The organism is Paraburkholderia sp. JPY465 (genome assembly GCF_050436725.1).
Classification (GTDB): domain Bacteria; phylum Pseudomonadota; class Gammaproteobacteria; order Burkholderiales; family Burkholderiaceae; genus Paraburkholderia; species Paraburkholderia youngii.
Genome location: NZ_JBNDMT010000002.1, coordinates 512,393 through 570,063, shown reverse-complemented (window position 1 = coordinate 570,063; position 57,671 = coordinate 512,393). Strand labels below are relative to the sequence as shown.

Here is a 57,671-nt window from a genome sequence, read left to right as displayed (position 1 = left end):
TTCGCGGCGGCGCGAACGCGTGATCATCGTCGCAGCGAGGTGACTTACGCGACGAGGCATAAGACAGGCAGGCAGAGAAAGTCGCCACGATTGCGATATTGAACCAGCGAGATGTTTCACCAGCAATTCCTTATTCAGGCTCATTCAATCCGATAAACCAACTACGGTCTGCAATGACACGAACGTTGCCGCTGGCGATAGAGCGACGTGCCGCTACAGACGCTTTATTCAAACTCCACGGACGATGAGATCAGACGCAAAGTACTTTATCGAACCACAAGCGGATGACGGCGAACCGGTTGGGGCTAGGCCCGCCAGAAGGGTGCCCACGATGGGCAATGATAGTGTTCGGACCACTGAAGCGCCGTGCGAGTTCCGGTCTTTATTTTGGGATATAGCTTTTTTATTTCGAGATCTTTCGCATGGCTTGATTCGTCACGGTCTACTCAATTGGATCTGAATTAGCGTTATCCACTTGTAATCCGCTTTTGTCGTCCGATGAGATCACTATTGCGCATGTGTGACGCAGGAATTGGCACGCCGAAAACAGGGAAAGCCCTAACCGAAAACCGCCGAAGATCTGACAATTTTTCACAATTGCGAGTCGAGAATGATGCAGCATCGACACATGGCGAAATGCTGTTGTGTAGAAATGGCTGAAGACGGAGAAGAGTATGGAGCAAACCTATCGTTATCGTGGATTCGACATCGTGGTCAACGCGTTGCACGCAACGCATACGTGTTCACATGTCGGCGGTGTCACTGCGCGGCGTACGTACGTGGCGAACGTTACGTTGAAGACGCGGCTGATCGGCGGCGAGTGGTCGACTGCTTTTCGCGTCGGTCCGCTGCCCGGTCGTTCGGCGACCGATTTGTGGGAAGTACTGGCGGCTGGATTCGCGGCCGCCACTCGGGTCGTTGACGATGTGGTGAGCGTGATGGGTGATGGCCTCCTCGCGCGCAAGGCGGCCTGAGGCCGTGGCAAGCGTGGAAATAAGAGATAACCGCGCGTATCTCTGCGGTGCGTGTGGGTCCCAGGCAGGACGTGCCCGTCTCCTCAGCGTCCTGTTGTCTTAATCCCGCTCCCCCTGTGCGGGATTTTTTTTGCCCATTTGAAATAGCGGGCGCTCGACGACGCACTGCCACATCGGCATGAGAAAAGACAAGAAAAAAGCCTCGAACGCGAAGCGCGATCGAGGCTGCCGAAGGACCGACTCAATGCCTGTCCGGGGAAGGTCGATCGGACCCGTGATCGACCTTCCCCACTATAGCGAGTTGTCCGCCTAGTAGTTGTGAACAAATGTCTCAATCGGATGCGCGTAGCATTGATTACCCGCGCCCCCGCATCCGCCGTCGTACATGCAGCCGCCCTGGCGGCTCGAAATACGTGCCGAAGCGCACGAGCCCGGCCTTCTTCAAATGACACGTCATTTCGAAACTGACCAGCACGCCCGGATCATCGTTCTCGAGGATGTCGATGTCGATAGCGCGAATACGGGGTTCGTATTTAAGCAGTGTCGCTTCCATCTGCTGCTTCAGCGCGTGCGCCGACGACGGCAACGCCTTGTAGATGTTCGTCATGTCCGGCAGACCGTAGTCGGGCAGGTGCTTCAACGCGCCCGCGCGCGTGTTCAGAATGCGCTGCACGTTCTGCTGCACGCTCAGGCATTCGAGCGTGCGGTCGTCGTAGGCGTCGAGCGGCTTGCCGCCGATCTGGCCGAGCAGCATGTCGTAGAGGGACGGCCCAGCTGGCATCGAGTGGCGCACCGTCAGCCGTGCGCTGAATGCTCAGCAACGGCTTCTTCGCGATCGACAATATCGATCGTCAGATTGCCTTCGGGGGAACCGGTCAGCAAGATCCTGGCGGGAGCGATTCCGCATGCCATCCGCGCGAGCAGTTCGCGCGATACCGTCGGCAGAATGCGCTGATTCAGGAACGCATCGACATTGCGCGCGCCCGAATCGCGCGCGAGACACAGCTCGGCCATCGCATCGATCAGCGCTTCGTCGCAGCTCAGTTCGACGCCGTGCTGGCGGTGTAGACGCTGCGCGACTTTAGCGAGCTTCAGGCGCACGATCGAGGCCAGCGCGCTCGCATCGAGAGGGCGATACACGAGCGTCTGGAAGCGCGCGAGCAGCGCCGGTTGAAAGTGGCCGACGAGCTGCGGATGAATCGCTTCGAGCAGTTCGTTGTGCGAGACGCCGGGGTTTTCCGCGGTCGTCTCATCGATTTGCGCACTGCCGAGATTGGACGTCATCAGGATCACGCAGTTGCGAAAGTCGATCTCGCGCCCCTCCCCGTCGCGCATCATGCCGCGATCGAACACCTGATAAAACATGTCGAGTACATCGCGGTGCGCTTTTTCGACTTCGTCCAGCAGCACGACACTATACGGACGCTGCCTCACCGCCTCCGTCAGAATGCCGCCGCGTCCATAGCCGACATAGCCGGGCGGCGAGCCCTTCAGTTGTGAGACCGTGTGCGACTCCTGATACTCAGACATATTGATCGTCGTCAGCGCGGCTTCACCGCCGAACAGCAGATCGGCGAGCGCGAGCGCAGTTTCGGTCTTGCCGACGCCCGATGGCCCAACAAGCAGAAACACGCCGAGCGGCGCATGTTCATTCTTGAGCCCCGCCTTGGCGGTGCGCAGGCTTTCGGACAGCGCGGCGAGTGCGTCGTGCTGCGCGACGACGCGTGTCGCGAGCTGCGTTTCCAGCGTCAGCAGGCTTTGCAGTTCGTCTTCGACGAGGCTGCCAACCGGCACACCGGTCCATTCAGAGACGACACGTGCGATCGCCCGGGCGTCGACGTCCGCAAAGATCAACGGGGCCTTGCCTTGTGCGGTCGTGAGTGCGCGACGTGCCTGCGCGAACGCGGTGGGATCTCGCGTGACAGCGTCGCTATCGCGTTGGCGATGCAGCGTTTGGACGAGCTCGAGTTCCTGTTCGTAGCGTGCCTGCAGCGCCGCGCGTTCGGTCTTCGCGTTCGCGAGCGCGGCGCCCAGCGCGCCGCGGCGTGCTTCGCCGTCGTCGATGCCGGCGCGTTCGTCGTCTGCGAGCGTCGCGTGTTCGAGCTGCAGCGCGGCGGCAACGGCACGCGCGCGTTGCAACTCGGCCGGCGGTGCGTCGAGCCCCATGCGCACGCGCGCAGCGGCGGTGTCGATCAGATCGACGGCCTTGTCCGGCAACTGCCGTGCGGGTATGTAGCGACGCGACAGCTTGACCGCGGCGATCAGTGCTTCGTCGCGAATGTGCACGTGATGGTACTGGGCGTAGCGGGCTTTCAGACCGCGTAGCATCAGGCAGGCCGCGTCGTCGTCGGGTTCGTCGACTTTGATGATCTGGAAGCGGCGTTCCAGCGCGGCGTCGCGCTCGAAGAATTGCTTGTATTCGGACCAAGTGGTCGCCGCGATCGTGCGCAATTCGCCGCGCGCGAGCGCGGGCTTCAGCAGGTTCGCGGCGTCGGCGCCGCCCGCGGCATTGCCGGCGCCGATCAGCGTGTGAGCTTCGTCGATGAACAGCAGGATCGGCACGGCCGAAGCCTGAACCTCGTCGATCACGTTCTTCAGGCGTTGCTCGAATTCGCCCTTTACGCCGGCGCCCGCTTGCAGCAAGCCGAGATCGAGCGTGAGGATGCGCACGTCGCGGATCACGTTCGGCACACTGCCATCGACGACTCGCAACGCGAGCCCTTCGACGAGCGCGGTCTTGCCGACACCCGGCTCACCGACGAGAATCGGATTGTTCTTGCGACGGCGCGCGAGCACGTCGACCATCTGCTGGATCTCGCGGTCGCGCCCGAATACCGGATCGATGTCGCCGCGGCGCGCCTTGTCGGTCAGATCGAGCGCGAAGCGGGCGAGGGCGTCGGCGCTGGCAGGTGTTGCCTCCGTTGTGCGAGAGACGACGTTCGCCACCGAGGCGGTCGCCGAAGGTTGCGGCCGCTTGGGTTGCCGTTCGTCATCTTCGCTTCCGCTTTCGATTTCGATGTCACTTTCACACGACTGATGCGCAATTCGCGGCAGCAAACGCTCAATTTGCGCGCTGCTGACGGCAAGCAATGGCCACGCATGCTGCGCGCGCAGTATATGGGGCGTATCGACGATCGCCTGCAACAGATTTCCGGAGCGGATTCGCGCGCGGTCGCTCTCCGAAGACGCGTGAAACCATGCATCCGCAAGCAGTGCCGCTAGCTGCGGCGACAGCGCGGGCTTGCCGCGCAGATTGCGCGGCAGACGATCGATTGCACCGAGCAGCGCATCCCACAGCGCGCCGATGTCGATCGTGTAATGCCGCACGATAGCGGGGATGTCGCCGTCGCCGGCTTCCAGTTGCTGCTCGAATACTTCACGTTCCGCGAGAAATTCCTGTTCGTCGATCTGTGCGGACTCGACGTGACGAAGCTGCCGGACAACTCGACGCGCTTCGAACTGGAGATCGTTCTGAAGCGCGCGTATCCGTCCGAGCAGCGATTCAGCGCGGAAAACGTGCGGCTTTTCTGCACGCCGGTGATCAACCTGTTCGAACTCGATGCCGAGCCGATCGAGATCGATCATCACGAAACCGAATACCGCGTGTTGCCCGCTGGTCATCAGGGCGAGCACGTCGAGACCTATTCGGTCGATGCGATCGAGGCGTTCGATCATGACACCGCCGAGCGCTACGAGTACGTGCCGTTCGCGACGTTCCGGCATCGTGGCGGCATGCTGCGGCACGAGGCGCCCGAGCGCTACTTCCACGCGCGCGTGCGGCCCGGCGTCGCGGGTCTGCATGAGACGTGGGTCGTGCTCGGCGGTCACGCCTGGGAGACGATGCATACGCTGCCCGAGGAAAGCCTGTCGCTGCGCGTAACCGGCACGAACGGCATGCTGCCACGCAAGGGCCTGCGCGAAGCGAGCATCGCCGAGTTGGTGACGAGCACGCCGAACCTCTCCGGCGTGAACAATCTCGTCGCGCCGACGCTGCCGCTCTATCCGCCGACCGGCGACCGCTTCCAGTGGCGTGTGCTATCGCATCTCGCGCCGAATTTCCTGTCGATGATGAACGCGGAAGTGCTGCGCGGCGCGCTCGCGCTATATGACTGGACCAGCGACGAACTGAACCGCCGCCGCCTCGCGGGCATTCTGTGGGTGTCGCAGGAGTTAGTCGAGGAGGTGGCCGGCGGCTCGGTCGAGCGCGGCGTGCATATCGAGGTGACACTCGATTCGCACGCGTTCGCGGGCGAGGGCGACGTGATGCTGTTCGGCGAATTGCTGCAACGCTTTTTCGCGCTGTATGCGGAGATCAATCTGTTCACGAAGCTATCGATCGTGAGCCTGCCATCGCAGACCCGCACCGATTGGCCGCGCAGCAAGGCGCAACGGGCTCCGTTATGAGTGCATACGCGAACGCTTTCGAGGCGCACAACGAACCGCCGAATCTCGACCCGCTCGTCGCCGCGCTGCTCGCGCGCGCGCCGCGGATGAACTTCATGCAGCTGTGCCGGCTGCTCGAATTGCGGGTTCCGCAGCATGCAGGCTTCGGCACGCGCGATACCCCTGCGCACGAACCGGTACGCTTCCGGCCACGCGCGCGCACCGGTTTTCCGGCGGGCGAGATCGCCGCGGTCGAATTCGACGATGATCCGGACTCCTTCGTCGCTTTCGCGCCGCCGACTGTTCGCACGACCTTCATGGGACTCTACGGCGTCGACGCGGCGATGCCGTCGCACATGATCGATGAGATCGTGCTGCGCGAAGAAGGGCACGAAGTGGTCGAAGCCTTTCTCGATCAGTTCAATCACCGTTTCGTCACGCTGCTGTATCGCGCGTGGAAGAAGTACCGCTATCCGGAGAGTTTTCGCGCGGGCGGCAGCGATGCGCATTCGCGCAATCTGCTGTGCCTCGCCGGCTTCGGCTGGGGCGACAAGCCGCAACGTGCAGGCTTGCCCGATTCGCGGATGCTCGCGTTGCTCGGCCTGTTGATCCAGCGTACGCGCACACCCGAAGGGCTCGCGGGCGTGATCGCGCTCGCGGTACCGGGCGTCGATGTACGGGTGGATGAGTTCTTTCCCGCGCCCGCGCGCGTCGGCAAGCCGCAACCGCTGACGGCGTTGGCCGCTCGTGCTGGTGCGACCAACGACAACGGCGCGCGCCGCGGCCTCGGCGGCGGCTATGTGCTCGGCAAGCGGCTTGCGTATCGCAGCCGGGCGGTGCGTGTGACCCTGCGCCCGGCCGATGCCGCCCAGGCGCACGATCTGTTGCCGGGTGCGTGGCTGCATCGCGAGTTGATGGCGTTCGTGCAGTTATATGTCGGGGTGAAGGCCGACGTGCATCTGCATATGGAAATGTCGTCGCGCGTCGCACCGCTGCCCGCGATCCACGGGGAATCGGCCGGACCCGCGCCGCGGCTCGGCTGGACCACCGTGCTGCCCGCCATGAGCGAACGCCTGATCAACGTCGCGCTCGGGGTTTATCAAGCGTTTCCGAAGCCCGCGGCCAATCCGTACCTGACTTGATCCGCGTGATGAACGACGCGCCCAAAGGACTATTGATGAATCTTCGTTCTATCGTTTCCACTGTTGCGGCCATTGGGCTGCTGTCGGCGTGCGGCGCATGGCAAGCCGTGTCGGACGCGTCGTCGAGCGCATATCATGCGGTGTTTTTCAAGCAGATCAAGGTGCTCGACGTCGATCTGTCCGCGCGCGAAGCGCTGAACCCCGACGACGCCGGTCGCGCGACATCGGTCGCGGTGCGCGTGTATCAGTTGAAGGACCGCAAGGTGTTCGATGGCGCGTCGTACGAGGATCTTCTAAAGAACGACCGCACGCTGCTCGCCCAGGATTTGCAGGCTAGCATGGCATCGGTGCTGAATCCGGGGGCGTCGGCGAGCCTGTCGCAACCGATGCACGCCGATACGAACTATGTGGCGGTCGTCGCGTTCTATCGCAACCCCGGCGACGGGGATGGCTGGAAGTATGTGATCGCGAAGAAGAAGCTCGACGCGAATAAGCCGTTGAAGATCTCGTTGATGGATCAGTTTCTGGTGACGGCGGGCAGTGTGGCTCACGATTGAGTTGAGCCACCGGCTCAATCCTTTCGACCGAGATAGCCCGGCAGTCCCAATGCCAAGTCGCTCTTTGCCAGCTTCAAGGCTTCCTTGAGCAAAGCCGAGAACTTTTCGTCGCTATCGGGCCGCGGCAACATCGCGCGGAAGAAGTCGGCCCAGCGAAATTCTTCCAGCGGGACATTGGTTTTTTCATAGCCGCCGGCATCGCGGACCGCTGCCGCGAGGCTTCGATATTCGTCGTCTTTCAGTTCCCAGACGTGCTGCGCCAGGTCGGAGAAAGGCCGGCGCACCCCTTGCGCATCATACGGAAAGGTCCATCGTTCGTTTTCCATGCTGAGCCAGAACGACGCCCACGTGTACGAGGAAAGATCCCGCACCAGCACGACCGGAACCGAGCGCACGCCAACCTGCCACAGCGCCGCCGCCACATGGTGATGATCGATCGCGAACGGTATGCCTTTCGGTCCGCAGACGATCGGTATCGGCTTTTCGGCTATGGCCATTTGCAGGTCATGGCCGCTCAGCGATCGGTATTGGCGCGCTTTTTCCCGCACCTCGCGCGCGCCGTGGGTCATCTGCGTCGGACGCAGTTCTTCGATTTGCCGCGTGTCCATGCCGGTCTCCCAATACGGATGCACGACGGTCTACGCATATTTCATGCCCCGAAGGCGAGCGGTTGACGACCGAAGCGCGGGCCGTTATTCCTTTTGCGTACGCAGCAATAGAGCAAAACGCTGCATACGGACGACCACGCGGCGCGCATAGCCCTTTCCGCCCCCGCTGTACCGCCACAGCGCGGCGTTGACGTCGCCCCCAGAGGCATCGAGGTAATCGCGCAATATCGACGAGCCGATGCGGATATTGACGATGGGATCGTCGAGTTCCTCGACACTGGCGAATGCCTGCGGATGGGCGGCGGGCAATATCTGCATCAGTCCGTGGGCACCGGCCGCGCTCACCGCGCGCGGGTCGAAGCCGGATTCGACAGCCATCACCGACAACAGCAGAACAGGCGACATCGAATAGCGGTCCGCTTCGGTGAGGACGGCTTGTGCAATCTTCAACGAATCGGCAGTCGATAGGCGAAATTGCGCGCGCAGCGCGGCGACGATGTCGTCGGGACTCGACACAGGATGAGCCTCCGTCGCCTCGCGGCCACCGGATGTTTGCGCCTTGGCGTAGTGCAACAGACTGCAAAGTGCGAGGGCCGTCGTCATTAAAGCAAGCCGCAATAATGTGTATCTCCAACGTGCTTTGGCAACGGCATGGTTTGGTGCGTGCATATGATCAGGGATGAGCCCGGATGCAAGCACTGTAAAGACGATATCGTCGAAGTCTTCAAAAAAGATCAGTAGTGCGCGTAAAAATGGTGTAAAGATCCTGAAGATCTGGAGGGTGTTCTAGCGCCGCGCGCACCGTCGAGGATGCCTACGGCGCATCGTCCACACACAGCACCGGATCGCTGACCAGACAATCCGCATCGGATGGGGCAGGCGCACCGCCGCGCGTTTTCAACGATGTCTGCTGCGCGGCGATGCGCAAGCCTTTGGGCAGCAGCACCCACATGCGCAGCCGCTCTTTGGTGTGGCTCGCCTGGGTCTGCGCGGTTTGACCGAAGCCGTAGAAATAGTCCGCTCTGACGGCGCCCTGAATCGCGCCGCCCGAGTCCTGCGCGAGCATCAGGCGGTTGATCGCACCGGGTGCCTGAGGATCGTCACGCGTGGACACGAATACCGGCGCGCCGAGCGGCGTGGTGCGCGGATCGACGGCCACCGAGCGGCCCGCCGACAGCGGCACGCCCAGCGCGCCCAGCGGACCGTTCGGCGAATCGGGAATCGCACGAAAGAACACATAGCTCGGATCGGAAATCGCGAACACAGGGTGAGGTTTCGGCGCATTCGACGTTTGTGCATTGGTTCCGGCTCCAGCCGCATTGCCGGCAGCGTGCCCGCCAGTGGAGCCCGAGACCGCCGGCCTGATCGCGCCTGCATTCGCTGGCGTGGTCGTCGCCAGTGTGAAACCGCGCAGCAACGGTGAGGTCGGTTCGTCGTCGCCGTCGGCAGCCGTTGCGTTGCCGTTGTTGCTCGCGGCGGCCGCGCGGTCGTCGCTGACGTCGACCTCCATCTCCATGCCACGCACGACGAGCTTGCGCGCGCCGGCCGTCGCGTTGCCGTTGCGCGCGAGCGGCGGCAGGAACGGTCGGCCGTTCTGTTCCGCATAGGCGAAGCGGCGAATCGAGCCGTCGCTCATGCGGACCTTGCCCGCACCTTGCAACTGCATCGAGTAGAGCATCACCGGGTCGTCGACATACGCGAGGATCGGCGCCTTCAGTGTGCCGCGCTCGATCTCGGCGCGGGTGTAGTACGGCACGATGCGCCCGCCGTCGAGCCGCAGCCGGATCTTCTTGTCGCGGATATCCGGCACGCTATCGCGCAGGTCCAGCGCGTAGACGCCCTTGAGGTCGCCAGTCGTTGCATCGCTGAGCGGGATCACGTTACGTCCATCGATGCGCGCCGCGCTCACGCCGCCGCGCGCGCGGTCCGGCAAGCGCCGCGCATCGAGGTAGAGCATGTCGGCCGGCGTGCCGTAGACCGGATAAAGGTAGGCGCCGCCGTACTGCTGGCTGCCGTTGAGCAGCGGCTCATAGTAGCCGGTCATCGTGCCGTCGAGCGAACGGTCGGGATTGCGGATCTGGTACGCGTTGAAATACGTTTCGAAGAAACGCCGGATCGCCGCGACGTTGCCAACGTCCACGGCTCGCGCAGCATTGCACGGCTCCGACCAGCCGCTGCGCGCGCCGAGCACGGTGCAACTGCGGCGAAACGCTTCCCACGACGCGGTGACGTCGTCCGTATCCCAGCCGGGGAGATCGGCGAAAGCGGTCGGCTCGTAGTAGGCGTGGCGCGTCGCGAAGCCGCCGCTCGACTCGGTCCTGGGGCGCGGGTTACCGGAGCCGGTGGAGGTGCCCGGTGCCGTCGCTTGTGTCGTTGCGGGAGCGGGCGTAGCAGCTGGTACGGTTGGCGGCGCGGTTCGCGATGCCTGCGCCGTTGGCGCAACCTGCTCGACCGGCGATGCCCCTGCATGGCTCGCGTCCCCCAGGATCACGCTGGTCGCGCGCGTGTTGCCCGCGCAAGCCGCGAGCGTGGCTGTCAGCGCAAGCAGGAGAAGCTGAGCCCTTTGCATGCGGCCTCCTTGCGAACCATCTCAAACGTCGGGAGCGCTAGCCGCGCGGCTTGACGGCATCGATGGTGAACGTGGCGGCGCCGAACGCGCCGGCGCAATCCGCGGTGCCTGCCGGGCAACGCGGCTTGCCCGCGAACGGCGAATAATGCGGGCCGCGGCGCGGGGCCGCCTGCTGCTGGGCATCAGCGGGGAACGACTGGAACGGCGCCGCGGACTTCAGTCCGCCGTCGGAAAAATCGCGCGGCGTCGTCGACACCAGCGTCAGGAAGTGATTGGGACCCGGCGGGTTGCCCGCCAGCATCGGCCAACTGGCGCGCGGCAACGACAGCGTCTGACCGGCGGCGATCCGGTTGTTGCGATCGAGTCCGTTCGGAAACAACATCAGGTACTGACCGTCCGGATCGACCATGAACACATACACGTAGCCCGCACGGTTGCTGTCGAGTTTGAACTGCAGATAGTCCTTGCCGATCGTGGCGGACGTTCTGCCCGGGGTGGCGGTAACCTGAATCGACGGATCGGCCAGCGTCACGATTCGCTCGAGTTCGCTGGCGGGGGTGAAGGGTGCGAGATTGTCGGCTTGTTCGGGTGGTGTGGCGGGCGCGGTAATCGTGACAGGCGAAGGAGGAGCCGGCGCAATGGGGGCAACAGCAGCAACGGCGGCCGGATTTGGAGCGGCATTGCCAGACGTCTGCGCTGGAGTCTCGGCCGGCTTCGGCGAAGCCGTGTCGTGCGCATTCGTGCTTGCAGTGACAGCCGGGCTCGCGGCCGGTGGTGTACGCATCGCAAACCACGTACCGATCCCCGCGAGGGCCACGACGCAAAGAGCACCTGCCGCGATCAATCCCGTGCGCTTCCGTTGACTACCGGCTGGTGCAGGAACGGCCGCCGCGGCTGGCTCATCGCGCTTCGCCTCGACAGTGGCGGCTGGCGCCGTTCGCGGCGCAGCGGTACTCGCTGTCTCGACCGAAACGCGCGTGTTGGGTTCGATCGCCGCATCCGCGTCATCCCGCGTATCGATGGCAATGCCCAGTTCGTCCGCCAGCGCCTGAACGCTTTGCGGGCGATCTTCGGGGCGTACCGCGAGCGCATGATCGATCGCGCGCAGGAACCGCTCGCTATACCGGCCGGCCGCGGCTGTGGCGAGCGGTACATACGTGTCGCTCATCAGCCTGCCGACGGAAGGCGGCGGTGTCTTGCCCTGAATCGCGAAATAGATGACCGCGGCGAGTGCGTACACATCGGTCCACGGCCCCTGTTTCAACGCCGCCACTTCGGCATATTGCTCGACCGGCGCATAGCCCGGCTTCAGGATCACGGTCAAGGCCTGGGTCATGTCGCCGATCACGCGCCGCGCCGCGCCGAAGTCCAGCAGCACGGGGCGGCCGCTGCCCTTGAGCAGCATGATGTTGTCCGGCGCGATGTCGCGGTGATAGCACTGCGCCGCATGCAACACCGCCAGCGCTTCGAGCAGCGGCGCAAGCAGCGCGCGCAGCCAGGCTTCATCGGGTGGGGCGCTCATGCGGCGCAAGCCGTCGCGCAGCGTCACGCCCTCGTAATACGGCATCACCATGTACGCGGTGCCGTTGGCCTCCCAGAACCGGTACACCTTGACGAGCGAATGATGATCGAAGCGGGCGAGCAGCCGCGCTTCGTTGATGAAGCTTTTCAGGCCGGCGCGGAAAGTGTCTTCATGACGTTCCGAGCGGACCGATACTTCGGCCGCGCCGACGCGCGTGGCGAGCGCGGCGGGAATGTATTCCTTCAGCGCGACGTGACGTCCTAGCTGGGTATCGTAGGCGAGATAGACGATGCCGAAGCCGCCTTCGCCAATCAGATCGACGATCTCGAACTCGCCGAGCCGGGTGCCGGCGGGCAGCGCATGTTGCGCGTTCGAACCCTGCGCGGCGGGGCGGAGGACGACTGTACGATCGGCGCCCGCCGCATCGGCGGGGTTCTGCTGGCCGTCCGGTCCGGACGCCTGTTGCACGATCACGGTTTTGTCGTCGGGGCTGCTCATCGGCTTTGGCTCCCTGGAGGGTACGACGGCTGAGCCCGGCACATGCGAGCGCCACCCTCACGCGCAGGCGCGTCCATCCTTAAGACGAGCGAGCGAGCCATTTTTTGAAATCGGGCCGGCCCGCGCGCTGGCATTGGTCCGCGTGCGGCCGCCAGTTTCAAAATCGGCGGGCCGAATTCGTCTATACGGTGTTAGTCAATCGCTGCGTGCAGCTTGCGGGTTGTACGCGCATTCCATCCCAGCCGCTTCCTTTTGCCTTCTTGCAGGAAGTTAAAGTGAACGAGCGCCAAGGCCTATCGAGCGGGATGGCACACAGCGTCGTGCAACGCGATTCGCGGCGTGCGGTCATTGCACGGGCACTCCGGATCGATGCCGCGTGGATCACGGGCGCGCTCGTGATTGGCTCGATACTGCTGGGCGCGGCGGGCAATTCGCTGGCCGCCGGCCCGTCCGCCGCCGCGGCGCGGCCCGCGAGCGGCGTGGCCCTCGCGCCCGAGTCGTTCGCCTTTCGTCAGGCCGACGAACGCGAACGCGACGCCGAAACGATCAACACGTTGACGTCCGAAGGGCGTCTGCTGTTGTCGCGTGACCGCGTCAAACTCCCTGCCTACGACTATTGCAGCATGTCCGTCGCGGCCGCCGAGCGCGGCGACTTCCGCGACAGCGTCGATGCCGCGGCGCGCGCGCTGGTGGTGGCCGGGCAGACCAACAATGAGGATCTGGCGGCCCTGTCCAAACGCGACCTCGCGATCGCCTACAGCTATGCCGGCGACCTCGACAACGCCGAACGCTATGCCCGCGATGCGCTAGCTTCCACGCCGAAGGCGCCCGAGCAGGTCTTTGCTCCGGCCAACAAGGTGCTCGGCGATGTCGCGTTGCGCCGGGGCAAGCCGCAGCAGGCGCTGGCCGCCTACGAAGACGCGCTGACGACCGCGTCGCCGCGCTACAAGCCGCTGGTGCTGATGTCGATCATCAACGCGCAGCTTGCCGAGGGCGATACGCTCGGCGCGCGCCAAACCTTCGACGCGGTCGGCGCCCCGGCCACCGCGGAGCTAGCACCCGCCTACCGGCGCATCGAAGGCAATCTGCTGCTGGCCGAAGGCAAGCCCGAGGAGGCGAAACACGCGTTCGAAACGCTGTTGAGCGAAAGCGGCAATTCCAGCGACGCCAACTACGACCGTCTGTGGGCTCACGAAGGCATCGGCCGCGCCGACCTCGCGCTCGGTGACAAGGCGAATGCGCGCGAAGCCTACCTGCTCGCCGTCGACGACTCCGAGAAAATCCGCGCGCGGTTTCGCAGCGACGAGTTCAAGACGGCGCTGTTCGGCGACACGCAAACGGTCTTCGAACAGGCGATCGCGCTGACGGTCGAAACCGGCGACTACGCGATTGCCTGGGATCTATCCGAACGCAGCCGGGCGCGTGCGCTGCTCGACGTGGTGCGCAATCGCGTCGATACCGGCGTCGACGACCGTCAACTGAACGGGCAGGTGCCGAGCCTCGCCGCGACGCGCAATGCGCTCGAGCCCAACGAGGCGATCGTGGAGTTTCACAGTCTCGACAAGGAGCTGATCGTCTGGGTGGTGCGTGCCGATGGCCTGACCGGCCACACGTTGCCAATTGCGCGCGCGGACATGGATGCCGCCGTGACCGACCTGCGCAATGCGATCGTGCGCCGGCGGCCGGCCGGGCTGACCTACGGCGACAAGCTCGACGCGTTGCTGATCGCGCCGCTCGGCCTGCGCCCGAACGAGCGGCTGATCATCGTGCCGCACGGCGCGCTGCACTATCTGCCTTTTCAGGCTCTGCACGATGCCGACGGCTTTCTGATCGAACGCCATGCGATCGCACTCGTACCCTCGGCGAGCGTCGCGGTGCAACTCGCTCAGCGCCAGCGGAAGATCGCGAGCGATCTGGTCGCGTTCGGCAATCCGACCATCACGCCTGCTTATGCGCTGCCGGGCGCCGAGGCGGAAGTGCAGGGTATTGCGCCGCTGTTCGCGCGCAACGAAGTGTTCCTGCATAGCGATGCCACGCGCCTGAGCTTTCGCGACAACGCGCCCGCCGGACGCGTGCTGCACGTCGCGACGCACGCGCAGGCCGACACCATCGATCCGTTGCACTCGAGCATCCTGCTCGCGCCCGCGACGCAGCCCGCCGACGGCCCGGACTCGCTGCTCGCGAAAGACATCTACAACCTGAAGCTCAACGACGTGTCGCTCGTCACGCTGTCGGCCTGCGAGACCGGGCTCGGCCGGATCGCGCGCGGCGACGAGATTCTCGGCTTCACGCGGGCGTTCTTCTATGCCGGCGCAACCAGCCTGATCGTGTCGATGTGGCCGGTCGCCGACGAATCGAGCGCGCTGACGATGCGCACCTTCTACGCGCAACTCGCGCAAGGCCATGAGGCGATCGACGCGATGCGCACCGCGCAACTGGCGGTTCTGCACACGCCGCGCTTCGCGCATCCGTTCTTCTGGGCGCCATTCGATCTGATGGGTGGCTGGCGTTTGACCATCGCGCGTCAGCAACAGGGATGAACCCAACCAACCCTAGACCGATGAGAAGACTCCGACTGATCGCCGCGGCGGTGTCCTGCAGCAGTGCGCTCGCGTGGGGCCAGACATTGCCGAACGCGGGCAGCATCCTGAACCAGACGGCGCCGCGCGAGACCCGGCCCGCGCCGCCGGGCGGCAATCAGGCGCTGCCCGCCGTGCCGCCGCCGGCGGCGCCCGTGACGGCGCCCGGTCCGACCTTCCTGCTGAACAGCATCACGCTGAAGGGCAACGACACGATCGCCAGCGATGCACTGCTCGCGCCCGTGCAAGACAAGCTCGGCAAGCAAACCAGTTTCGCCGGGCTCGAAGAAATTGCCGCGCGCATCACGCAGGTCTATCGCGATCACGGCTATCTGCTCGCCCAGGTGGTGATCCCGCCGCAGGACGTCACGTCCGGCAACGTCGAATTGAGCGTGCTCGAAGGACGCGTCGGCCACGTGCGGCTCGATATCGCGGCCGGCACGCCGATCCGCGAAGACCTGTTGCGCGCGCGGGTCGCGCAGATTCCGCTGGGCAAGCCGCTGCAGCAGCACGAACTCGAACGGACCATGCTGCTGCTGTCCGATCTGCCGGGTATTCAGGTTTCCTCGGCGATCGAAGCGGGCGAGGAGCCGGGCACGGTCGATCTGACCGTCAACGTCGCGCCGGCCAAACGCTGGACCTTTGCGCTCGATGTCGACAACTTCGGCGCGGAGTCGAGCGGTACCTGGCGGCTCGGTGCGCTCGCGCGCCTGAATTCGCCGTTCATGATCGGCGACAACCTCGACCTGCGGCTGCTCGGCAGCGAACGCGGCGACACGCTTTATGGGCGCATCGGCTACGAAGCGCCGATCAATGCGCAAGGAACGCGCGTCGGGGTCGCGGTGTCGCGGCTCAACTATGTGCTCGGCAAGGAATTCGCGTCGCTCGACGCGCAGGGCGAGGCGACCGTGGTGGACTTCACGCTCACGCATCCACTCGTGCGCACACGCAATCAGAGCCTGTTGGCACGCGTGAATCTCGAGTACCGCGACCTGATCGACAACATCGGCGTCGTCGATCAACACAATCCCAGATCGCTCGTTGAGGGCAGTGTCGGCCTCAGCTACGAAAGCCGCGACGCGCTGTTCGGCGGCGGCTTCAACAGCGCGGATGTCGAACTGTTGATCGGCAGTCTGCATTTTCGCAACGCGCAGGCCGAGGCACTCGATGCGTCGCCGCTCGGGCGCGACACGCAAGGCACCGAAGTGCGCGCGACGTTCTTCGCGAACCGCCTGAACGCGATCACCGAGCGGCTCAGCGTATTCGCAGGCGTATCCGGCCAGTGGGCCGGAACCACGCTCGACAGTTCGTCGCGCTTCCTGCTCGGCGGCCCGCACGCGGTGCGCGCTTATTCGCCGTCCGAGGCACTGGTCGACGAGGGTTTCGTCGCGACCCTCGAAGGGCGCTTTGCGATCGATGCGCGGGCCACCGTGTTCACGTTCTTCGACTTCGGTACGGGCTGGTACAACGCGACGTCGCGCCCGGGCCAGGGGTCGAACGTGATCACGCGCAGTGGCGTGGGTCTCGGCGCGTTCTGGGCCGCGCCGGGCGGTTTTTCGCTACAGGGCACGGTCGCATGGCGCACGACCGGGCCCGATACGACCGGCAATGACAGACTGCCGCGCTTTTATGTGCAACTGACCAAGACGTTCTAGCAGGCAGCCAAACGCAGCCAGACGCGACCAAACGCAACGCAACGCAACGCAACGACAAGCAGCAATCTGTGCCGAGGTGTGTGATGAACAAGCCATGCAATGTGCGACCCGCGCATGCGAGCACGATCGCCGGTGCGGTCGCCGCGTTGTTCGCGGCATCGTATATGCCGCTCGTGCTCGCGAATCCGACCGGCGGCCAGGTGGTGGCCGGCACGGTCAGCATCAACTCGCCGTCCGCTGGCCAGATGCACATCACGCAGGGCTCGTCCAATGCGATCGTCAACTGGAACACGTTTTCGATCGGCAGCGGCGAAGCGGTCCGCATCGCGCAGCCGTCGGCTTCCTCCGCGCTGCTCAACCGCGTGATGGGCAACGACCCCAGCGTGATCGCCGGACGCTTGCAGGCCAACGGCAAGGTGTTTCTCGTCAATCCGGCGGGGGTGATCTTTGCGCCAGGGTCCTCGGTGAACGTGGGATCGATGGTCGCTTCGACGCTCAATATCTCGAATGCCGACTTTCTTGCCGGCAACTACCATTTCGTCGGCGCGTCCGCGGCGGCGCTCAGCAATGCCGGTTCGCTGACGGCGGCCGAGGGCGGCACCATCGCGTTGCTCGGCGGCACGGTCAGCAATAGCGGCACGGTCAGCGCGAAACTGGGCACCGTCGCGCTGGGCGCGGGCAACGACATCACCGTCGACTTCGCCGGCGACGGTTTGACCACGCTGAAGATCAACCAGGGCGCGGCGCACGCGCTGATCGGCAATACCGGCACGCTGGCCGCCGACGGCGGCACCGTCGTGATGAGCGCACAGACGGCCGATGCGCTGGCCGGCACGGTCATCAACCAGCAAGGCATCGTGCGCGCACAAGGCCTCAGCGAGCATAACGGCCACATACTGCTCGACGGCGGCACGAATGGCGTGACCCAGGTGGGCGGTACGCTCGACGCCAGCGGCGGCGCAGGGCAAACCGGCGGCAGGATCGACGTGACCGGCTACGACGTGGCGCTGCTGCCCGGGGCGTACATCGATGCGAGCGGCGCCGCTGGCGGCGGCACCGTGCACTTCGGCGGCGGCCCGGCGGGCGCGGACCCCGCCATCCGCGATGCCAATGCGATCTGGATGTCGCCCACCGCCAGCATCCATGCGGATGCGCTCGTCGACGGCAATGGCGGCAACGTCGTCGCTTACAGCGAAACGGCCAGCCGCATTTACGGCACGTTGACCGCGAAGGGCGGTCCGCGGGGCGGCAACGGCGGCTTGATCGAAACGTCCGGCCACACGCTCGATACGACCGGCATGAGCGTCGATGCATCGGCGCCGAAAGGTCAGGGCGGCCGGTGGCTGCTCGACCCGTTCGAGGTCGACATCGTGACGCAGATACCGGATGTCACCGCTGCGCCGGTCCAAACGCAAACCGCGGCCGATTCGAACACGATGACGTTCGGGCCGATCACCGGCAGCACGTTCATCCTGAACACGGCGCTTACCGGCCCGCTGAGCCTTGGCACGTCGGTGACGGTACTGACAGGGACCGATCCCAACCTGGGCGCGGGCGACATCGTCGTCGACGCGCCGCTCAACCTCACGACCGGCACGCTTCCCGCCACGCTGAAGTTGAGCGCGACGGGATCGGTGCTGGTCAACAACACCATCACGTCGAGCGCCGGGCCGCTCAGCCTCGTATTCGATGCGAACGTGGGCGGCACGAGCCCGCTCAGCCTGGTCTCGTTCCAGCGCGTCACGGTGAGGACCAACGGCGGCAGCGTGACGTTGGGCAGCGGCGGCGCGAGCCCGGTCCTGATCCAGAACTCGAACATCGACACGGCGGGCGGCGATCTGACGGTGACCGGCACGTTCCCGATCAATGGCGTGGCGATTGGCTATCTGGTCACGTCGTCGTCGGGCGTCTTCATCGACGCGTCGACCATTTCCACGCAGGCCGGCCTGTTCTCGCTGTCGGGCGTCGCGCTGGGCGCGAACGCCAACGGCGTGGCGATCGAAGACGCCAGCGCGCTTTCGACGACGAGCGGCGCGCTGCGTATCACCGGCACGGCGATCGCCGGCGGCGGAGGCAACGACGGCGTCTTCGCGCAAGGTAACAACACGATTCGAACCGGCAGCGGCGCGCTCACCATCAGCGGTGCCGGCAGTTCGAATATCGAGGATCAGGGCATCGGAGTGTTTCTATCCAGCACTTCCGCCAGCACGACGAGCGGGGCATTGAGCGTGAACGGCAGTGCCTCTGGCAGCGGCGCAACGGGCGTGTTCCTGAGCGGCGGCGCCACGGTGGGCGGGAGTGCCACGCCGCAACCTGGGCTCAGCAGTTCGGGCGGCGCGATCTCGGTCAACGGGAGCGTCGCGCAAAGCGCGCAAGGGGGCTTCGGCGTCGAGATTCAGAACACCACGATCTCCAACACGACCGGCTCGATCGGCGTGACGGGCAATGTCAACGGCACAGCCACCGGCGGCACCTTCGCGGACGGCGTCTTTTTTTCGGGCGCCACGCTGAGCACCGGCAGTGGCGACATTTCCGCCGCCGGCAGCGTGTCGTCGAACATGAACGTCAGTATCGGCCTCGACATGCATGGGTCGTCGGTCCAGTCGACGAGCGGCAACATCAAGTTCACCGGACAAAGCGTCGGCGCCGCGGTGAACGGCGACTCGGTGATCGGACTGATGTTTGAGAACACGCCATGCGTGGAATGCGTCCAGACGGCCCCCGTATCGGTGACGACCGGAACGGGCACGGTGAGCCTGTTCGGCAGCGGCACCGGTCCGTTCGTGCAGGGCGTGCTGATCACCGACGGCACGACGATCACGTCGACCAACGGCGGGGCGATCGATATTCGCGGCACGGTGAGCGGCCCGGCCGGCAGCAGTCCGAACCTGCAGAACGACTTCGGCGTGCTGATCGCCAATGGCACGAACGGCGCGACCAGCACGCGTAACACGACGATCGGCATCGCCGGTTCGACTACCACGTCCGATCCGGGCGTCGCGATCGGCCTGGCCGTCCCGGAGGTCGAGCAGAGCGAGTTCGGGCTGCTCAATCCGACCACCGGCGTCACCGGCGGCATAACGACTGCGGTCGCCAATGCCGCGACCGACAACGTGACGATCTCGACCACGAGTCCCGGTTCGATCGTATTGCGCGCATTCAACGACGGCACCGCGAGCAGCCTCGGGATCACGCAGGCGACGCTGACGTCGCCGGGCGGCGTGCTGTCGATCATGCCGGCGTCGGTGGACCCGTCGAGCTTCGCGATCACCGCGCAGAACGCGACGCCGATCACGCTGTTCGGCACGGGCGGCGGCCTCAGCATCGACGCCCCGACTTTCTCGAGCTTCGCATCGATCCCGAACATCGTGCTAGGGTCCAGCACCCAAACCGGACGCATCACGGTAAACGGGCAGTGCGTATCGGCCGGCTCGCCTTGCGTGCCGACGCGGCCGTCCTTCGCGAACAATCTGACGCTGTCGAACCCGGGCGCGGGCAGTCAAGGGATCGCGCTGAGCTTCGGCATCTCGACCCCGGGCCAGACCTTGATGTTGTTGTCCGCCGGTCCCGTCACGGACCCCGGCGGCATCCAGACCGCCGGGCTGATCCTTGCCGGCCCCGGTAGCTTCACGCTGACCGATCCGCAAAACGACGTCGGCGTGCTGGCGATGGCCAATGCGGGCAACGTCGACTTCTCGAACTCGCATGGTTTCGTGATCGGGCCGCTGACGAGCCGGACGTTCGACACCGCCGCCAGCCAGCTGAACCCGATGAGCGTGACGAACTCCACGCTGACCGGCAACCTCGTCGCGACCGCCACGACCGGCAATATCGGGCTGGGCGCGGCCACGCCGTCCGCGACGGCGCCGAGCACGAATCTGAGCGCGGGCGGCTCGATCGATCTGGTGATGGAGAACGGCGTTTTCGTCGATGCGAACTCCGGCACACTTGGCGCCGGCAACGCATGGCGAGTCTGGGCCAGCACCTGGACCGGCGAAACACGCGGCAGCGTGCAGCCGAACACCGCGCAGCCGAATTTTTACGGCTGCCTGTTTGGCTCGGGCTGTAGTTGGGGCGGCACGGTGCCCGCTACCGGCAATCATTTCGTCTATGCCGCACGGCCGACGGTCACGGTCACCGCGGATGGCGCGACGCGCTTCGTCGGTGCGCCTAACCCGGCGTTCACCTATACGACGAGCGGCCTGATCAATGGCGACACCGCCGCGGGCACGTTGAGCGGCTCGGAGACGACCACGGCCACTCTGACGTCACCGGCGGGCGGTTATCCGATCGACCCCAACTTCACGTCCAGCGTTGGCTATATCGTCAACGAAGTGCCGGGCACGCTGACGGTGATTCCGTTCCAGAACTCGAACCCTCAGGGCCCGATTCCCAATCCGGTCGCGCAAAGCGGGCTGCAGACGTTTTTCAGCAGCCAGGAGCAGACGTTCATCTACGAAAACAATCTGCAGGGCACCAACATCTGCATCGGCTCTAACCAGCCGCTCTTCAGCACGACGCCGCCGGGCGAGAATCAGGACATCCTCGCGGTCGAATGGAAACGGGTGCGCTCGCAGCCGAACCTGAACAGCTGCATGCTGACGAACGCCCAGCACGGTTGCGGCGACTTCTAGCGGGAGCGAGGCGAAGCGGACGGAACCGGCGGCGGCGCGCCTTCGGGCGAATGCAGCGCGCGCAGTTGCGCGATGGCGGCCTCGGCGCTCGCGACGAACCGCTGCGAGAGCCGCCATGCTTCGACGACGTCCTCGTGGACGGGCTGCTCCATGCCGAGGTGAATGCGGAAGAATCGCTCCGCGTGGATTTCCGGGTGGTAATGCTGGCGCACCCGCTTCGCGTCGATCAGCCGCCGGTTGCCGAACAGCCGGCTCAATGCCCACGAAAACGCGCCGTCTTCGCCACCGACGCGGCGAAAGAACACGTCGAGCGGAAACCCGCCCAGCGCGCGATACACCGCCCGCCGGATCACCAGACTGCTGGGCACGGTGTTGCTCAGGATTGCAGCGTATTTTTCGAAATCGGGATGCTCGACGATCGCGCGCGGAAAGCCCGCATAGTCGACATCGAGCCGCACCGATGCCTCTCCCGGACAGCGCTGCAGATAGCCACTCGCCGCAGCCAGCGCGCCGGGCAGGTATTCGTCGTCAGCGTCGATGAAAGCGAGCAGATCCTCGCTCGCGTGCATCGCGGCCCAGTTGCGCGCGGCCGCGACGCCGCCGTTCACGTGCATGCGCAGCACCTGCACGCGCGCGTCGAGGCGGCCGTAATGTTGCGCGACGTCGATCGAAGCATCGGTCGAGCCATCGTCGACGACGATGATTTGCGCGGCCTCCGGCTGAATCAGGCAGCTTTCGAGCGCGCGGCCAAGCGTTGCCGCCATCTGCAGACAGGGAATGATGATCGAGATCGGCATGATGCGAGCCCCGTTGCGATGCTGATCCGCTGCGTCACGGTTGTGCCGGGCCTGGCATCAACTGTGTCGCTTCCCCATCGTCACCGACCCACACCGCGAGCGCCGTGAAGTTGTCGTGATTCGTGCTGGCGTTCGCGCGCACCTGCTGCGCGAGTGCGTCGAGCCAGTCGCCGGGTGTCGCCGCATGGGCTAGCGCATCGGCGATGCCGGCGTCGTCGGCGTACTCCCACAGACCGTCCGTGCAGATCAGGAAAGCGTCGCCGTCGCGTAGCGCGAAGGTGCCGTCGATGCCCGCAATGGAAAGCGCGTCGCGGGTGCCCAGCGCCGCATACAGCACGTTGCGGCGCCGGTGATGGCGCATCTCCTCCTCGGTGAGCAACTGCGCGTCGACCATCTGCTGAACCATGCTGTGGTCGCGCGTGCGCGCGCTGATTTCGCCGTGGCGGAAGCAGTACAGGCGGGTGTCGCCGCAATGGGCCCATGCGGCCGTCGCGCATTCGCGATCGATGGCGAGCACCACGGCCGTCGAACGCATGTCTTTTTCACTGTCCTTGCCGCGCAACTGTTCTTCGAGGATGTTCTCGTTGGCATGCGTGAGCGAGCCGATCAGCCGTTCGCCGGTCGGCGGCAATTCGGCCACGGTCAGATAGCGCAAATCCGCCAGCACCGAATCGACGACGAGGCGCGCGGCGGTGTCGCCGCCGCCATGTCCGCCGGCGCCGTCGGCGACGACGCAATAGTAGAGCCGCTCGCTCGACCAGTCGCCGAACGAATCTTCATTGCGCGGGCGGTCGCCCTGGTCGGTCAGGCTTGCGGTGGCGAGTTGCACCGTTGACCTCTCATGTGCTCGTGGTCGGTCGACCTCATTCCTGTGCGTGCGACTGCGCGGACAGGATGCCCAGAACCAGCAGGATGACGATGCGATTGCCGGGCGCGATGTCGATGCCGAGGCTGTGCTCGATCCATTGGCCGATTTCCGTACGGGCGAAGTCGGCGGGTATCGAGCCTTTTTTCAGCGTGACGCCGAGCTTGCGTGCCCGGTAGTGATACGACGCGATGCCGTAACGCGCGGCGACTTGCGACAGACCGCCTTTCTCGTTCGACAGCCAGCCGAGACTGCCGGCGAGCAGCATGCGGTTCGCTTCGTCGAGCGAAGCGATGAAATCCGACGCGGATTCGCGGACTTCGGCTTCGTGCAGACCGTATTGCAGCAGGACCGAGCCGATCGGATCGGGGTGAAAGGCGGTTTGCCGGTCGATCTCGAGCATCACGTCGTCTTCATCGAGCGACACGTTGCGCTGATGGCTCGCGCTGCGCAGACAGTCGATCAGGTAGCGGCGGAAATAGGCGCACACGGCATGGCTGTTCGAGGGCGCGCTATGCAGCGGGAAGGTGGGCGAGGCGGTAGGCGCGGTATCGAGGCGGAACACCTTGAAATAGAGGAACTGCGAGATCAGTTCCTCCTTGTCCTCGCCCAGCGCCTGCAATTCCGAAGGATGGTAGCCGGTCAACGCGCGGCGCACGATCGTATAGATCGACGCCATTTCGTCGTGGCTCAGGCAGGTGCGGCGTTGCCACAGGTCGGGCAGCGCGCTCTCTCCAGCGTGGTCGGCCATTGCTGCGCTTTGGATATCTGCCACTTTTCACCCCGAGGTGTGAACTCCGCTTCCTGCGGCGGAGCCCGCTGCTGACACTACCCATTGCGCCGCGCTTGTGGTGCGCCGGCTTCCTGTCCCCCAACGAATCCGGCACTCGCTTTGCCGCCATATCGGGCTGATGCGAGTGCCAAACGCCTGCAATACCAGGCAATTCGGCCGGGCAACCGGCGCATGATTGGAAAACAAAGTTAGTCTATTGGCACGTTTTATTTATTACAAGGTAAAACTCAATATGTTATTCACCGCTTTGTCGCGGTGTTCTATCGCTATCAGGATTAACCCTGGACGAAATGTAAACGCTTACCGGTAGTCTCGAAAGGTCGAATTTTTTAAAAATCGAGCGCTTGATTCGTTTACTTAGATGTCGGGCGATCCCGCCAATCGCCTGTCCTGAAAGGGCGCGCTGGCGAGGTCGTAAGACGACTGGCCGAGCATTGGATGGTTAATGGTGACGGAACGAAAGGTGAAAACTTTTTAAATGTTTATGGAGTTGAATGGTATTACATATACTGTTTCGCTTAATTAAACAAAATCCGCTTCTATTGGTATCCGGCTTTGTTTTTCCGGGCTGCGTGCTATTCTCATATCGGATTGCCGCCGAGAATGGGCAATGCCCGCTAAAAACATCGCAATAGCTGGCACGGGCAATCTAATTAGAGTTAACACGTATTTCCGGGAAACGCTGATTCCTGGCGGGCAAGGGCAACCCGTACCGGTCACTTACGGTGCGTCGAGACTACTCATCCGAGACCGATACAGACATGGCCACGCTTCTCGCGGGCGAACTGCTCGCCGACATATCAGCTGCCAGTCCGTGCGGGGACGACCTCGAGTACGACCCTGACTTCCTTGCGCTCGAACAGGTCGTTCATGGCAAGCCGGAGGTGCAGTTCGGCGAGACCATGGTCGCCGCCACACCGCCCGACTGGAAAGTGGCCGAAGCGCTATCGCTCGATCTGCTCGCGAAAGGCCGCGACTTGCGTGTCGCGGTACACCTGGCGCGCGCGCTGCTCAATCGCCGGCGTTTCGCCGGCTTCGCCGAGGGCCTCGCGCTCGTCGAAGGCCTGCTCGAACAGCGCTGGGACCACGTCTACCCGCAGCTCGATCCCGACGACGACAACGATCCGACCGCCCGCGTCAACGCGCTCGCCGCGCTCGTCGACGCGTCCGGCATGCTGGTGGATGTGCGCGACGCGCCGCTCGCGTCGTCGCGCGCGCACGGTGTCGTCAGTTTGCGCGACATCGAATATGCGACCGGAGAAGTGCCGCTGCCCAAGGGCGTCGACGCGCCGTCGCTGAGTTCGATCGACGCGGTGATCGCCGACGCTCACGAAGACGCCGCCGAAGCGCACACGGCCTTGCTCGCGGCCACGCATAGCGCGACGCGCATCGAGACTGTATTGACCGAGCGTGTCGGCGCGGCGCGTTCCATCGATCTGTCGCCGCTGTCGAGACTGCTGCGGCGTGCGGCCGATTTTCTCGGCGAACGTCTGGACGTACCGGGCGGCGCGCCGCAAGCATCGACAAACGGCGACGCGGCCACGGGCGAGCACGCCGGCGCGGCGCCCGCACCCGTACCGGTGTCCGGCGACATCACGGACCGTCAGGACGTGATCCGCATGATCGACAAGATCTGCGCGTACTACGAGCGTCACGAACCCTCCAGCCCGGTGCCGCTGCTGCTGCTGCGCGCGCGCCGGCTAGTCGACAAGAACTTCATGGAAATTCTGCAGGACCTCGCGCCCGAAGGCGTGAGCCAGGCCCGGCAGGTCGGCGGTATAGAAAACGAGTAAGCAGTCAGGCGGGGATGTGCCTTTTCGCTTATAGCAACGCCAGTCATGCGCCATGCTGCTCGCGGCCGTGCGGCGTCAACCAGGGGAATCGTCGTGGCCAAGGAAAGCAGCCAGAAATTCATCGCGCGCAATCGAGCGCCGCGGGTTCAGATCGAGTACGACGTCGAAGTCTACGGCTCGGAGAAGAAGGTCAATCTGCCCTTCGTGATGGGCGTGCTGGCCGATCTGTCCGGTCAGCCGGCCGACCCGCTCGCGCCGGTGGCGGATCGAAAGTTTCTCGAGATCGACGTCGACAACTTCGACGAGCGTCTGAAGTCGATGAAGCCGCGCGTCGCCGTGCAGGTGCCGAACCTGTTGACCGGTGAAGGCAACCTCGCCGTCGACATGACCTTCGAGAGCATGGACGATTTTTCGCCCGCCGCGGTCGCGCGCAAGGTGGACGCGTTGGCGAAGCTGCTGGAGGCGCGCGGCCAGTTGCAGAACCTGCTGACCTATATGGACGGCAAGACCGGCGCGGAGGAACTGATCGCGAAGCTGCTCAACGATCCTGCGTTGCTGCAGTCGTTGGCGTCCGCACCGAAGCCGCAGGAATGAGCGTGACCTACAGGGGAGTCTGACCATGGCTGAACCTAGCACCGAAGGGCAAGCGCAACCCGGCGAGACGTCGCTTGAAACCAGCGATTTCGCGAATCTGCTGCAAAAGGAATTCAAGCCGAAGAGCGAGAAGGCGAAGGAAGCCGTCGAGACGGCGGTGCGCACGCTCGCCGAACAGGCGCTGCGCGATACCAACGTAATTTCGGGCGACGTGCTCGCGACGATCGAATCGCTGATCGCGCGGATCGACGAGAAGCTGACCGCCCAGGTCAATCAGATCATCCACTCGGAGGAGTTCCAGAAAGTCGAGAGCGCGTGGCGCGGCTTGCACTATCTGGTCAACAACACCGAGACGGACGAAACCTTGAAGATCCGCGTGATGAACGTATCGAAGGGCGATCTGTACAAGACGCTCAAGAAGTACAAGGGCACCGCGTGGGATCAGAGCCCGATCTTCAAGAAGCTCTACGAAGAGGAATACGGCCAGTTCGGCGGCGAGCCGTATGGCTGCCTGGTGGCCGACTATTACTTCGACAACAGCGGGCCCGACGTCGATCTGCTGACGCAGATCGCCAAGATCTCGGCCGCCGCGCATGCGCCGTTCATCGCCGGCGCCGATCCGGCTGTGATGCTGATGGATTCATGGCAGGAGCTGGCCAATCCGCGCGACCTGACGAAGATCTTCCAGACTCCTGAGCATGCCGCGTGGCGCTCGCTGCGTGAATCCGAGGATTCACGCTACGTCGGTCTCGCGATGCCGCGCTTTCTCGCGCGCGCGCCGTATGGCGCGAAGACCAATCCGGTCGAGGAATTCGATTTCGAGGAAGACACCGCGGGCGCGGACAGCAGCAAATACGCGTGGGCCAATGCGGCCTATGCGATGGCGACCAATATCAACCGCTCGTTCAAGATGTACGGCTGGTGTTCGCGGATTCGCGGCATCGAATCGGGGGGCGCCGTCGAAAATCTGCCGGTGCACGCGTTTCCCACCGACGACGGCGGCGTCGACATGAAGTGCCCGACCGAAATCGCGATCAGCGATCGCCGCGAAGCCGAACTCGCGAAGAACGGCTTCATGCCGCTCGTGCACAAGAAGAACTCCGATTTCGCGGCCTTCATCGGCGCGCAATCGCTGCACAAGCCCGCTGAGTTCGAAGATCCCGATGCCACCGCGAACGCGAACCTGGCCGCCCGCCTGCCTTATCTGTTCGCATGCAGCCGCTTCGCTCACTACCTGAAGTGCATCGTGCGCGACAAGGTCGGCAGTTTCAAGGAGAAGGACGACATGCAGCGCTGGCTGCAGAACTGGATTCTCCAGTACGTCGACGGCGATCCGGCGCACTCGAGCGAAGAATCCAAAGCCCGACGCCCGCTCGCTGCCGCCGAGGTGGTCGTCGAGGAAGTGGAGGGCAACCCGGGCTATTACACGTCGAAATTTTTCCTGCGTCCGCATTACCAGTTGGAAGGCCTGACCGTATCGCTACGGTTGGTTTCGAAGCTTCCGTCCGCCAAGGCGGCATGACGGAAATCCCCATTCAGTGACGAATTGCTTTGAGCGGAGAATAAGATGGCCATCGACATGTTCATGAAGCTGGGCGACATCAAGGGCGAGTCGCAGGACAAGACCCACAAGGAAGAGATCGAAGTGCTCGCCTGGAGCTGGGGCCTGAGCCAGAGCGGCACGATGCACATGGGCACGGGCGGCGGCGCCGGCAAGGTGTCGGTGCAGGATCTGTCGTTCACCAAATACAGCGACAAGGCGAGTCCGCCGATCATGGCGGCCTGCACCAAGGGCACCCACATCGACAAGGCCTTGCTGACCGTTCGCAAGGCCGGCGGCGACAATCCGCTCGAGTACTACAAGATCACGCTGGAAGGCGTGCTGGTTAGCTCGTATTCGACGGGGGGCTCCGGCGGCGAAGAGCGCTTCACCGAGAACGTCACGCTGAACTTCGAAAAATTCCATGTCGAGTATCAGCCGCAAAACGCCAAGGGCGCGAAGGAGGGCGGCGTGGTCGAAGTGAAATGGAACATCCCCGGCAACGCGGAAACCTGATCGGCTGTCGGCAAAAAGGGGCGACTGCACTGCACCGGCCGCGCCGCTGCAGTGCGGCGGCGAGTGGGACGACTTGAGACAGACCGGAGCGAACCGGCATGAACGCAGAAGAATGCTTGCGCGAAGGCGATCTCGACGGATGTCTGCGCGAATTGCAAAACCAGGTTCGCAAGGATCCGTCGAAGGCCGCCTATCGCGTGTTTCTGTTCCAGTTGCTCGCGGTGACGGGCGCCTGGGATCGCGCCTTGACGCAACTGAACGTCGTCGGCGAACTCGACGCGGCCGCGTTGCCGATGGTGCAGACCTATCGTGAAGCGTTGCAATGCGAGGCGCTGCGCGAGGCGGTTTTCAAAGGCGAGCGCGCGCCGCTGATCTTCGGCGAGCCGACCGGCTGGCTCGCATTGCTGCTCGAGGCATTGCGGCTCGATGCCGCAGGCGATAGCGGCGCGGCGGCCGCCGCGCGCGCGCGGGCGCTCGACGAGGCGCCCGCCACCGCCGGCGCATTGAACGGCGAACCGTTCGAGTGGCTCGCCGACGCCGACAACCGGCTCGGCCCGACGCTCGAAGCGGTATTGAACGGCCGCTATTACTGGATTCCTTTTTCGCGCATCAAGCGCATCGAAATCGAGCCGCCGTCCGACCTGCGCGACCGGGTCTGGATGCCGGCCGTCTTCACGTGGGCCAACGACGGCCAGGCCGCCGGCCTGATTCCCGCCCGCTATCCGGGCACGCTCGCCGAGGCGAATCGCGCGCTGTGGCTCGCGCGCCTGACCGAATGGATCGGTGACGATCCCGCGCTCGCGCGGCCGGTGGGACAGCGCATGTTCGCCTCCGATGCGAACGACTACGCGCTCTTCGACGTGCGCAACATCGAACTGACGAGCGGCGACGCGCCTGCCGAACAGGACGGCGCGGCCGTGCCGGATCATGGCTGAGCTGACCGCCCGTGATCGCCTGCAACCGTCGCTGCTCGACCGGCTGACCGATCTCGAACCGGAAGTCAAACAGGAAGCGCGCGAGCGCCGCGTTCTGTCGATGCGCGCGCTGCGCGAGAGCGTGCAGCGCGACCTCGGCTGGCTGCTGAACGCGAATGGTCTTGCTTCGGTGCAGGATCTGAGCGGCTATCCGTATGTCGCGACCTCCGTGATCAATTTCGGCTTGCCGGATATTGCCGGCAAGACCGCCTCAGGCATCGATCCGTTGCGGCTCGAGCGGCTGGTGCGCGATGCGATCTGGGCGTTCGAGCCGCGCATTCTGCGCGATACCGTGCGGGTCAGTTCGATGCAAGTCGAAGAGACGACCGGGCGCCACAACACCGTGTCATTTTTGGTGGAGGGCGATCTGTGGGCGCAGCCGTATCCGGAACGGCTTTTCTTCAGGACCGAACTCGATCTGGAAGTGGGCGAAATCCGTGTGATCGACCAGGGCGGCCCGCGCTGAAGCCATGAATCCCGACCTGATCAAATACTACAGCCAGGAATTGCAGCATCTTCGGGAGATGGGCGGCGAGTTCGCGCGCGAATTTCCGAAGATCGCCGGGCGCCTCGGCATGGAAAGCCTCGAATGCGCGGACCCCTATGTGGAGCGTCTACTCGAAGGCTTCAGTTTCCTCGCGGCGCGCGTGCAACTGAAGATCGACGACGAGTTCCCGCGCTTCACCCAGCACCTCGCGGAACTGGTGTATCCGCATTACCTCGCGCCGACACCGTCGATGGCCGTGGTGCAGATCCAGCCCGACCTGACGAGCTCCAATCTCGCGGACGGCGTGCGGGTTCCACGCGGCAGCGCGCTGCGCAGTGTGCTCGACAAGAACGGCTCGACGCGCTGCGAATACCGCAGCGCGCACGAACTGACGCTTTGGCCGCTAGAAATCACGGAGGCGCGGTTTTTTACGCACGCGGGCTCGCTCGGCGGCGTCGACAGCGCGTTGCCGGCGAGCATGGCGGCGGGCGCCGGTATCAAGGCGGGTCTGAGACTGCGTCTGCGCGCCACCGCCGGTCTGAAAATCAACCAGCTGAAACTCGACCGGCTGACGCTGTATCTGCGCGGCTCGGACGGGATGGCCACGCGGATCCACGAGCGTCTGCTCGGTTCGGTGAGCGGCGTCGTCGTGATGCCGGCCAAACGTCCGGCGGCCTGGCACGTGCAATTGCCGGCGAGCGCGCTGCGGCCGCTCGGTTTTGCCGACGATCAGGCATTGCTGCCGGTCAGCCGGCAGTCGTTCCAGGGCTACCGGCTGCTGCAGGAGTATTTCGCGTTTCCGCAGCGCTTCATGTTCGTCGCCATCGACGGCTTGCAGGCGGCGTTGCGGCGCTGCGCGGACACCGAGATCGAAGTCGTCGTGCTCCTCAAACGCGGCGATCCGCTGCTCGAACAGTCGCTCGATGCCAATAATTTCGCGCTGCATTGCACGCCCGCGATCAATCTTTTTTCGAAGCGTACCGATCGCATCGCGCTGTCGGACGAACAGTTCGAGTATCACGTGGTGGCCGATCGCACCCGGCCGATGGACTTCGAGATCTACCAGATCGAGAGTGCGACGGGCTATAGCGCGGGCGCCGGCGGCGAGCAGCGCTTCGAGCCGTTCTATCACGCGCGCGATCTCGGTGCGACGTATCGTGCCGGCGCGTACTACCAGGTGCGCCGCGAAAAGCGTTTGCCGTCGGCACGTCAGCATGAGCGCGGCCCGCGCACGAGCTACCTCGGCAGCGAGATGTTCATCGCGCTGGTGGATGCGAGCAATGCGCCGTTTCGCGCCGACCTGCGTCAACTCGGCTTGCAGGTGCTATGCACGAACCGCGACCTGCCATTGACGATGCCGGTCGGCGTCGGCCCCGCCGATTTCACGCTCGATGTCGAAGCGCCGGTGCAAAGCGTGCGCTGCATCAGCGGCCCGAGCCGGCCGCTGCCGTCGTATGCGCATGGGGCCGTGGCATGGCGGCTATTGAGCCACCTGTCGCTGAACTACTCGTCGCTGCTCGATAACGATGCGCAGGAGGGCGCCCGCGCGCTGCGCGATCTGCTGAGCCTCTACTGTCCCGCCGACGAGATCGCGAGTCAGCGGCTGATCGAGGGCGTGCGCTCGATCGATTCGCGCTCGGTGACGCGACGCTTGCCGTGCGCGGGACCGATCGTGTTCGGCCGCGGTCTCGAAGTGACGTTGACGCTCGACGAAGCCGCATTCGAAGGTGCCGGCGCGTTTGTGCTCGGCGCGGTGCTCGCGCATTATTTCGCGCAATACGTATCGATCAACTCGTTCACCGAGACCGTCGTGAAGACGCTTTCACGCGGCGAGATCATGCGCTGGCCAGCGAGGGTCGGACAATGCCGGACGCTCTGACACTGCTGCGCCGGCTCGAAGACGATGCGCGCCGCTTCGACTTCTTTCAGGTCGTGCGGCTGCTGGAGAACGCGTACCCTGACAAGCCGCGCGTGGGGGAGTCGATGCAGCCGCGCGACGACGCGATTCGCTTCGTGCAGGAACCCGAACTGGTTTTCCATCCGACCACGCTCGGTGATTTCACGCCGGCCGGCGAGCATCATGCCGCGCGCCTCGCGGTGAAATTCTTCGGTCTGCTCGGGCCGCACGGACCCCTGCCGACCCATCTGACGGAATACGCGCGGGACCGCGCGCGCAATGCGAACGATCCGACCTTCGCGCGCTTTCTCGATGTCTTCCATCACCGCATGGTGTCGCTGTTCTATCGCGCTTGGGCCAATGCGCAACCGGCCGTGAGTCTCGACCGCCCGGGGCGCGATCGCTTTTCGTTTTATGTCGGCAGCGTGTTCGGGCTCGGCGAGCCGACGCTGCGCGAGCGCGACGCGGTGCCCGATTTCGCCAAGCTGCACTTCGCCGGTTTGCTGGGCGGGCCGACCCGTCCCGCCGCCGGTTTGAAACTCGTGCTCGCGCGCTTTTTCAACCTGCCGGTCGATATCGAGCAGTGGGTCGGCCATTGGATGACGCTGCCCGCGAACTCGCTGTTGCGCCTCGGCGCAGCGGACGGTTCGGCCCCGCTCGGCGTGTCGACGCTGCTCGGCGCGCGCGTGTGGGATTGCCAGCACAAGTTCCGCATCGTGATCGGACCGTTGAGCCGCGCCGATTACGAGCGCTTCCTGCCGGGCGGCGAGAGTCTGAACCGCCTCGTCGACTGGGTGCGCAATTACACGCGCGACGGGCTCGATTGGGATCTCCGGCTGGTGTTGAAGCAGGAGGACGTACCGCGCCTCAAGCTCGGGCGCCACACGCGGCTCGGCTACACCACGTGGACGCTCGGCCGCCCGGCGCGCGGCGATCAGCGTCAGTTGGTGTTGCAGCCGACCGGTCCCGACGGCCGTTCACGGATTGCCGTGGCGGCCCGCGAGGCGCCCGCGGGGGCGCCGCCATCGACATCATCGAGGGAATAGAAAATGGCCGAGATCAAACGGGCAGCGTTGTTCGGCAAGCTGAACAAGCTCGGGTTCCGCGCAATCGAGAGCGCGAACGTGTTTTGCAAGCTGCGTGGCAATCCTTATATCGAGCTGTCGCACTGGTTCCATCAGATCCTGCAACTGCAGGACTCCGACTTGCACCGCATCATCAAACACTACGGGCTCGAGCCTTCCGCGCTGGCGCGCGATCTGACCGAAGCGCTCGACCGGTTGCCGCGCGGGTCGGGTTCGGTGACCGATATTTCGTCGCAGGTCGAGGAGGCGGTCGAGCGTGGCTGGGTGTTCGGCTCGCTGATGTTCGGCGAATCGCAGGTGCGCACCGGGCATCTGGTGGTCGGCCTCCTGAAGACGCCGTCGCTGCGCAACGGGCTCTACGGCATCTCGCGTCAGTTCGAGCGCATCAAGCTCGATTCGCTCGTCGATGAGTTTCACAGCCTGCTGCGCGGCTCGCCGGAAGCGGCGATGAGCGCGAGCGATGGTTTTCAGGCGGGCGGCGCGCAGCGCGAAGGCAGCGACGCGGACACCACCGGCGGGCCGGTGCCGGCCGCCGCGCTAGGCAAGCAGGAGGCACTGCGCCGCTTCACCACCGATCTGACCGAACAGGCGCGCAACGGCAAGCTCGATCCGATCGTTGGGCGCGACGAGGAAATCCGCCAGGTGGTCGACATCCTGATGCGCCGCCGGCAGAACAATCCGATCCTGACCGGCGAAGCGGGCGTCGGCAAAACCGCGGTGGTCGAAGGCTTCGCGCAGCGCATCGCGGCGGGCGACGTGCCGCCGTCGCTGCGCGACGTGCAGTTGCGCACGCTCGACGTCGGTCTGTTGCAGGCCGGCGCGAGCATGAAGGGCGAATTCGAAAATCGCTTGCGGCAGGTGATCGAGGAAGTGCAGGCTTCGGAGAAGCCGATCATCCTGTTCATCGACGAAGCGCACACGCTGGTCGGCGCGGGTGGGGCGGCCGGCACCGGCGATGCGGCCAATCTGCTGAAGCCCGCGCTCGCGCGCGGCACGCTGCGCACGGTGGCCGCAACCACGTGGGCCGAATACAAGAAGCACATCGAGAAAGACCCGGCGCTGACGCGGCGCTTTCAGGTCGTGCAGGTCAGCGAGCCGGACGAGACCCGCGCGATCCTGATGATGCGCGGCGTCACCTCGACGATGGAGCAGCACCACAAGGTGCAGGTGCTCGACGAAGCGCTCGAAGCCGCGGTACGTCTGTCGCATCGCTACATTCCGGCGCGGCAGTTGCCCGACAAAGCGGTCAGCCTGCTCGACACCGCCTGCGCGCGCGTGGCGGTCAGCCAGCATGCGACGCCGGCATCGGTCGACGATTCGCGCAAGCGGATCGCGGCGCTCGAAACCGAGCTCGCGATCATCGGCCGCGAAAGCGCGGTGGGCGTCGACACGCGGGAGCGTGAAGCCGCCGCGGCGGAAAAGCTCGCCGCCGAACAGGCGCGTCTCGCCACGCTCGACGCCCGCTGGCAGGCGGAAAAAGAACTGGTCACGCGGATTCTCGCGCTGCGCGCGCAACTGCGCGGCGAGACCGGCAAGGTGGAGGGCGCGGCGCAGGTGAGCGACGCGAACGAAGCCGCAAACGAAACAGCCGCACCGGGCGCAACCGGAAACCCCGCCACCGATACCGCGACCCGCGAAGCGCGGCTCGCCGAACTGCGCGAGTTGCAGGCGCAGCTCGCGCAGCATCAAGGCGAAGACCCGCTGATCCTGCCGACCGTCGATCAGCAGGCGGTCGCCTCGGTCGTGCAGGACTGGACCGGCATACCGGTGGGCCGGATGGTCCGCAACGAAATCGAGAACGTGCTGAAGCTCGCGGAGAACCTGAACCGCCGCATCATCGGCCAGGCTCACGCGACGGAGATGATCGCACGGCGCATTCAGACTTCGCGCGCGGGTCTGGACAATCCGAACAAGCCGATCGGCGTGTTCATGCTCGCCGGCACCTCGGGGGTCGGCAAGACCGAGACCGCGCTTGCGCTCGCCGAGGTGCTGTATGGCGGCGAGCAGAACGTCATCACGATCAACATGAGCGAGTACCAGGAGGCGCATACGGTGTCGTCGCTGAAGGGCGCGCCGCCGGGCTACGTCGGCTATGGCGAAGGGGGCGTGCTGACCGAGGCGGTGCGGCGCCGCCCGTACAGCGTGGTGCTGCTCGACGAAGTCGAGAAGGCCCATCCCGACGTTCACGAGCTGTTCTTCCAGGTGTTCGACAAGGGCTGGATGGAAGACGGCGAGGGCCGCGTGATCGACTTCAAGAACACGCTGATCCTGTTGACCACCAATGTCGGCACGGATCTGATCACGAGCCTGTGCAAGGACCCGGAGCTGATGCCGGAGCCGGACGGCATCGCCAAAGCGTTGCGCGAGCCGTTGCTGAAGGTGTTTCCGCCGGCCTTGCTGGGACGCGTCGTGGTGATCCCGTACTTCCCGCTGTCCGACGAAATGCTCGGCGCGATCATCCGGCTACAGCTCGGCCGGATCGAGAAGCGAATCCGCGTGTCGCACAAGATTCCTTTTACCTACGACGACGACGTCGTGAAGCTGATCGGCAGCCGCTGCACGGAACTCGAAAGCGGCGGGCGCATGATCGACGCAATCCTGACCAACACGCTGTTGCCGCGCATCAGCACGGAATTTTTGACGCGCATGATGAACGGAAGCGCGGTCACGAAAGTGCAGATCGGCGCGCGCGACGGTGAATTTCTCTATACGTTCGATTGATCGATCCAACCGGAGGATGCCTTCATATGCCGCAACAAGTCAGCATGGGCGCGACGCTGCAATGTTCGTTCGGCGCGGCGCCTTCGACACTGGTGGTGCTACCGATCAACCGGGTGATGGGCGAAGGGCCGCCCGCGGCCAACATCATGGATCACATTCCGCTCGTCAACATCATGCCGTTCGGCGTGTGCAGTTCGCCGGCCAACCCGACCGTCGCCGCCGCGACGGCGGCGGCGCTGGGCGTGCTGACGCCGATGCCGTGCATTCCGGCCACCATGACGCCGTGGACGCCGGGCGCGCCGACCGTGCTGCTCGGCAACCAGCCGTCGCTCGACAACGTGTCGACCTGCATGTGCAACTGGGGCGGCGTGGTCACGATCGTCAATCCGGCGACGGTCAAGACGATGATTCCGTGATATGACCTCGCAAAACCCGAACCGACACGTCACCGTCAGTTGCGCGCCTGCCGGCGAGGATCTGCTGTTTCTGCATCTGAGCGGCACCGAGGAGCTGGGGCGCCTGAGCGAATGGCGGCTCGACCTGCTGAGCAAGCGCAACGATCTGCAAGCCGGCGATCTGCTCGGGCATGACATCTCGATTGCGCTGTCGTTGCCGGGCGAGGGCGAGCGGCAATTCAACGGCATCGTCACGGCATTCCGGATCGTCGCGCCGGGCGACAACACCCGCAACCGCATGGCGCGCTACGAAGCGGTGGTGCGCCCGCGGCTGTGGCTGCTCACACGCGCGTCGCACAGCCGCTTTTTCCATGAAAAGAGCGTGCTCGACATTGTGACCAGCGTGCTGCAGGACTACAACATCGACGTCAGCAACAAGTGCCAGGCGACCTATCCGTCGCTGCAGCACTGCGCGCAATACCGGGAGACCGATTTCGCGTTCGTGAGCCGCCTGATGGAGCACGAGGGCATCTACTACTACTTCGAGCACAAAGGGGGCAAGCACACGCTGGTGCTGACCGATTCGAGCGACGTGCACGCACCGATCGAACACTATGCGTCGATTCCATACGATGCATGGTACGAGCCTTCGAACGAGATGGAATGCGTGTATGCGTGGAGTTCGGGCGCGGAATTGCAGACCGGCAAGTACGAAGTCAACGACTACGATTTCGAAAAGCCCACGTTGAGCAATCAGCAAGGCCTGCTGTCGCGCGCGACCCGGCCGAAAGTCTATGATCCGCCGGTGTACGCGATGCAGGAACATCTGAGCGGGCACGTGCAGGCGAGCGACGGCGACCGCTATGCGAAGGTCGGTATCGAGATCCGTCAGGCACGCAACGACAGCATCTCGGGCCGCGCGAGCGCGCGCGGCATCTGGCCGGGCGGTCAGTTCAAGCTCGAGAATCACGCCTGTGACGCGCAGAACCACGACTATCTGGTGGTCAGCGCCGCGTACGAGATCAATTCGGATGTCTATGTGTCGACGGTGCGCCACGATCCTTCGCTGCCGTTCTTCGACTGCGCGTTCAGCGCGTTGCGCAAGGAAAACCACTTCCGCTCGGAGCGGCTGACGCCGCAGCCGGTCGTGGCGGGCCCGCAGACCGCGATGGTGGTCGGCCCGGACGGTGAAGAAATCCTCACCGATAAATACGGCCGCATCAAGGTGCAGTTTCATTGGGAGCAGTTCGCCCCGCCGTCCGATTCGGACGCGCGCATGAAGCGGTGCTGGGTGCGCGTGTCGCAGAGCTGGGCCGGCAAGAACTGGGGCACGTTCTTCCTGCCGCGGATCGGTCAGGAGGTGGTCGTGGAATTCGTCGAGGGCGATCCGGACCGGCCGCTCGTGACCGGATGCGTGTACAACGCGAACACGATGCCGCCGTACGCGCTGCCGGCCAATCAGATGTTCTCGACGCTGAAGAGTAATTCGACCAAGGGCGGCGGCGGTTTCAACGAAATGCGCTTCGACGACGACAAGGGCAGTGAACAACTGTTCTTCCACGCCGAGAAGGACCACGAGACCTGGGTCAAGAACGACATGCTGAGCAATGTCGGCAACGACCGGCATCTGAAGGTGACCGGCAACGAGTTCGTCGCGATCACCGGCGCGCGCCACGATGCCGTGACGGGCGACCAGAACGCCCAGGTCGACGGCAACGCGTCGCTGAAGGTCGGGCAGAAGCTGCAGGAAAAAGCCGGCATGGACTACGCGATCGATGCCGGCATGAATATCCATATCAAGGCGGGCATGAACATCGTGATCGAAGCCGGCGCGAGTATTACGCTGAAAGCGGGCGGCGCGTTCGTGGTGGTCGGCCCGGTCAGCGTGGCGGTGTCGGGCACACCGATCCTGCTCAATTCGGGCGGCTCGGCGGGCTCCGGCAGCGGCTCGTCGCCGAGCGCACCGAGCGCGCCCAAAGACGCCGATGATGGAACCAAAAAAATCAAATCGTGAGTGATGCACCTGACCGCTCGTGGGGAGCCAAGTGAACTATCCGATTCTTTCGCTGCGGGTTGCGCGATTCAACGACGAGACGCTGGCCGAGCCGATCGTGATCGCGTTCGGCCCCGCCGGCGGCACGATCGGCCGGGCCAACGACTGCACGCTGGTGCTGCCCGATCAACAGCGCGCGATCTCGCGCGTGCACGCGCGCGTCGAGTTTCGCGGCGGCGATTATCTGCTGTGCGATCTGGGCAGCAATCCGAGCGTGCTGAATCAGCGCGCGCTCGGCGGCACGCGCGAGGCGCGGCTCGCGGACGGCGACCGTCTGGTGATCGGTCCGTATCTGCTGGAGGTGTCGATCGGCGAGCAGGCGGCGGACGTGCGCGGGCTGACGGGCGGCCACGATCCGCTGAGTGCCGCGCAAGTGCTCAGCGGACCGTTGCCCGCCGATTCGCAGGGCGACGTGTTGCAGCTCGGCGCGCTCGATCCGCTCGGGCAGCCGGGCTTCGGCGCACAGCAGCGGATCTCGACGCGTCCGGGCTTTGCGGGCTCGGAGAGCGATCATGTGTCGCCGGAGTTGCAGGCGTTCTCGGCGCCGCAGGCATCCCGGCCCGAGCCCGGCAGGCCGGCCACGCCCGTGGGAGGCATCCCGGCGGACTACGACCCGCTCGCGGATGCGTTGGCGCAGTGGGAAACGCCGGGGCCGGCCAGCGGGCCGCAAGCCGCACCGCGTCCTGCGCACGAGTTGCCGGGATGGCCCACTGCGCCCGCGCCGTCGGCGGCGCCTTTGGGCGGCCCGACCGGCTTGCCGCCGGGATTGCTCGATCCCGGCGCGGCGGGGTCGGCCCCAACACCGTTCGATGATCTGTTCGGGATACCGTCGGCGCCGTCCACGCCGTCGACCCAGTTCGCGCCATCGACCCCTCTGGCGCCGGTGGTGCCGGTGATCGTGCCCGTGGTCGCGCCGCAGGCCGCCACCGCGCGGGTTGCCGTGCCGGCTGCGGCGCCGGGGCCGTCGCTGGCTGGGCAGTCCGCTTTGGAGCCCGCTTCCGAGCCCGCTTCGGAGCCGGCCCCGCAGCCAGTGGCGCAGCCGGTTCAGCGGCCGGCTCCATCCGCGGGCCCGACCGCATCACCGTCTCCGGCACCAGCGCCGAGCGCGCAGCCAGCCCCAGCCCCGGTTCGCCAAACGGCCACCGCCACCACCACGAGCCAGAACCCCGCGATCATGCAGGCGCTGCTCGAAGGCCTCGGCCTCGACCCGTCGCGCGCGCCGAACCTGCCCGAACCGGAGTTCGCGCGTCTGGTCGGCACGATGCTGCGCGAAGCGCTGCGCGGCACGATGGGCGTGCTGCGCGCGCGCTCGATGACCAAGCGCGAAGCCCGTCTCGACATGACGATAATCGTCGCGCGCGACAACAACCCGCTCAAATTTTTCCCCGACGTCGACAGCGCGCTGGCGCAGATGCTGACCGGCCGCTCGGCCGGTTATCTGCCGCCCGACGAAGCGCTCAGGCGCGCCTTCGACGATATCGAGGCGCACGAGCTCGCCGTGCTCGCCGGCATGCGCGCGGCGCTCGCGCACGTGCTGGGGCGCTTCAATCCCGCTTCGATCGAAGCGCAGCTGAAAGACACCGGCGCGCTCGAAAAAGTGCTGTCCAACCGCAAGGCGAAACTGTGGGATCTGTTCGTCGCATTGCAGGGCGCCGTCGCGCGCGATGCCGACGACGACTTCCAGAAGTTCTTCGGTCAGGCGTTCAATGAAGCGTACGAGGCCCAGATCGACGAACTGCGCGCGGCCCGCGAGCGTCAGCCGAAACATCCCGGCGATCCCACCTAGCAACATTTGAACGAGACAACATGTCCTGGAACAGCAAAGTCATCTGGTCGGAGGGGATGTTTCTGCAGCCCCAGCATCTGCAGCAGCACGACCGCTATCTGCAGCGGCAACTGGAGACGCGCGCGGCCGGCCTGCGTCCGTATAGCTGGGGCTTTACCGCGCTGGAGATCGACGAGCCGCTGCTCAAGCTCGGCAAGCTCGCGCTGCTGTCGTGCTCGGGCGTGATGCCGGACGGCACGCCGTTCGATCTGCCCGCCGACGATGATCTGCCCGAGCCGCTCGAGATTCCCGAAGGCACCCGCAACATGCTGGTGCAACTGGCGCTGCCGGTGCGCAGGCCTGGCGTCGCCGAAACCGGCAACGAAGCCAGCGAGGAGAACTTCGCGCGGCACCGTGTCGCCGAATTCGACGTCAGCGACAGCAACGATCCGAATGCCGGCGCGGCGTTGCTGCAGATCGGCAAACTGCGGGTGCGCCTCGCGCTCGCGCCCGACGTGGCGAACGCGTACACGGCGCTCGGCGTCGCGCGCGTGCTCGAGCGTCTGCCGGACAACCGCGTCGTGCTCGAAAACGACTACAGCCCGCCGTGTCTCGACTACCGGGTGGCGCGCCGGCTCGCGGCGTTCGTCGACGACCTCGTGGGCCTTCTGCATCAGCGCGGCGAAGCGCTGGCCGGACGGCTTGCGCAGCCCGGCGTGACCGGCGTCGCGGAGGTGGCCGACTTTCTGTTGCTGCAACTGATCAATCGCCACGAGCCGCTCGCCGCGCATCTGTCGACGATGACCGGTTTGCATCCCGAAGCGCTGTACCAGCTGGCCGTGCAGCTGGCCGGCGAGTTGACAACTTTCAGCCAGGCGTCGAAGCGGCCGCCGGCGTATCCGGTGTATCGCCATGAGTGGCTGCGCGAAACCTTCGCGCCGGTGATCGACGACATTCGCGCGTCGCTGAGCATGGTGATGGACCCGCACGCGGTGGCGATCCCGCTCGAAGAGCGCAAGTTCGGTTTGCGCGTGGCGATCGTGCCGGACAAGACGCTGTTTGCCGGCGCGACCTTCGTGCTCGCGGTGCGCGCGCAAATGCCGGCCGAGCACATCCTGACCGGCTTCGCGCCGCAGGTGAAGATCGGCCCGATCGAACGCATTCGCGATCTCGTCAATCTGCAATTGCCGGGCGTCGGCCTGCGCGCGTTGCCGGTGGCGCCGCGGCAGCTGCCGTTCCATGCGGGCTTTACCTACTTCGAACTCGATCGCGGCAACGAGCTGTGGAAGCAGTTCGCGAATTCCGCGGGCATGGCGTTGCACGTCGCCGGTGACTTTCCCGGACTGACGATGGAGTTCTGGGCAATTCGCCGCTGACGCATTGATTGAGGAAGTTCATCGTGAGTCCAGACGAACCGCGTGGCCCCGCCGACGATCCCGGCGCGACGATCCTGATTCCGACGCCGGGCGGCACGCGGGCGCCGTTCATCGCAACCGCCGCGACGCCCGCGCCGATGCTGCCCGCCGGCGGCGGTTTGAATCCGCTGTTGCGCGCGGCCAATCCGCTGATCGAACTGGCGCTGCCGTTGCGCCAGTTGCCGACCCATCCGAATGTCGAAGACCTGCGCAACCAGCTGATGCAAATGGTGCGCAACTTCGAGACGCAAGGCCGCGCCAATGGTATCGACGACGAGAAGCTCGGCGCCTCGCGCTACTGCCTGTGCACGTTTCTCGACGAAGCGATCGCCAGCACGCCGTGGGGGGCGGGATTGTGGGGCAGCCGCAGCCTGCTGGTGACGTTCCACAACGAGGCTTCGGGCGGCGAGCGCTTTTTCCTGATCCTGCAGCGTCTCGCGCAGAACCCCGCGGGCAATATCGACGTGCTCGAACTGATCTACGTGATTCTCGGCCTCGGCTTCGAAGGCCGTTACCGTCTGATCGACGGTGGCCGCACGCAGCTCGACACGATCCGCGAACGCCTCGAACAGATGATTCGCGGCCAGCGCGGCGCGGCCGAACGCGATCTGTCGCCGCACTGGCTGCCGGTCAAGGTCGAGCGCAAGCCGTTGCTGCAACTGGTGCCGTTGTGGGTCGCGGCGGCAATCGCCTGCCTCGTGCTGGTGATCGCTCATCTGGTGTTGAGCTTCAGGCTCAACGACATGTCCGACCGCGTGTTCGAAGCGCTGCACGGCATCCGCGTCGCGCCGGCACCGGTGCTCGCGTCGAAACTGGCGGCGGCGCCCAAGCCCGCGCCGAAGCTGTCGCAATTCCTCGCGCCGGAAATCGCCCGCGGTCTCGTGCAGGTGTCGGAGTTGCCCGACCGGACCGTCGTCACGATCAACGGCGACGGCCTGTTCGCGTCGGGCAGTACCGATGTGGCCGCGGGCTTCGTGCCGCTGATCCAGCGCATCGGCGATGCGTTGAAAGAAGTGCCGGGCAACGTGGTGGTCGCGGGACACACGGACAACCAGCGAGTCTTGTCCGCGCGATTCCCGTCGAACTGGCATCTGTCGCAGGCGCGCGCCGAAGCGGTGCGCGACATGCTCGCGTCGCGGGCCGGCAACCCGGCGCGTTTCAGCGCCGAAGGGCGCGGCGACGCCGAGCCGATCGCGCCGAACGATACAGCCGCGAATCGCGCGCGCAATCGCCGCGTCGATATCACGGTGCTGGCGCCGGGAGCGGCATCGTGAAGGCCTGCGGGATCAGTCCGTCGCGCGTGGCACAGGGGAGCCGGATATGAAAATCTTTGGCTGGCTCAGACGAGCCATCGTGCTGTCGTTGCTCGGCGTGCTCGCGCTGTCGTTGATCATCTGGGTCGAGGGGCCGCTCTTCGCGTACGCGGGTCATGAGCCGCTCGAAAGCGACAGCAGCCGCTGGACCGCGATCATCACGCTGCTGCTGGTGTGGGCGGTGTACTGGGGCGTGCGCTGGATCGCAATGCGTGTGGCCAACATCAGGTTCACCCGCGTGGTGGCGGAAGGACCGGCCGAGCCCGGCAGGAAAGAATCCGAGGCCGACATCGCCGCGTTGAAGCAGCGTTTCGAAGCCGCGATGGCAACCTTGCGCAAGGCGCGGGTCAAGGGGCGCTTCGGCAGTCAGTACGTGTACCAGTTGCCGTGGTACATGTTCGTCGGCGCGCCCGGCACGGGCAAGACCACCGCGCTGCTGAACTCCGGGCTCAAGTTTCCGCTCGCCGAGCGGCTCGGCAAACAGTCGATCGGCGGCGTGGGCGGCACGCGCAATTGCGACTGGTGGTTCACCGACGACGCGGTGCTGCTCGATACCGCGGGCCGCTTCACCACCCAGGATAGTTTCGCCGAAGCCGATCAGGCCGCGTGGGCCGGCTTCCTGCAACTGCTGCGCAAGTATCGGCCGCGCCGGCCGCTGAACGGCGTGATCGTGGCCCTGTCGACGCGCGACCTGCTGCAACTGTCCGACACGCAACGCGCGCAGCAGGCGCAAGCCGTGCGCGAGCGTCTCAGGGAACTGTACGGCAAGCTCGGCATGCGCTTTCCGGTCTACGTGGTCGTGACCAAATGCGATCTGCTCGCGGGCTTCGCCGAATTCTTCGACGACCTCGGGCGCGACGAGCGCGAACAGGTCTGGGGCATGACGTTTCCGTTCACCGAGGGCGGTTCGCCCGACGACGCACTGGCCGCATTTCCCGCCGAATTCGGCGCGCTGGAAAAGCAGCTGCAAGCCCGCGTGCTGAGCCGCATGCAGCGCGAGACCGACGTGCGCAGGCGTGCGCTCGTCTATGGATTCCCGCAGCAGTTCGCGGGTCTGCAAGCCGTGCTGAAGAGCTTTCTCGACGAAACCTTCAGCACCACGCGCTTCGAGCAGTCCGCGTTGCTGCGCGGCGTGTACTTCACGAGCGGCACCCAGGAAGGCCGGCCGATCGATCGCGTGATGAGCGCGGTGGCCTCGGCGCTCGGCTTCCAGCAACAGGCGGTGCTGCCCGATCCGGCGAGCGGGCGCGCGTACTTCATCACGCGGCTGCTCCGCGGCGTGATCTTCGAGGAAGCCGGACTCGCGGGCGTGAACCAGAAGCTGGAGCGGCGCCGCGCGTGGTTCCAGCGCGCCGCGCTGGCGGCGATCGGTGTCGTCACCGTGCTCGCGCTGGTACTGCTGTTCGTCAGCTATCAACGCAATCGCGCGTACATCGCCGATGTTCAACAGCATGTCACCGACTTGCAGAAGCTCGCGCAGACCACTCAGGCCGGCGACAACCCGCTGGCGCTGCTGCCGCTGCTCAATGCCGCGCGCGACCTGCCCGGCGGTTATGCGGACCGCGCTAAAAGCGTGCCGTGGCTGTCGCGTCTCGGCCTTTATCAGGGCGACAAGCTCGGCCTCGAAGCGCAGGCCAGTTACCGGCGGCTGTTGCGGCAGACGCTGCTGCCTCTGGTGGTGAGCCGGATGGAAGAAGAATTGCGCCGCGGCGACGCGAACAATCCCGACTTCCAGTACGAAGTCTTGCGCGCGTATCTGATGCTGGGCGATTCGATGCATTTCGACGCCGACTCGGTGCGCTTGTGGGCCGACGTCGATTGGCGCCGCGGGCCGTTGCGCGATGCGAGCGACGATCAGCGCAACGATATCGACGGCCATCTCGCCGCGTTGTTCGAGCCGGCGCGCTTCGACGCGTCGCTGCCGCTCGACAAGGAGCTGATCGCGCAGGCGCGCGCGACGCTCGCCAAAATGCCGCTGACGCAGCGCCTGTTCAATCGCGTCAAACGCGATCTCGAACAGAGCAGACTGCCGGAGTTCAGCGTCGCCAACGCGGCGGGGCGCAATGCGTCGCTGGTGCTCGTGCGCAAGAGCGGCGCGCCGTTGACGCGCGGTGTTTCAGGCGCGTACACGCGGGCCGGCTATCAGAAGTTCGGCCAGTTGCGCGACGCGGCGGTGATCGATATCGCGAAGGACGACTGGGTGCTCGGCCGTCAGGAATCGGTCTTGACGCCGAACGGACTCGAGGATCTGAAGGCGGGCATCACGCGGCTTTACTACGACGAGTACATCCGCCAGTGGGACGCGTTGCTGAACGATATCGACGTAGTGCCGTTCGACGGCGTGCAACAGGGAGCGCGCGTGGCGAATGTGCTCGCGGCGCCCGACTCGCCGCTGCGCTCGCTGATGCTGGCCGCGGCGCAGGAAACCACGCTGGGCAGCACCAGAACGGGCGGCTCGTTGACGGAGCAGGGCGTCGCCGCATTGACGAACAAGCTCGATGCGGCCAAAAAGCGTCTCGAGAGCGCGCTCGGCAATCAGCCGGAAGACGCCGCGCCGCCCGCACCGGCTGAACTCAATCCGGTCGACGCGCATTTCCAGGCGCTGCATGAACTCGCCGGCAAACCCGGCGCACCGGGCCCAGTTCCACTCGATACGCAGCTCGCCGCGCTGAAGGACGCCGCGACCTATCTGGAGGCCGCGGACTCGGCGCGCCGCCAGGGCTTGCCGCCGCCGCCCGGCGACGCGTTGAACAAGCTCAAGCTGGTCGCCCAGGGGGCGCCGCCGCCGCTCGCGACGGTGGCCACCGACGTCGCGGGCGGCGCGGGGTCGCTGATGGTGGGCGGCGAGCGGGCGCGCCTGAACGCGTTGTGGCAGGCGAACGTGGCGCAGCTGTGCCGGCAGGCGCTCGACGGCCGCTATCCGCTGGTGCGCACCTCCACGCGCGACGTCGCACCCGATGACTTCGGCAAGCTGCTGAGCCCGGGCGGCCTGATCGACGACTTCTTCCAGAAGAACCTCGCAACGATGGTCGACATGTCGGGACCGCAGTGGAAGTGGCGCAGCGGCGTCGATACGCTCGGCATCCCGGTCGACGTGCTCGCGCAATTCCAGCGCGCGGCGCAGATCCGCGATGCGTTCTTCCGGGCTGGCGGCCGCGACGTGTCGGTCCGTTTCACGGTGAAGCCGCTCACGATCGATCCATCGATTACCCAGTTCACGCTCGACATCGATGGGCAGCAAATGGTCGTCAAGCCCGACGCGCCGCAATCGATGGTGTTCCAGTGGCCGAGCGGCAAGGGCACCGGCCAGGCGCACGTCGAGTTCACGCCACCGGGCAATGCACCGGCGGCGCGCGCCGACGGACCGTGGGCACTGCTGCATCTGATGGACGACGCGCGCCTGCAACCTACCGCGCAACCTGACCGCTTCCGCCTGAGCTTCGACTCGGATGGCCGGCGCGCGGACTTCGAACTGGCGGCCAGCAGCATCGTGAATCCGTTTCGTCGCGCGATGCTCGAGCAGTTCCGCTGTCCGGATCGGCTATGAGCGGCGAGCATGCGCAGGAGCCGGCGCCGGGGCCCGGTTTCTTCGGCAAGGTGCGCACGCATGGCGATTTCGTAGGACGGCGCCTGGACGCCGAGTTCGTCACGCGTTGGGATGAGCGCTTGCAGGAAGGCATGTTGCTCGCGCGGCAGCGCTTCGGCGCGCAGTGGCTCGAACTGTATCTGAATGCCCCTGTGTGGTGTTTCGCGCTTGGCGCGGGTCTGTATGGCCCGAGCGCGTGGGCGGGCGTTCTGACGCCCGGCGTGGACCGTGTGGGGCGCTATTTTCCGTTCACGATCGCCGAGGCGATCGACGGCGCCGAACTCGAACGGCGACTGTCCGATGCGCAAGGATGGTATGACCGGCTGGTGACCTTGGCCTTGTCGACACTGACGCCGGAATTCGCCCTCGATGCATTCGACGCGGCGTTGTGTGCCGAGAGCCTGTTCAACGAGGATCGCACCTTGATGCCGTGGCGGCTCGCCATCCCCGATGCAGCCGACGGCGGATTCGCGGCCTTGCTCGAACGGACCGTCGCAGTGGGACACGCGGTCTGGTGGAGCGAAGGATCGCCGGCGGTGCCGGCTTCGGTGAGAGTTTCCACAGCCGCGACGACCGGCCTGCAGTTCGCGAGTCTGCTCGACGTCGGCGGGCAGGAGTGGGACTCGCTGATCGACGTGATTTCGAGCCCGGTCGCGTAGTCACGGCCTCACACACACGCGCGGCGCGGGGTAAGGAGCAGCGTTTCAAATTGACTTCCCGTCATTCGTCTTTAAGTGATGAGGCTGTCATACGCCGGTTCCCGCCGATGTTCGCCGACGGTCCGAGACGGGGCGCTGGCGGCCTTACCGCAACTCCATTGCGCGGAGATCGCCGTATGTCACGCCTGTCACGCCTGTCACGCCTGACCTATTCCTGTCCCGCACGACGCTTTCCAGGCAGCGTTCTGTCCGCTGCGCTGTGCGTGCTTGCGTTGCTGTGCACGGCCGCGCGCGCAGCCGAACCGGTCCTGCACGAGCAGGACATCAACGAGCAGTCGGTGACGCGCGCGCTCCAACCCGACGAGTCGAGCGAGACGGGCGAGAACGTCGTGACGCGCGGCTTCGTGCTGTCGAACAAGCCGCCGTCCGCCGCGCCGCGCCCCGCGGCCGCGAGAAAACCCGCCGCGCAGATCCTGATCACGTTCGCCACCAATTCGGCCACGCTCACCGACAGCGCGAAGGCCGCGCTCGACAAGGTCGCCGGCGCATTGCAGTCGGAGAAACTCGCGGCGTACCGGTTTCGCGTCGAAGGGCACGCCGATCCTCGCGGGTCGGCCGATGCCAACATGAAGCTCTCCGAAGACCGTGCGGCCGCGGTGGTCGAATATCTCACGCAGAAGGACGGCATCGCGGCGGAGCGGCTGTCGTCGCTCGGCAAGGGTTCTTCCGATCCGTTGAACAAGCGCAATCCGACGGCGCCCGAGAACCGTCGGGTGACGATCGTCACGGTCACGGATTAGGCGCTTTCGAGGTTGCCGCCGATGACACGTTATCGCGTGTATTGCGACGTCGCGACACGGGCGATGCTGCTGTTCGCGTGCGTGACTATGGTCGCGGTCGCCGCCGGTCCGCAGGCCTCGAACAATGCCGCCAACCGACCCGCCGCCGTCGACGACGACACCGGCGCGGTGCGCTTGCCGCTTGCCCAGCTCGCCGCCGCGTTGGCGCCCGACGCCCGCCAGCAATTGTTCACCGTGACGGACCATCCCGGCCTCTATGTGATGCAGGCGGCGAGCCTTGAGCAACAGGGCGCGATGTTCGCGCGCGTGGTGGCATTGCTCGAACGCCGCGACATGCCGCACGACCGGGTGGTGTCGGCGGCGGCCATCGCGGCTCACGCGCGGCGCTTCGGCACCGACCCGACCGGGCTGACGGCGGGCAACAACTTCAGCACGGAGGAGTTGACGCATTTCTTCGAACTCGCGCGCGAGCAGGGCGTGGTGCTGAACCAGGGCGAGCGCACTCTGCAGACGATTCTCGTGCGATGGCGTTTGATTCGCGACGAGCAGGGGACCTGGAAAGCGGCCAACGCACACGACTTTCTGATCACCATTCCCGGGCTGGGTCGCGCGCCGGGCGGCGAGATGATCGACGCCACGGTCAGGGCGGCGATCCTCAGTCACGAATTGGGTCATTGGCAGTACTTCTCGGACGGCGCATACGCGCACGCGTGCCGCGCGTTCTGGTGGCAGGTACTGAGCTACGAGGAACGCGCGGAGTTGACCCGGCAACTGGAGAACCTCGGCTATGACCCGAGCGACCGGATCGTGATCGATGAGATGCAGGCCTACTTGCTGCATACGCCCGCGCGCTATATGCCGATCATCGATACGCCGGGACCCGGCGGCATCGATGTCGGCAAGGTGCGGCGGCGCTTGCAGGAGGCGGTCGCGAGAGCGGGCGGATAGCGAGGACCAAGCGAGGACGAAGCGAGCCCGCGCGAAACGCGCTGTCGAGGTGACGTATGACGGATTACGCAGAACTCAACCGCATTTTGCCGCGCCTGTCGCAAGCGCATGCGGCAGACGCGTTCAACGACGAGGTCGCGCCGCTGCTAGTCGACCTGTGGGCTGATGACTACGTTGGGCGCGTGGCATCGTGCGACTTGCTCGAAACGACCGTGAGCCAGTTTTCCTATCTGTTCGACATGTCGACCGAGCGCCTCGTCGCGGCGTGGGGCATCAGTCAGGGAAAGAGTGCGGTGCCGCGCAAGGCAATCGCCACGCGGATGCGCGGACACCCGCTCGCCAACGGCGGGACTTACCATCGCGGCCACGCGATTCCGCACACGCTCGGCGGTTCGACCGATATCAACCTCGTGCCGCAATTGGGCAAGATCAATTCGGGGCCATTCCAGGCGTTGGAACGGCTCGCGGTCAGTCATGCGGGAGCGCTTTACTTCACCTACTGGCTATACGGGCCGGGCAAGAGTCAGGTGCCCGTCGGCGTGGAGCAGGGGCTGCTGATGCCGGGGGCGACTGCGTGCACGTTCAAGCTGGCGACGTTTGCGAATTGACGCGGGCGCGGCGGTTCGCGTGCCGCGATTGGGGCAAATACGTTGTGCGTCGGCGATCGTCGGTGAACCCCTCGACGAATCGGACCGTCTACGATACACAGTACCGCAGCCCCCGACGTCGGACCCCGATGATGCCATTCGCTCGCCGTTTCCTCGTCATGCTGGCGTCGGCCTTCTTGCGCGCACGCGCGCGCGGCGCGTTGGCTCTGCTCGCGTCGGCGGTGCCGCTTGTGCATGCGGAGGTCGTCGTGTCGTTCGCCGAGAGTCCGGTGTCGGTAATTCGCGGCGCCTCGCTGTATCGGACCGGGGAGGGCGCCAGACTGCGCGACGACGACATCATCGAAACCGACGCCGGCAAGTCCGCGCAACTCGAAGACAGTGCGGGGACGCTGATCGCGCTCGGGCCGCAAACGCAAGTGCTGCTCAACGCGCCGTCGGCGCCGCAAAACGCCGCGGCGGGACCGCTGCAAATCACGATGCTCAGCGGCTGGCTCAAGGTCACCCGCAACCCGAGCGCAGCCACGCAAGCGCCGCTGTCGATCGAGCTTCACGGCCTCGAACTCAAACCTTCAGGCAATGGTCCGTGGTCGGTCGTCACGATGACCTCCGGCGAGCGCGCCGCCATCTTCGCGGAGTCCGGCGATGACGCGATCGCCGTCGTTCGCGCCCCTGCCCAGGCGCCCAAACTGACCTTGCGCGCGGGCCAGTACCTCGAGCGACATGCCGACGAACCCCTGCGCGCGCAACCCCGGCCGTCCGCGGAGTTCATCGGCACGATGCCGCCGGGCTTTCGGGACGCGTTGGTCGGGGTAGCGGGGCGGCTCCCGAGCAGACACGAACTTGCCGCGCCACTGCGCGCCCGTCGATTACGCCGACGTCTCGGACTGGCTCACGAGCAGCGTCAGCGAGCGCGGCACTTTCGTCAAACGCTTCGTGCCGCGGCTGAAAACTGCTGCCTTTCGCGCGCAGGTCAATAGCCATCTGGACGTTTTGCCGGAATGGCGGCCGATTTTGCATCCGCCACCGCCGCCGCGCCCGGCGAGCGAGCCACCCAAAAGGCCCGCGTCAGCACCGCCGCTAGTGCGTCCACCATACGGCCCCGGCTCGATATACCGGGACAAACCGACGGCGGACGACGACGAGCATCATTGACATACCATGCACCACCGGGCGTTGACGCCCTTGCACACCATTCGCGTGGAGCAGCCATGAACCTGTCGTTGACCGTGAAGTTCAATCTCGCCTTCCTCGTCGTGTTCGCCGCGGGATTCGCCGCGACCGGCTTCGTGGCCGACCGGGTGTTGCAGCAAAACGCGGTGCAGACGACCGTGCGCGACGCGAGCCTGATGATCGAAGCCGCCACCGCGGCGCAGAACTACACGTCCGAACAGGTGACGCCGCTGCTTGCCACGCAGATCAAATACGCGTTCGTGCCGCAGTCGATTCCCGCATATTCCGCGGTCGAAAGCCTGCTCGCGATCCAGAAGAAATTTCCGGGCTTCTCGTACAAGAGCGCGATGCTCGATCCGACCAACCCGCGCGACCGCGCCACGGACTGGGAGACCGATGTGATCCGGCGCCTGCACGACCACCCCGAACTGCCCGAACTGATTGGCGAACGCGCGACGCCGTCGGGCCCGAGTCTCTACATCGCGCGGCCGACCCGCATCGACTCGGCCGCGTGCCTCGAATGCCACAGCACGCCCAGCGCGGCGCCGCGCACAATGATCGACAAGTACGGGCCGGCCAACGGCTTCAACTGGCCTTTGCATGAAACGATCGGCGCGCAGGTCGTGTCCGTGCCGATGTCGCTGCCGCTGGGACAGGCGCACAGCGTGTGGCGCACGTTCATGCTGTCGTTCGCCGCGGTGTTTGGCTGCGTGCTGATCGCGCTGAACCTGATGGTGCATTTCCTCGTGACGAAGCGGCTCAAGGCTTTGTCGCGCGCGGCCGATGAAGTCAGCCTCGGCAAGCTCGACACCGCATCGTTTTCGACGCGCGGCGGCGACGAAATCGCGTCGCTCGCCGTGTCGTTCAACCGCATGAAAACGAGTCTCGTCGAAGCGCTGCGGATGCTGGGGGCGTAAGCTGGCGTGATCGGCCAGGCGCCCCTCGATCGGAACCCGCATGAGCAACGAAGCAACGCCTACTCGGATTGGCAAGTACCGGATCGACCGGGTGCTCGGCACGGGAGCCATGGGCGTCGTCTATCTCGGGTTCGATCCGCACCTGGAAAGACCGGTGGCGCTGAAGACCGTACGCCGTGAACTCCTCGCCAGCGAGGACAGTAGCGGCGACATGCTGCTGCGTTTTCGCAACGAGGCGCGCGCGGCCGGTCGGCTCGCGCATCCGAACATCGTCACGGTCCACGATTTCGGCGAAGACGGCGATACGGCCTACATCGTGATGGAGTACGTCGCCGGACATGGCCTCGATACCTTGCTGGCGCCCGGCCACCCGCTGCCGCTCTCGGACGCTTTTCACTGGCTTGCGCAATTGCTTGCCGCGCTCGCGTATGCGCATGAGGCGGGCGTCGTGCATCGCGACATCAAGCCCGCGAATCTGCTCGTCACGGCGGCGGGACTGCTGAAGGTCGCCGATTTTGGCGTCGCGCGCATCGGCTCATCGGCAACCTCGTCCGGGTGGATGATCGGCACGCCGAGCTACATGTCGCCCGAGCAGTTCGAGGGCGAATCGGTCGATGCGCGCGCGGACCTGTTCTCGGCCGGCGTCGTGCTGTACCGGATGCTGACCGGCCGTCAGCCATTCGTCGGCTCGCCGGCTACGATCAGGCAGAAGATCCTCAAAGATGCGCCGGCCCGGCCATCGGAAATCGTCTCCGCATTGCCGCCGGCGATCGACGCGATGCTCGCCAGGGCACTCGCGCGGCGGCCGGACGACCGCTTCGGTTCGGCCGCGGAATGGCTCGCGAGCTTGAGGTCGTTGGCCGTCTCACCCGCCGCGGCCGACGATGACCGGACTATCGTGGCGCCCTCCGCGTATTGGTCCGCGTCCGCTTCCTTGCCGGCGCACGCGACGGCTGGCGGCAACCCGCCGATGCCTGTGCCTTCGGCGCCGCGGAGCTGGTCGCCTGAGATGCTCGCGCGCATCGAACGCCAACTCGCGATCCACATGGGCCCGCTCGCGAGCCTGCTGGTGCGACGCGCGGCCACCCAGGCGAGCGACCTGCCGGCGCTCGGCGCGCAACTGGCGGCGGGGTTGCCCGACACGGCGCGGCTCGAATTCGAGCAGGCCTTCGCGCGGCTGACGGCGGGCTCGCCAGATATGTCGATGGTCGCGTCGTCATCGCCGGGCTCAGGCGTCGCGGCGGCTGCGGCGAAGGTATCGGCTGTCTCGCCCGCGAGCGCCGCAGGCACGTCACCGGGCAGTGCGATCGATCAGGCCAGCATCGATGCCGTCGCCGTTAAACTGGCCGTCTATGTGGGGCCGATCGCGAAGATGATCGCCAGTCGCGAGGCGCGGCATGCCGCAAGTTTCGACGAGTTCGTTCAACGGGTCGAAGCTTGCATCACCGACGCCGCGCAGCGCCGCCGATTCCGGCACGATCTCGATTCATCGGGTTAGCTTCACGACTCGAACGCTGGTACATCGAATGCAAAAAGGGGGATGATTTGAACCACAGTCTGCAGATGTTCGACCTGAGTGGGCGCCGCGCGCTCGTTACCGGATCGAGTACCGGTATCGGTTATGCGTTGGCGCAAGGGCTCGCGGGCGCCGGTGCCGAAGTCGTGCTGAACGGCCGCAATGAAGCGAGGCTGACTGAAGCGGTCAGCCGCCTGCGCGACCCGGGCGCGAAGGTGCACGGGCGATGTTTCGACGTGACTGCTCCGGACGCGGTGGACGCGGCGGTGGCGCAGATGGAAAGCGAGATCGGCTCGATCGATATTCTCGTGAACAACGCCGGCATGCAGCGGCGCGCGCCGCTCGAGCAGTTCTCCCATGCGCAATGGGAACAACTGATGAAGACCAATGTGGATAGCGTGTTTCTGGTCGGGCAGGCGGTCGCGCGGCACATGATCGCGCGTAGGCGCGGCAAGATCATCAATATCTGCTCGGTGCAAAGCGAACTCGGCCGGCCTAATATTGCCGCCTATACCGCGAGCAAAGGCGCCGTGAAAATGTTGACGAAAGGCATGGCGATCGATTGGGGCCAGTATGGCATTCAGGTCAATGGACTCGGCCCAGGCTACATCAGGACGGAACTGACCGACGCGCTGGTCAACGATGAAGCGTTTAGCAACTGGCTCGTCAATCGCACGCCTTCGCGGCGTTGGGGCGATGTGCAGGATCTGGTGGGCGCGGCGATCTTCCTCGCGAGCGGCGCGTCGGACTTCGTCAACGGTCATGTTCTTTATGTCGATGGTGGGGTGACGGCGACGCTTTGACAGGCTTCACTGCACGCAGGAAAACGGCGTGGCATGCGCCCGATCCAATTCGCGAATTTTTCTTTCTGACAATTGTTTGCATAAATTCGGAGCGCGCCGTATTGAGGCTGAGTTTGGGCTCGTCATAAGGTGGTGCGACCTCAGCTAAACGGGAGAGCACCGAATCCATGACGAGCAAACCGGCACCTCACCGCCCGCAGACGCCGCAACCTCCCGTCCTCAAGCAACTGGCCTTTGCCTTTCCCTTTCTGCGCAAGGCGCAAGGCAATGCCAGTGCATCCACCCGTTTCACCGACGAGCACGACATTTATCGCCTTCTTGCCACGAACGAGCCGTCCGGCTCGTATCTCGTCAGCCGCAAGGGCATGTGGCACGGTGGCCTCCACATCACGGAGGCGGGCGCGGGGCAGGCGCTCGACCTCGACGCGGGACTACGCTGCATCGCGGATGGTGTGCTGATCGCGTATCGCGCCAACCAGGACTATCCGGTCAGCGAGGCAAGCGTGGACGGCAGTAACGTGCCGCTTCGGGCTCCGTACAGCACGGGCTTTGCCCTGGTGCGGCACGAGATGGAGTTTCCGCGCGGCACGCAGCTGACGTTCTACAGCCTGTACATGCACCTGATGTCCAACGCTGACTATGACAACTTCCCGAAGCGGCAGAAACCGGCGTACTGGTCGCGGCAGTGGCAGGTGACGCAGTTTGCGCAGGACAGGCCACGGCCGGGTCGCAGTGGGCAGGTTGCGGATCCGTCGCAGGTGGGTCTGCCTGTGCGCAGGACGCCGAATGGCTCCATCGTTGGCATCGTGCCGCAGGGGGCAAGTGTCAGCATCGGCAAGACTGACACGGTGCATGGTGCAACGTGGGGCCAGCTAACGGACCTGAACGGAGCAACGCTGTATGCGCCCGAGGCGGGCGGCTACGTCGCAGCTTCCGCGGCGGTGGGCGGATGGATTTGCCTGGGCGCGCAGAATGGCGGGCCGGTCGCGAAAGAGCGCATGCCGGATTCGATGTTCGACCGGGTGATTGTCACGACCAACCGGACGTGCAGCGCGGGCGATCCGCAGGGGACAGCCGGTGGATTTCCCGTCAAGGCCGGTGACCTGATCGGCCACCCTGGCCGCTATGACTCGCTGAACGCATGTACGAGCGGAACGCGGCTGGCGCACATCGAGGTGTTCTGCGGCGAGGGCATCAGGCAGTTCATCAAGTCCGGACGCGACTGGGTTCGGGCCAACTGTGCGCACGAGGACCGGTGGAGCGAGCTGGGCCTGTCACCGGAGCCCACCATTGTGCGCGTGGCGCGTGGAACGACCCTCTACCATGACCATGCCAATGGGCAATCCGGCAAGGACCCGAAACAGACCGATGTGGTCCAGGCTTATCGATTTGCCGCGCTGCCGCAGGATGACGGTCACGTGTTCATGGAACAAGACCCAGGCAGCGACGGGACGAAACGGCGCTGGTGGAAGGTGGACAGCGCGGATGTGCGAGGCAACCCTATTCGCGGATGGGTACGTGAGCAGAGCTTCGAGGGCGGTCGCGTGACGCGGGAGTTTTCGCAAAGCTGGATCGACTTCGAGTGTTACGACGAGGACCACGATCCGACGCACACCATTTTTGCAACCACGGGCGACTATGTGGACTATGCGCTTGGCACTGAGGCATCCGGTGCGGGTTCACTTGGCAAGCTAAGCCCACTGATGGCCGCAATCTATCGCGTCCTGTATCCGGGCGGTGACGGTCTTTACGCGGCGGACGAGCTTTGCAGCGCGGGACAAAGCCCTCAGCGTTCCGGATTTCCGTGGGCCGCGTTTCGCGCATCGCGCCTCATCGCGAAACACGAAAGTGAATGGGCCAATCCGGCGAAGTGGCAGGCGCTGGTCAGTGCCATCGAAGAGCGCACCGGACACAGGCCTGAGCATGAAGAGGAGAAGAAGCGCATCGCGAAGCTGGTGTGGTGGGACGAGGTGGCGGCGGGCGTCCCTGGCTTCCCCGGATCGGATGTGTATCACATCAATCCGATCGGGCTGGTGGGGAATTTCCTTACATCGGAACGAAGGTTAACGGAGTTGATTCGAAAAATTGGCGACATCATTTCTGGGGGAGAAGGTGGATATGAGTCGTACAACACTGGAACAAACGGCGTTCATGGCGCAGTAGGCCATTCGTATATGACAAAGCCAAAGGGGACCGTTACCGGGAAAACAATAAACGAAATACTGGCGACAGAGCATTTCTCGTACATGAACCCTGCTCGATTTTATACAACGGGCAAGTACCAGACGATCATTCCGACTCTCCGAGAAGGAAAGGCCAGGCTGGGTCTAACGGGAGATGAGAAATATGACGAGGATGCGCAAGAGAGAATGTTCAGTGACTTCCTGATTTTTCATGCTGGCGGAGGTGTTTTGGCAAAGTTCATCGGGCAGGGCGTTGGAACTTTAGATGACGCTCAATATGCGGCATCTAAAGAATGGGCATCCATCGCGGCCCCCGCTGGCTGTCGAATAAAAGACGGAAGAATCTCTGATGGCTCGCTCTCCTACTATGAGGGAGCGAATAACCACGCGTATATGCCTTCCACCAATAGGCTTAGAAGCACTCTCGCTGAAATCTCTCAATCACGTTGATATAACATGAAAAATACCTTTCATTGTATTTTGTTGATCGCTACATGTGGCGCGACCGCTGTAACTTGTCATGCGAAGTCCTTGGCTGTCACGGCCAATCACCCATTTAGTCATGTGGAAATCGCTTATTCTCATAACGATTGCTCATATATGTACTCTCCTATCGATTTTTGTGGCGAGAGGCATGTTTCGGAAATGAAAGATGCAATTGAAAGGCGGACGGCAAATTTTAATGGTCACTACATCCTGTTAAACATAAAAGAGTGGCGCCCTTCGGAATACTACGGCGATAGTGTTGTTGTAATCGATGCGGAAAGTGGGATCGCATATCCGATGCCATTCGATTACTACGCTGGGAAGGTTAATATGATAAATTCAAAGATCTTGAAAAATCCAAAGCTGACTTTCTCCGCGGGCGGCAACAAGATATGCGTTGATGGCTCTATTTTGGTTTATCGATCGACTACAAACGGCCATTTTTGTTTCTATTTCGATGGACATAAATTTTCAGGATTTCAAACTGAATATATGAATTAATGGTCCACACCGAGCTCATAGTCAACGATCAAAACCGGATTGGAAATATTAAAGGATGGTCGAACAGGGTGGCGATTGCTTGCGCGTGAAAATATAAATGAAAAATTCCCCGTTTTGATAGTGCTGGGATGGGTGCTCGCTTTATCCTCCGCTCACGGGCCGAAGGGTACAACTTTTCCGGTGATTGGGAATTCATCGAGCACATCGCTGGCTCGAGCAAGCCGTACTCGACTTTCAAGATCAAACGAACGGAGGCAGCAGATGGCACTGTCATAGGATCATATTGTTTTATAACTCAGTCCGGAACCGGATCGACTGCAGCGCAGTCGGAATCGATAACCTCGAGGGACACACGTAAGCAAAGATGGCCAACACGCTGAGATCCACTTCGACTCATTTTTCGGTGCCAAGGGAGGTGTGGCGGACTTGACTTCCTTTGATGGACAGTTGACCTGGAAAATTAAGAAAAATCCGCTTGGTGATTTTTTCTATGGGCCTTACTCGGTGACGCTCAATCGGACACAGATCAACACACACCAAGGTCAACGTCAAGTGGTCGTCGACAAGGCCTATTTGTATTTCACGCCATCTACGACAACGGTTAAGCGATATTTAATTAAAGGGGGCTATGTGAAGATGATCGCTACATCGGATGATTTGAAATTTTGGAAGGTTCTCATCGGGTGATGATGTTTGATTGGACACCAATGTGGGGACCGTGAGCGCTACCGACAGAACTCATTTTGCGGGACACATCTCAGATTGAACCCGACAGCGCGTCGAAAGGTTGATTCAGTTATTCCAAGCGTGGCACGACCGACAGCCGAACTAAGACTTCCAGTGTAGTCGCTACTCGTGCAACACGAGCCGAATTGTCATCGCCGGCACGCCAGCGTGTCGTACTCGCTCGAACCGATGATGCGACGTGAGTCGAATCGGGAATAAGCACCGCATCTCGATGGTCTTGCAGGTAAGACTGACATCGGATGGGTGATCAAATGAACATGATCGACGATGCGGCGTTTGCCCCGCACGTGACGCACGACACCAGCGGGACGTTCGCATGACGTTGCGGACGCAGGCCGCTTTGCGGGGATTGCAACTCGGCTCCGGCGTGGTGTTGCTGGTCTATCTCTTTCTCCATCTGCTCAATCACGCGCTCGGAATCTGGTCGCTCGAACTGGCCGGACGCGGTCTGGTTCTGGCGCTGCGGCTCTGGCGCAGCGCGCCTGGAACGATCGCGTTATACGGAGCGGCCGCGCTGCATTTCGTGCTGGCGATGCGAACGATTTATGCCCGCCGTCACTGGGCATTGCCTCTGGCGGAATGGGTGCGTCTGTGGGCAGGACTCAGCCTGCCGCTGCTGCTGA

At 64.6% G+C, this 57,671-nt stretch carries 42 protein-coding genes and 1 pseudogene (1 of these 43 cut by a window edge); 34 read left to right on the top strand and 9 right to left on the bottom strand.

Annotation, left to right across the window (positions count from 1 at the left end; all coding sequences use genetic code 11):
• Positions 1 to 674: 674 nt before the first annotated feature.
• Complete coding sequence (locus QFZ94_RS04700) at positions 675 to 974, top strand: hypothetical protein (protein WP_429455744.1); 300 nt, start codon at positions 675 to 677, stop codon at positions 972 to 974.
• Positions 975 to 1,329: 355 nt separating this feature from the next.
• Here QFZ94_RS04700 and tssE (QFZ94_RS04695) read toward each other — a convergent pair whose 3' ends face one another.
• Together tssE (QFZ94_RS04695) and tssH (QFZ94_RS04690) are read right to left on the bottom strand one after the other, a co-directional pair.
• Complete coding sequence (gene tssE, locus QFZ94_RS04695; protein WP_429455743.1) at positions 1,330 to 1,755, bottom strand: type VI secretion system baseplate subunit TssE; 426 nt, start codon at positions 1,753 to 1,755, stop codon at positions 1,330 to 1,332.
• Between the two features lie 14 nt (positions 1,756 to 1,769).
• Positions 1,770 to 4,382 carry a type VI secretion system ATPase TssH gene (gene tssH / locus QFZ94_RS04690; protein ID WP_429457705.1) on the bottom strand — a complete coding sequence of 871 codons (2,613 nt, stop codon included), beginning with the start codon at positions 4,380 to 4,382 and terminating at the stop codon, positions 1,770 to 1,772.
• On the opposite strand from tssH (QFZ94_RS04690), the pseudogene tssF (QFZ94_RS04685) reads away from it, so the two are divergent.
• The 3 genes and pseudogenes from tssF (QFZ94_RS04685) to tssJ all read left to right on the top strand — a co-directional run.
• Positions 4,317 to 5,378 (top strand): annotated as a pseudogene (gene tssF, locus QFZ94_RS04685) (type VI secretion system baseplate subunit TssF); the annotation flags it as partial. The gene tssH (QFZ94_RS04690) and the pseudogene tssF (QFZ94_RS04685) sit on opposite strands and share 66 nt — an antisense overlap.
• Positions 5,375 to 6,499: a type VI secretion system baseplate subunit TssG gene (tssG, locus tag QFZ94_RS04680; RefSeq protein ID WP_429455742.1), complete on the top strand. Its 1,125-nt coding sequence runs from the start codon at positions 5,375 to 5,377 to the stop codon at positions 6,497 to 6,499. The pseudogene tssF (QFZ94_RS04685) and the gene tssG (QFZ94_RS04680), both read left to right, overlap by 4 nt.
• A 35-nt stretch (positions 6,500 to 6,534) precedes the next feature.
• Positions 6,535 to 7,056, top strand: a complete 522-nt coding sequence (gene tssJ, locus QFZ94_RS04675) for a type VI secretion system lipoprotein TssJ (protein ID WP_429455741.1) — start codon at positions 6,535 to 6,537, stop codon at positions 7,054 to 7,056.
• A 14-nt stretch (positions 7,057 to 7,070) separates the two neighbouring features.
• Here the strand turns inward: tssJ and QFZ94_RS04670 are convergent, their stop codons facing one another.
• From QFZ94_RS04670 to QFZ94_RS04655, 4 genes are all read right to left on the bottom strand, one after another.
• A complete protein-coding gene (locus tag QFZ94_RS04670) occupies positions 7,071 to 7,664 on the bottom strand; it encodes a ParB-like protein (RefSeq protein ID WP_368581706.1) in 594 nt (197 codons plus the stop codon).
• An 84-nt stretch (positions 7,665 to 7,748) separates the two neighbouring features.
• Positions 7,749 to 8,363: a transglycosylase SLT domain-containing protein gene (locus QFZ94_RS04665; RefSeq protein WP_429455740.1), complete on the bottom strand. Its 615-nt coding sequence runs from the start codon at positions 8,361 to 8,363 to the stop codon at positions 7,749 to 7,751.
• A 115-nt stretch (positions 8,364 to 8,478) separates the two neighbouring features.
• Positions 8,479 to 10,233: a murein transglycosylase A gene (gene mltA / locus QFZ94_RS04660; RefSeq protein WP_429455739.1), complete on the bottom strand. Its 1,755-nt coding sequence runs from the start codon at positions 10,231 to 10,233 to the stop codon at positions 8,479 to 8,481.
• A gap of 37 nt (positions 10,234 to 10,270) precedes the next feature.
• Positions 10,271 to 12,253, bottom strand: coding sequence for a protein kinase domain-containing protein (locus QFZ94_RS04655; RefSeq protein WP_429455738.1), 1,983 nt, complete (start codon positions 12,251 to 12,253; stop codon positions 10,271 to 10,273).
• A gap of 275 nt (positions 12,254 to 12,528) precedes the next feature.
• On the opposite strand from QFZ94_RS04655, the gene QFZ94_RS04650 reads away from it, so the two are divergent.
• The 3 genes from QFZ94_RS04650 to QFZ94_RS04640 all read left to right on the top strand — a co-directional run bounded on the left by QFZ94_RS04650 (position 12,529) and on the right by QFZ94_RS04640 (position 21,121).
• The gene (locus QFZ94_RS04650; RefSeq protein ID WP_429455737.1) at positions 12,529 to 14,793 is read left to right on the top strand and encodes a CHAT domain-containing protein; all 2,265 of its coding nucleotides are present in this window, start codon (positions 12,529 to 12,531) and stop codon (positions 14,791 to 14,793) included.
• 20 nt (positions 14,794 to 14,813) lie between these two features.
• Positions 14,814 to 16,487: a ShlB/FhaC/HecB family hemolysin secretion/activation protein gene (locus tag QFZ94_RS04645; RefSeq protein ID WP_429455736.1), complete on the top strand. Its 1,674-nt coding sequence runs from the start codon at positions 14,814 to 14,816 to the stop codon at positions 16,485 to 16,487.
• Positions 16,488 to 16,570: 83 nt separating this feature from the next.
• Positions 16,571 to 21,121 carry a beta strand repeat-containing protein gene (locus QFZ94_RS04640; protein ID WP_429455735.1) on the top strand — a complete coding sequence of 1,517 codons (4,551 nt, stop codon included), beginning with the start codon at positions 16,571 to 16,573 and terminating at the stop codon, positions 21,119 to 21,121.
• On the opposite strand, the gene QFZ94_RS04635 is transcribed toward QFZ94_RS04640, so the two are convergent.
• From QFZ94_RS04635 to QFZ94_RS04625, 3 genes are read right to left on the bottom strand one after another with little or no spacing between them, the layout of a single operon-like run.
• Positions 21,118 to 21,921, bottom strand: a complete 804-nt coding sequence (locus QFZ94_RS04635) for a glycosyltransferase family 2 protein (RefSeq protein WP_368581953.1) — start codon at positions 21,919 to 21,921, stop codon at positions 21,118 to 21,120. The genes QFZ94_RS04640 and QFZ94_RS04635 overlap by 4 nt on opposite strands.
• A 31-nt stretch (positions 21,922 to 21,952) precedes the next feature.
• A complete protein-coding gene (locus QFZ94_RS04630; RefSeq protein ID WP_429455734.1) occupies positions 21,953 to 22,747 on the bottom strand; it encodes a PP2C family protein-serine/threonine phosphatase in 795 nt (264 codons plus the stop codon).
• Between the two features lie 34 nt (positions 22,748 to 22,781).
• The gene (locus tag QFZ94_RS04625; protein ID WP_410842505.1) at positions 22,782 to 23,558 is read right to left on the bottom strand and encodes a hypothetical protein; all 777 of its coding nucleotides are present in this window, start codon (positions 23,556 to 23,558) and stop codon (positions 22,782 to 22,784) included.
• Positions 23,559 to 24,337: 779 nt separating this feature from the next.
• Here QFZ94_RS04625 and tssA point away from each other — a divergent pair.
• The 27 genes from tssA to QFZ94_RS04490 all read left to right on the top strand — a co-directional run.
• Positions 24,338 to 25,369 carry a type VI secretion system protein TssA gene (tssA, locus tag QFZ94_RS04620; protein WP_410849387.1) on the top strand — a complete coding sequence of 344 codons (1,032 nt, stop codon included), beginning with the start codon at positions 24,338 to 24,340 and terminating at the stop codon, positions 25,367 to 25,369.
• A 45-nt stretch (positions 25,370 to 25,414) separates the two neighbouring features.
• The gene (gene tssB, locus QFZ94_RS04615) at positions 25,415 to 25,963 is read left to right on the top strand and encodes a type VI secretion system contractile sheath small subunit (protein WP_429455733.1); all 549 of its coding nucleotides are present in this window, start codon (positions 25,415 to 25,417) and stop codon (positions 25,961 to 25,963) included.
• Positions 25,964 to 25,988: 25 nt separating this feature from the next.
• The gene (gene tssC / locus QFZ94_RS04610) at positions 25,989 to 27,485 is read left to right on the top strand and encodes a type VI secretion system contractile sheath large subunit (RefSeq protein ID WP_368581716.1); all 1,497 of its coding nucleotides are present in this window, start codon (positions 25,989 to 25,991) and stop codon (positions 27,483 to 27,485) included.
• A 45-nt stretch (positions 27,486 to 27,530) separates the two neighbouring features.
• A complete protein-coding gene (locus QFZ94_RS04605; RefSeq protein ID WP_368581717.1) occupies positions 27,531 to 28,019 on the top strand; it encodes an Hcp family type VI secretion system effector in 489 nt (162 codons plus the stop codon).
• Between the two features lie 98 nt (positions 28,020 to 28,117).
• Positions 28,118 to 28,954 carry a type VI secretion system accessory protein TagJ gene (locus tag QFZ94_RS04600; protein WP_429455732.1) on the top strand — a complete coding sequence of 279 codons (837 nt, stop codon included), beginning with the start codon at positions 28,118 to 28,120 and terminating at the stop codon, positions 28,952 to 28,954.
• A complete protein-coding gene (gene tssE, locus QFZ94_RS04595; protein ID WP_410842506.1) occupies positions 28,947 to 29,459 on the top strand; it encodes a type VI secretion system baseplate subunit TssE in 513 nt (170 codons plus the stop codon). The genes QFZ94_RS04600 and tssE (QFZ94_RS04595) overlap by 8 nt, the downstream gene beginning before the upstream one ends.
• A 4-nt stretch (positions 29,460 to 29,463) precedes the next feature.
• On the top strand, positions 29,464 to 31,359 hold the full coding sequence (tssF, locus tag QFZ94_RS04590; RefSeq protein WP_429455731.1) for a type VI secretion system baseplate subunit TssF: 1,896 nt from the start codon (positions 29,464 to 29,466) through the stop codon (positions 31,357 to 31,359).
• On the top strand, positions 31,344 to 32,423 hold the full coding sequence (tssG, locus tag QFZ94_RS04585) for a type VI secretion system baseplate subunit TssG (protein WP_429455730.1): 1,080 nt from the start codon (positions 31,344 to 31,346) through the stop codon (positions 32,421 to 32,423). The genes tssF (QFZ94_RS04590) and tssG (QFZ94_RS04585) overlap by 16 nt, the downstream gene beginning before the upstream one ends.
• Before the next feature lie 3 nt (positions 32,424 to 32,426).
• Positions 32,427 to 35,183 carry a type VI secretion system ATPase TssH gene (gene tssH / locus QFZ94_RS04580; RefSeq protein WP_429455729.1) on the top strand — a complete coding sequence of 919 codons (2,757 nt, stop codon included), beginning with the start codon at positions 32,427 to 32,429 and terminating at the stop codon, positions 35,181 to 35,183.
• Between the two features lie 26 nt (positions 35,184 to 35,209).
• Complete coding sequence (locus QFZ94_RS04575) at positions 35,210 to 35,599, top strand: DUF4280 domain-containing protein (RefSeq protein WP_429455728.1); 390 nt, start codon at positions 35,210 to 35,212, stop codon at positions 35,597 to 35,599.
• A 1-nt stretch (position 35,600) separates the two neighbouring features.
• Positions 35,601 to 37,592 carry a type VI secretion system Vgr family protein gene (locus tag QFZ94_RS04570; protein WP_429455727.1) on the top strand — a complete coding sequence of 664 codons (1,992 nt, stop codon included), beginning with the start codon at positions 35,601 to 35,603 and terminating at the stop codon, positions 37,590 to 37,592.
• A gap of 31 nt (positions 37,593 to 37,623) precedes the next feature.
• Positions 37,624 to 39,417 carry a type VI secretion system-associated FHA domain protein TagH gene (gene tagH, locus QFZ94_RS04565; protein ID WP_429455726.1) on the top strand — a complete coding sequence of 598 codons (1,794 nt, stop codon included), beginning with the start codon at positions 37,624 to 37,626 and terminating at the stop codon, positions 39,415 to 39,417.
• A 20-nt stretch (positions 39,418 to 39,437) separates the two neighbouring features.
• Positions 39,438 to 40,772 carry a type VI secretion system baseplate subunit TssK gene (tssK, locus tag QFZ94_RS04560; RefSeq protein ID WP_429455725.1) on the top strand — a complete coding sequence of 445 codons (1,335 nt, stop codon included), beginning with the start codon at positions 39,438 to 39,440 and terminating at the stop codon, positions 40,770 to 40,772.
• A 23-nt stretch (positions 40,773 to 40,795) separates the two neighbouring features.
• Complete coding sequence (locus QFZ94_RS04555) at positions 40,796 to 42,085, top strand: DotU family type VI secretion system protein (protein ID WP_368581727.1); 1,290 nt, start codon at positions 40,796 to 40,798, stop codon at positions 42,083 to 42,085.
• Positions 42,086 to 42,131: 46 nt separating this feature from the next.
• On the top strand, positions 42,132 to 45,671 hold the full coding sequence (gene tssM / locus QFZ94_RS04550) for a type VI secretion system membrane subunit TssM (protein ID WP_429455724.1): 3,540 nt from the start codon (positions 42,132 to 42,134) through the stop codon (positions 45,669 to 45,671).
• Positions 45,668 to 46,369: a type VI secretion system-associated protein TagF gene (gene tagF, locus QFZ94_RS04545; RefSeq protein WP_429455723.1), complete on the top strand. Its 702-nt coding sequence runs from the start codon at positions 45,668 to 45,670 to the stop codon at positions 46,367 to 46,369. Before tssM ends, tagF begins: the two co-directional genes overlap by 4 nt.
• 176 nt (positions 46,370 to 46,545) lie before the next feature.
• Complete coding sequence (locus QFZ94_RS04540) at positions 46,546 to 47,169, top strand: OmpA family protein (protein WP_429455722.1); 624 nt, start codon at positions 46,546 to 46,548, stop codon at positions 47,167 to 47,169.
• Positions 47,170 to 47,190: 21 nt separating this feature from the next.
• A complete protein-coding gene (locus tag QFZ94_RS04535; RefSeq protein WP_429455721.1) occupies positions 47,191 to 48,117 on the top strand; it encodes a hypothetical protein in 927 nt (308 codons plus the stop codon).
• Positions 48,118 to 48,173: 56 nt separating this feature from the next.
• Positions 48,174 to 48,725 carry a hypothetical protein gene (locus QFZ94_RS04530; protein ID WP_368581732.1) on the top strand — a complete coding sequence of 184 codons (552 nt, stop codon included), beginning with the start codon at positions 48,174 to 48,176 and terminating at the stop codon, positions 48,723 to 48,725.
• Between the two features lie 131 nt (positions 48,726 to 48,856).
• Positions 48,857 to 49,702 (top strand): hypothetical protein, encoded by an 846-nt coding sequence (locus QFZ94_RS04525; RefSeq protein WP_429455720.1) that lies wholly within the window; start codon positions 48,857 to 48,859, stop codon positions 49,700 to 49,702.
• A gap of 231 nt (positions 49,703 to 49,933) precedes the next feature.
• Positions 49,934 to 50,812 (top strand): c-type heme family protein, encoded by an 879-nt coding sequence (locus QFZ94_RS04520; protein WP_368581734.1) that lies wholly within the window; start codon positions 49,934 to 49,936, stop codon positions 50,810 to 50,812.
• Positions 50,813 to 50,852: 40 nt separating this feature from the next.
• Positions 50,853 to 52,310: a serine/threonine-protein kinase gene (locus QFZ94_RS04515; RefSeq protein WP_429455719.1), complete on the top strand. Its 1,458-nt coding sequence runs from the start codon at positions 50,853 to 50,855 to the stop codon at positions 52,308 to 52,310.
• A gap of 65 nt (positions 52,311 to 52,375) precedes the next feature.
• Positions 52,376 to 53,131 (top strand): glucose 1-dehydrogenase, encoded by a 756-nt coding sequence (locus tag QFZ94_RS04510; protein ID WP_429457703.1) that lies wholly within the window; start codon positions 52,376 to 52,378, stop codon positions 53,129 to 53,131.
• A 167-nt stretch (positions 53,132 to 53,298) separates the two neighbouring features.
• Positions 53,299 to 55,764 (top strand): glycoside hydrolase family 19 protein, encoded by a 2,466-nt coding sequence (locus QFZ94_RS04505; protein ID WP_429455718.1) that lies wholly within the window; start codon positions 53,299 to 53,301, stop codon positions 55,762 to 55,764.
• 6 nt (positions 55,765 to 55,770) lie between these two features.
• Complete coding sequence (locus tag QFZ94_RS04500) at positions 55,771 to 56,301, top strand: hypothetical protein (protein ID WP_429455717.1); 531 nt, start codon at positions 55,771 to 55,773, stop codon at positions 56,299 to 56,301.
• Positions 56,302 to 56,727: 426 nt separating this feature from the next.
• The gene (locus QFZ94_RS04495) at positions 56,728 to 56,988 is read left to right on the top strand and encodes a hypothetical protein (RefSeq protein ID WP_429455716.1); all 261 of its coding nucleotides are present in this window, start codon (positions 56,728 to 56,730) and stop codon (positions 56,986 to 56,988) included.
• Positions 56,989 to 57,364: 376 nt separating this feature from the next.
• On the top strand, positions 57,365 to 57,671 hold the beginning of the coding sequence (locus QFZ94_RS04490; protein WP_429455715.1) for a hypothetical protein. Its footprint extends 449 nt past the window's final position; 307 of the gene's 756 nt are visible here — the first part of the coding sequence; the start codon lies at positions 57,365 to 57,367; its stop codon lies beyond the right edge, outside the window.

What these genes read in the sequence shown, in the direction of transcription:
- QFZ94_RS04520 (WP_368581734.1), top strand. Translation starts at nt 49,934, where the DNA reads ATGAACCTGTCGTTGACCGTGAAGTTCAATCTCGCCTTCCTCGTCGTG.
- QFZ94_RS04515 (WP_429455719.1), top strand. Translation starts at nt 50,853, where the DNA reads ATGAGCAACGAAGCAACGCCTACTCGGATTGGCAAGTACCGGATCGAC.
- QFZ94_RS04505 (WP_429455718.1), top strand. Translation starts at nt 53,299, where the DNA reads ATGACGAGCAAACCGGCACCTCACCGCCCGCAGACGCCGCAACCTCCC.
- QFZ94_RS04525 (WP_429455720.1), top strand. Translation starts at nt 48,857, where the DNA reads ATGCCATTCGCTCGCCGTTTCCTCGTCATGCTGGCGTCGGCCTTCTTG.
- QFZ94_RS04600 (WP_429455732.1), top strand. Translation starts at nt 28,118, where the DNA reads ATGAACGCAGAAGAATGCTTGCGCGAAGGCGATCTCGACGGATGTCTG.
- QFZ94_RS04540 (WP_429455722.1), top strand. Translation starts at nt 46,546, where the DNA reads ATGTCACGCCTGTCACGCCTGTCACGCCTGACCTATTCCTGTCCCGCA.
- tssJ (WP_429455741.1), top strand. Translation starts at nt 6,535, where the DNA reads ATGAATCTTCGTTCTATCGTTTCCACTGTTGCGGCCATTGGGCTGCTG.
- tssC (WP_368581716.1), top strand. Translation starts at nt 25,989, where the DNA reads ATGGCTGAACCTAGCACCGAAGGGCAAGCGCAACCCGGCGAGACGTCG.
- QFZ94_RS04640 (WP_429455735.1), top strand. Translation starts at nt 16,571, where the DNA reads ATGAACAAGCCATGCAATGTGCGACCCGCGCATGCGAGCACGATCGCC.
- tssK (WP_429455725.1), top strand. Translation starts at nt 39,438, where the DNA reads ATGTCCTGGAACAGCAAAGTCATCTGGTCGGAGGGGATGTTTCTGCAG.
- QFZ94_RS04700 (WP_429455744.1), top strand. Translation starts at nt 675, where the DNA reads ATGGAGCAAACCTATCGTTATCGTGGATTCGACATCGTGGTCAACGCG.
- tagF (WP_429455723.1), top strand. Translation starts at nt 45,668, where the DNA reads ATGAGCGGCGAGCATGCGCAGGAGCCGGCGCCGGGGCCCGGTTTCTTC.
- QFZ94_RS04575 (WP_429455728.1), top strand. Translation starts at nt 35,210, where the DNA reads ATGCCGCAACAAGTCAGCATGGGCGCGACGCTGCAATGTTCGTTCGGC.
- tssF (WP_429455731.1), top strand. Translation starts at nt 29,464, where the DNA reads ATGAATCCCGACCTGATCAAATACTACAGCCAGGAATTGCAGCATCTT.
- QFZ94_RS04530 (WP_368581732.1), top strand. Translation starts at nt 48,174, where the DNA reads ATGACGGATTACGCAGAACTCAACCGCATTTTGCCGCGCCTGTCGCAA.
- mltA (WP_429455739.1), bottom strand. Translation starts at nt 10,233, where the DNA reads ATGCAAAGGGCTCAGCTTCTCCTGCTTGCGCTGACAGCCACGCTCGCG.
- tssG (WP_429455730.1), top strand. Translation starts at nt 31,344, where the DNA reads ATGCCGGACGCTCTGACACTGCTGCGCCGGCTCGAAGACGATGCGCGC.
- tssE (WP_429455743.1), bottom strand. Translation starts at nt 1,755, where the DNA reads ATGCCAGCTGGGCCGTCCCTCTACGACATGCTGCTCGGCCAGATCGGC.
- tssM (WP_429455724.1), top strand. Translation starts at nt 42,132, where the DNA reads ATGAAAATCTTTGGCTGGCTCAGACGAGCCATCGTGCTGTCGTTGCTC.
- QFZ94_RS04570 (WP_429455727.1), top strand. Translation starts at nt 35,601, where the DNA reads ATGACCTCGCAAAACCCGAACCGACACGTCACCGTCAGTTGCGCGCCT.
- tssH (WP_429455729.1), top strand. Translation starts at nt 32,427, where the DNA reads ATGGCCGAGATCAAACGGGCAGCGTTGTTCGGCAAGCTGAACAAGCTC.
- QFZ94_RS04655 (WP_429455738.1), bottom strand. Translation starts at nt 12,253, where the DNA reads ATGAGCAGCCCCGACGACAAAACCGTGATCGTGCAACAGGCGTCCGGA.
- QFZ94_RS04500 (WP_429455717.1), top strand. Translation starts at nt 55,771, where the DNA reads ATGAAAAATACCTTTCATTGTATTTTGTTGATCGCTACATGTGGCGCG.
- tssA (WP_410849387.1), top strand. Translation starts at nt 24,338, where the DNA reads ATGGCCACGCTTCTCGCGGGCGAACTGCTCGCCGACATATCAGCTGCC.
- QFZ94_RS04670 (WP_368581706.1), bottom strand. Translation starts at nt 7,664, where the DNA reads ATGGACACGCGGCAAATCGAAGAACTGCGTCCGACGCAGATGACCCAC.
- QFZ94_RS04535 (WP_429455721.1), top strand. Translation starts at nt 47,191, where the DNA reads ATGACACGTTATCGCGTGTATTGCGACGTCGCGACACGGGCGATGCTG.
- QFZ94_RS04510 (WP_429457703.1), top strand. Translation starts at nt 52,376, where the DNA reads ATGTTCGACCTGAGTGGGCGCCGCGCGCTCGTTACCGGATCGAGTACC.
- tssE (WP_410842506.1), top strand. Translation starts at nt 28,947, where the DNA reads ATGGCTGAGCTGACCGCCCGTGATCGCCTGCAACCGTCGCTGCTCGAC.
- tssG (WP_429455742.1), top strand. Translation starts at nt 5,375, where the DNA reads ATGAGTGCATACGCGAACGCTTTCGAGGCGCACAACGAACCGCCGAAT.
- QFZ94_RS04645 (WP_429455736.1), top strand. Translation starts at nt 14,814, where the DNA reads ATGAGAAGACTCCGACTGATCGCCGCGGCGGTGTCCTGCAGCAGTGCG.
- tssB (WP_429455733.1), top strand. Translation starts at nt 25,415, where the DNA reads ATGCGCCATGCTGCTCGCGGCCGTGCGGCGTCAACCAGGGGAATCGTC.
- QFZ94_RS04605 (WP_368581717.1), top strand. Translation starts at nt 27,531, where the DNA reads ATGGCCATCGACATGTTCATGAAGCTGGGCGACATCAAGGGCGAGTCG.